The following is a 57,671-nucleotide window of genomic DNA, read 5'->3' on the forward strand; positions in this document are numbered from 1 at the left end:
TACCGTCAAGCGCCATGCAAAAATTCAGTGCTAATAAAGGCTGAATATTCGTATGAGACTGACCTCCCCCCGCGCTAGAAACAACGTCTTGCGCCAGTCCGGTTAGATTTGCAGAACTGCTGTACATAAAAGGCTCTGGTCCACTAAAAGCATCCTTTGAATTAGAAAATACTCTATCGGTAAAAGTTGGGTTATTTATTGCCTCGCTACTGGTCGCTTGTACACCATGAGAATGAGCAGCCATTTCAGCAATACTGAGTGTGACAGTTTCCACGCCATACTGACTACCAGCCGTAAATAGCCTGCTAGGCTCACTTCTCAAAGCTCCTTGCCCGATTGGTGTTCGCCCTCGAAGGTCAGGGAATTTAAAATTACTCCTCCCATCGCCTCCAAATTGCGTTCCAATTAACGCATACAAAGCCCCATTTTGAGAAATTGAAATCACCTGACCATTACAAAGTGCCCAATCTTTTGGGGCAAAATTGAACGCAAATGGCCGTATTTCAGACGTAAACGGTTCAGCCATAAAAATCTCCTTACTCACTTTTGTTAAACGGATAATTTACTTAATTGATTGACTTAACACGCCAACTATCTCTTTTGAGCAATGTGTATCTCATACTCAGTTTCACTATTTGGCGATAAAAACAACTCAGCTTCACCGAATGCCTCATGTACGAGCTTATAGGTACCTTGGCTTAGAGGCTCATTAGCTTTGCCGTTTAACAGCACACTAAACGCATTCCACTCGTCTCCATTAAGCTTTGATTTTTGAACTGATGATATATCAAGCTCCACTTCACCATTTTGACCCACAACTTTTAAAGATGTACCTTGTGCACTTTCAACATTTTCAAACGTAAACTTTTCCATATTCGCCCCCTCTTTACAATTTAACTTAGTCACACACCACTCATTAACTTCACTGGATGCGGGTACCACGCCATAAATTCATATGGCGGGCTTATTGATTCAACTTGAAACCCCAAACGCATATACAATTGCTTGGCTGCATAATTATGTTGTTCAACGGTAAGTGTTAAAGGCGCACCTGACTGCGACGCAGCACTTTGAAATGATTGAATTATTGCCGAGCCAAAGCCATGTCCTCTGGCACTTGGTAGAAAGCCAATGTCGATGATTCGAATTTCATTTGGCCCAAAATCAATGGTTGCTTTACCTATTGCTTCATGGTGTTTTTCAATGATGAAGTACATTGCATTGGGAAACTTGTCTCCATACCCTTGGGTTTGAGCCCGAAATTGCAATTCCACAATAGACTCTACGAAGTCTTTTTCGCCATCAATTAGCTGTAAATCTTGGCGTATCGAATGGTGCAGCCTTTCTAAAAAAGGTTTATCTGCTGTATTTGAGGGTCTTATATTTAGCCCATTTGGTATATTAAGCTTCATTACGTACTTGTCTCCTTAGCTTACTTTTCTACAGCAATATGTTTTTTCTTTTGATGCCATAATTAATTTAAATAGCCACTCATTAACATTACAATCTACAACAAGATTAACTCTTGGCGTATCGCCACTGTTTTTCACTGAATGCACAGCATCAGCATTAATGTACCAAACACTGTTTGCTGCCATAGGAACAGACACACCGTCTACTTGAAATTGAACTTCAGGAGAGATTTCTAACGGGATATGAATACGTGCTTGTGATGAGGCTTCAATACTAAGCCCTGCATCTCGATGGGGTTTAATAGATGAATTAGCATGTAATCGCATTAAACGCACAGACAAAACGTCACATTCGAACCGAGCAATAAGCGCCCTAATTATTGGTAAACCATGTAAATAATGGCTTTCTACCCAGGGGCTTTCACAATTGTGTGAAAAGGATTGTAAAATGATATGGTTATTTAAGTGCTCTTGAGGAACCACTAAAGGCAATACATCCCAGCCACCTTGATAGCACTTTGTATTTACGTGACTTATCCATTCGTGAGACCTAGCCACTTCAAGGTCGTCAGAAAAATTCAACGCTTTAATCGACAAATCTAGTTTTGCAAATGCCAACACAGGTTCAGACATGTAACTTCCTTTTACTACACAATTAAAAAATGTAAAAACCTCTCCACAATTAGTCCATAGTTTTGCGTTACGGTTAATTGCTTTAAAATAAATAATTACATAAAAATCTCTAATTCCAAATTACAGCACATTACACCTAGATTAATATTCGATATTCACACGCTTAGGTCGTACTTACTTTATATAAATCGTATAATTTTACAGCACAACCCTATACAACCATAGTGTACTTTTTATAACAATCCATTATTGATAATCCATTTCTATAGAACGAACTTCTTGCTGGGTAATTTGTTTTAGTAAATAGCTTAATTTTTCTGCTTTTAGTTTATTCCGCTCAGCGAACCCTATGAACTGCCGCTCTGAATGGATCAGTTCTGGTAAAATCGTCACAGGTAAATTAAATTGAGAAATGATTTTTTCAGCCCAACGCTTATCGATTAATATAGCGCCAACACGATTAGACGCCAGTATGTCAAAGAGTGCTCTTGCGTCTTCGTCCGACCCTTCATAATAAGAACGCTTAACAATCACTGCGTTTATATCAGATAACACCTCTATGACTTCGTCTGGATATGGGTACTCTTGTGCAATCACCACACTAAAAAACGGGAGAGATTTAATTTTTTCAAAGGTTAAGTGACGGTTGTTTACATTGACCGCTAATGCCATCTCCCACACAGATACCGTGTGTTCCACTAAATTTAGCGAATCAGAGCTATCTATGTGCAAAGTAAAATCATATTTTCCAGCATGTACATCATCTATACATCGCCGGTAAGGCAGCTCTGAAAATGAGGCGGAAATGTTTGCATTGCCCAGCGCATATTTGAGTATATCAACTTGAATGCCTTTTGCGCCGACCTCAGGCTCCACATAACTAAAGGGCCACCACCGTGAAAAGCAAAAACTATATTCTTCGCTTTGTGCATACGCACTGCTTTGGTATAGCCATAACAAAGCAATTAGCCATCTCATTAGTTGCACCCAAACTTACCCTACGACTTAATTAAGCGTAATAGGTTTTAGGTCAGGTGCAACCTGGGCCAATCATATTTTAGGAAGAACTTGAACTGCAAAAAAACACATGGCTATCGCACAAGACATCATAAACCATAATTTTGCATACTTGCTCTGCTGACAAGCATTGTAATAACACTGTGTAGGGTGATCTGGGTCGATTAATATAAAGGTCGGTTCATTTGACTGAAAAGAACGAGTAAGCTGCTCTCTGTAAGCTGTTTGGCAGGCATAAGACTCACCCATAAACATAAACTCAACCAATAAACTCGGCTCTCCAAGTATTTCAATTGGCCCTGCTTTGTGCTGTTTAATTTTAACTAGCTTAGTTACCTGAACTTGACGCCACACCCGCTTTTTTAAACGTTTCCTTTTCGCCTGCCAAAATAGTAACGAGGTTAATACCAGCATCGCGATAACTAACATGAGCACCCAGTTCATAATACCAGCCTATAAACCAACTGAGCAGTCAACAGATCACTCAGCGCCATTCCGACCGACTTAAAAACAGTGATATCTTCTGGCATTCGGGTAAAATTAAGCCGGTGTAGTTCACTGAGTTCACCTAAAATATGTGACTTTGCAATGGCCCCTTCAGATATAGGTAATAACACTTCACCAGCCTCATTGAGAACATTGACCCGACTATCAACAAATACCTTCGCACGGCAAATAGTAACTGTGTCGCACTCTCTTGCATCCTTATGATGATTACCAATTAAATCAACATGACACCCAGGCTTTAACCAACTGCCCTCAAATAAAGGCGCATGTGATCCAGTGGCACAGCTAACAATGTCCGCACTGCTTAATGTAGCTTCGTCAGCAGCGCCCACACAAAATTCAATATGTGTAAACTTACTTGCTAAAGTGCGTAGCAACGAGGCTGCTTTATCTTTATTACGTGCAACCACTGTGACTTTATTTAATGATCTTACGCTAATATGCGCCTCTATCATGTAAAGAGCCAAGTTACCTGAGCCAAAAAATACGAGATGACGACTATCGGTGCGCGACAAATACGCACAAGCCAATGCAGACACACCCGCAGTTCTCCATAAGGTCACACTCGTTCCGTCAATCAAAGCAAGAGGTTCACCATGGGTACGGTCAAATAACATTATTTTTGAGTAAAGACTTTTAAATCCACTGTCGACATTATTCGGAAAATACGTAAACGATTTTACCGAGATCACTTCATCATTCCATGCCGGAAGAACCGCAAATGCATCATGGTTATTTTCACATTCACTGAGTGTAAATACTTGTCGAGGTGGCGTACCCGCAGGTTTTGCGAATCCAACTTTCAATGCAGCTATAACGGCATCAAAATGTAAGTTGCTGTGTACTTGTTGCTCTGAAATTATATGCATTTCCCTTCACTCCAAAATGAACTTTTTTGGGGCGAATGTTAAACACTCATACCCGTCGCGTGTTACCAATATGTCATCTTCAATTCTCACACCACCCACCTCTGGAATATATATTCCAGGCTCAATTGTGATCACATTTCCCGTGTCCAACCGAGCCTTGTTTTTTGTGGTGATAAAAGGCGCTTCATGTAAGAACAGGCCTAGACCATGGCCAATTCCTTTGCCACTATATTTTTGATAGCCACCAGCACCCATTATGTTCGCTGCTGCATCGTTTACAGTGGCACACTCTACGCCGCTACATACCTCACTCACAGCTGCTGTATGTGCTTTGAGCACGGTATCAAACATATGCTGCTGCTCTTGCGTTGGGGTTTTATATACATAAGTGCGAGTCATATCTGAACGATATCCATTTACTACCGCACCAAAATCAACAAGAATAAAGTCGCCTTCTCGCAGCTGTACGTCACTCGGTTTGCCATGAGGAAGTGCACTTCGAGTACCAAAAAGTAATATGGTTTCAAAACTGACCCCATCAGAACCTAGTTGCTGCATTCTATAATCAAGTGACGCTGCCAACTGCTTCTCTGTGATCCCAGCTTTTACCTGTTCTAGTGTATCTGCCAACGCCGCATCTGCTATTTCTGCCGCTTTGCGAATACACTTCACCTCCCAGTCATCTTTAATCGACCTTAGCTCTTCGATAAGACCAGTAATAGGCTGTAGCTGACATTTTAAATCACGAGTAATATCTTGCCACATCGCGACGGTCACATATGCAGCATCAAACCCAATAAGGCCGGCATCAGTTATAAGCCTATTTATGCATACACCTAACGCTTCATTCTCTCGGTCTCGGCATATTACGTTACAGTTATGCGACTCTTGTTTTGCGCGATTAACATATCGATAATCTGTGATCAGAGTATAAGAGGTATGAGAAGCGATCAAGTAAGCAGCATTTCCAGTAAATCCGGTTAAATACTGAATATTTTCATGACCAAAAACAAGCATAGCTGTGAGGTCATTTTTAAGAAGTTTATGAGAAAACTCGGTTTGACGATTGGAGTAAATAGTAACCATTGCGCTATGTAATTGTGTACAAGTGAGTCACAACATAGCGCAATATTAAATTGTATACAATATTAAATATTCAAATTATTATTTACTATTGGCTTTGTTCCATTTTAACCAAAAGCTGCTTGATGTCATCTTTAGCCCCTGTGATGTGCTTTTTTAAAAAGTCACAGGCTGCGTTAATATCTTTAGTTTTACAGAACTCTAGTAAAGTACGATGCTCCTCTGGTGCTGTTTTTATACCACCAGCTAACAAAATATGCATACGCACATAGCGTTCAGAGTTTTTGCCGTACATCGCTACTAATTCTGCGGTTTGTGGCCGGTTTGCTTTACTGTAGAGCTTGACATGAAATTCAGCATTGAGTTTACCTGTAGCTAACTGGGTATCCCCAGCCGCTGTCGCCTCTTCTAAATCATATAAGATGGCTTCAGCCTCTAACAAATCTCTTGGCGTAAGATTAACAATTGAATGGCGCAGTAGTTCAGCTTCCAGCAACGCCCGCAAATCAAATATTTCGTCAATCTGATCTGCACTCAGCATTGTTGCAGTGGCCCCTTTATGGGCTTCAAAATTAACTAGTCCTTCAGCTTCTAGCTGCAAAAGTGCTTCTCTAACAGGAATACGGCTCACATTTAACTCTTCAGCTAATGCGGCCTGACGCAATGGTTCACCCGCTTTAATTTCTCCAGATAAAATCTTTTCTCTGATTGCTTCTGCGACAAGTTGCGTGCGTGTTTTATGCTCAATTCCCATGAGTACCCCTTAAGCTACATTTGGCATACATTATACATGCATCAGACTTCACTGCTACATTTGACGGTTGTATAAAAATATCCAAGTGTATTTGTTATCGTTATTCGATTGATTATAAGGGGCATTTTAAGTTAATCAATGCGCTAAATGTCTTAGTGTACCCCCCCTCGACATAATGCGATAGACTGACTATGGCAGACCTCGCCCGCTATGGGTTAATTCGTTTCCAAACCTCTTTTTCTACCAACTTTCCATTTTCGTGCAATGTGTGGTGCCATAAGTCACCTTCCACGATATAAGTGAACGCCATGGTTTTTCCCAAAATAGACTCAACATTGCCATATTTAACGTGTTCAATAAATCGGCCTTTATCAAGCGTGTAAGTGCCGCCACCAGCATACAAAAACTTACCATCACGCTGGGTAATATAATTAAAATGGCCCTCAGATACGATTTTAACTGAGCTCAACTGTGGCGCTTGTGCTTCAACCAGTCCGTTGTCAGTTGCATACTGTCCTTTGACGTACTGCCAAGTACCTATTAGAGGGTTTGCGCAGGCAATACTTAGATTTAACGCCAACACAGAGAAAGTAATTAATTTTAACATTGTATCTAATCTTCTGATTTTATTATTCATTATTAGAATTAATATTACATACTTACTGTGCGTATTCACGTGAGATAGTTTCATAGTGAAAAACACAACCACACATCTGTTAGTTTTTTTTATCTATTCGGTCTATTACATAGTAGGTGTAGCAACCATTGTAAAAATAGGAAAGTCGTGCCAATAACAACAAAAGCAAGTTTATTAAAAACAAGACTCATCACTCACCTATTGACACTGTGTGCATTTGTTTTTTTACACATGAAAGAGGCACAGCCTGCCGAAGCGCACTATATAAATTTTGCTGAGCTATCAAAAGCTCAGCAGGCGACAGTCAACACTTGGGTAAACCACGCAATTCATGCTACAGAACATGCTCTTGGGCAGCTCAAACAAAGCCATATAATAATTGAGCTCTACCCTAAGTATTTTACTTTAGAGCCTGTGCCTTGGGCGAGTGTCATTAGAGGCAACCAAGATGGTGTTGAATTGCATTTTAATCGCTATGCAAGTGCAGCTACTTTAATACAAGATTGGACTTTATATCATGAGCTTGCTCATTTATATCATCCACTATTTAACTATCAAGATTTTTGGGTGAGTGAGGGGTTGGCGACCTATTTACAAAATGTCATTATGTTCAACGCAGGTCTGATTTCACGTGCAGAGTTCACCCATAGGCTTTGGAGCGGTTTGCAACGCGGTAAACTACAAACACGAAGCATCAATCATAAACTTTACGCGGTCACAGAAAATATGTGGTCCTTAAAGGCCCAACAACGAGTCTACTGGACTGGGGCAGCTTTTTTTATAGAAGCCGAAATTGCACTCAACTCGCAGCGCTCACCTCGATACACCGTGTCTGAGTTATTAAAGCAATACCAAAAATGTTGTCGCAGCCAAAATATGCAAGCCAAAGCATTTATGTCTGAACTCGACAAAATAAGTCAAACAGCCATATTCAGTAACTTGTATCAAAAATACAAAGCCCGCACTGACTTTCCAACAATTACAAAAGAACAAATCAGCCAGCTACACTTTTAAACACCTGATTTAAAATACCAATTTAAAGTGCAGCTGTTCTTTTTGAACACACTGTGTACACACATTGATCGATACTCACCTCTATTTACGTAATAAACTCCATTAATTATTTAACACATCTATATTTTAATGCATTTTAAAGAACCCGATATCTCCCGCATCATAGAAATGGCATGGGAAGACCGGACACCCTACGAGGCCATAAACACACTATATGGCTTAACTGACAGCCAACTGGTTACATTTATGCGTAAGCATGTCAGCAATACCAGTTTTAAAGTCTGGCGAAAAAGACATAGAGGACGCAAAAACAAACATTTGCAATTGAGGAGCAGTCAGGTGAGTCGCAGCCACTGTAGTACACAATACAAGCCTAGATAAGCATGTTAAAAGCTGACACAACTGAATGAAAGTAACTAGATAAGAGAAATAGTCACCCAACAACGTAATTAATACGACATTATGACGGTCTTCTTACCTACAGTAGTAAAACTTTTGCTAGTATTACAAACAGTTGTGCTTTTAAACAATCTTAGTAGGTATCAAATTGGACTATTTATCGACACTAAAAGTAAAAACGCGGTTGGGCATAGGATTTGGATTTATTTTAAGCTTGCTGATCCTACTCACTGTAATGGGCATTATTAAGGTTAACTTTATTGACCATACACTGTCTGAAATCACCGATGTAAACTCTGTAAAACAAAGATATGCAATTAACTACAGAGGCAGCGTACACGACCGGGCTATCGCCATCAGAGACATCGCAATGGCCCGTTCACCTCAAGAAATCAATAAATTTGAAGCAGAAATAAATGAGCTCGCTCACTTTTATAGCGAGTCTGAAAGCAAAATGAATCAAATGAAATCCAGTGGCGTGTTTTTTTCTCGACAAGAGCAAAATATATTAAACAAAATTGATAAAATCCAAGCCGATACACTTCCTCTTATCACACAGATCATCTCAGACAAAAGAAACGGCGAAGTAATGACAGCGACAATACTCGATGAAGCACGTCCTGCATTTGTCAATTGGCTTAATACAATCAATGAATTTATTGATTTTCAAGAGACCAAAAACCAGCAGCTTACACCTGAAGCTCGCTCCGTTGCTGGCGGGTTCCAAGAATTAATGTTATCTCTGTGCGCTTTGGCTATCGCGATTTCGATTTTTGTTGGGTTTATGATCGAACGTAGTTTTCGCTCTTCGCTAGGCGGCGAACCGTTTGAGGCAGAACAAGCCATAAAAGCAATGGCGAATGGCTCATTAACCCATACGAATACAGATCATCCTACAGGCAGTATTCTCCATTCTTTATCCGAAATGAGTAAAACACTTACAACCACAGTTCGTAACATCGTTACAGCATCACAAAATGTGTCAGTGCAGGTCAGTGATGTTGCTCAAGGTTCAGCCTCTGTGTTAGATGCGGCACGCCAACAAGCGTCTTTGACTTCCGATACGGCATCTAAGCTCTCTGATATGCGCCACAGCATTGACCAAGTTTCGCAAATTGCGCAGTTAACCGAAAACAACTCATCTATGACCACCGATAATGCAAAACAAGGCCGAGAGCTGGTATTTGATGCAGCGCAAGAAATGGAGAAAATTTCAGCCACCGTCGATGAAGCGGTTACCCAAGTTAAAAAGTTAGAATCTCGTACCAAAGAGATTGGCGGTATCGTAAATGTCATTAGTGGTATTTCGGAGCAAACAAATTTACTTGCACTCAATGCCGCAATTGAAGCTGCACGTGCAGGTGAAACCGGTAGAGGTTTTGCTGTAGTCGCAGATGAGGTACGTCAATTAGCTCAAAGAACCGGAGAGGCAACTTCTCAAATCGAAACCATGATCTCAGAGGTACAATCAGAGACAGCCGCTAGTGTAACAGCAATGGAAACCACTCAACCACAGGTTCTTAGTGGTAAAGAACGCACAACCAAAGCCAGTGAGTTATTGGAGAATATTGAAGAACAAGCCGCTGATTCCTTAAAGCGTATCAAAGAAGTTGCCAAGGCCACATCAGATCAGGTCAATGTCGTCGGCGATATTAGCAGTGCTATGGAGCAGATCTCAACGATGTCGAGTGATGCGATACAATCAATGCAAAACAATGAAAAAGCCGTAACGTCGCTCAATAGCCTATCAAGCCAACTCAAAGGTGAAGTCGAGTATTTCAAAATTTAACCATGGTAACACCATGGAAGCTAAGTATTGAGCTGGTGAAAAAACACCCACCGGCTCTAAATTTTACTGATATAATCAAGTTAATTGGCGATACTCCTGGGGATCAAATATGTTGCTAAGTTCACTTAGTGTAATGTTGACAACGCTCATGAGTCCCGCTGAACTATTTGGTGCCTTAAATGAGCTAAAATCGCTCAATCAACGCTCACCCCACCAAGCCATTAGTTATTACCAAACCATTATTCCACACATTCCAACATCGCCATCAAAAGGGTCCATAGAACTTCACCTTGCGGGCATGGAAGCAGCGATACGAACTGATACACCCGTTCTAGTTCGCTCCGCATTAAAAGTCGCGTCACAATATGACTGGTTAACCAGTATAGAACACGGGGAATTTAATATATTTGTACCCATGGCAATTTATCATCGCAGAATAGGTGATCACAGCTACGCTGAATACTTAAACAAATGCGCATTAACTTATGCTAAATCAGAGCAGCAACTGAGCAAAGTAGTTAGCAATTTGTCTGTCATCTATCGTTATACTGAACAACACAACAAAGCGATTCAATTACTTAAAGAACAATTAAATGTGGTCAGCACAAAGAGTATTAAAGCGGGTTTATATAACAATTTGGGGAATTTTTATCAGTTACAAAGCCGATATATTGACGCTAAATCCGTATATAAAAAAGCGTTTTTAATTCACAGTATGAATAATAACGCTTTTCTGTCTTCCAGTGTGGGGCTCAACCTTTTAAAAACCATGATATCTACATCAAACTGGTCCGCTTTTTCACGGTTTGAGCCTGCCGTCAATCAATTTGTTGAGCAAAGTGAGCATCCAGATTTCATTGCGTATCTTTACTGGCAAAAACTCATCGTCAGCGTAAAACACCAAGATAAAAAACTTACTACTGAACAGGTTAAAAAACTCAAAGAAAGTATGCCGCTCCTGCACACAACAGAGGTTTCCCCCTCTATCACTGAGTTCGTCAATCTTATCAATCATAGTGAACTAGCCAATGCATGGCGTATACTTATTAACCAACCGCACGAGCCAATTCGAGAACAAGTCGTAAGTAGAATTCCCGTGGCACTCCCATGTACCAAAAATAATGCTGCTTAAATGGTCTGTCCTTGTCGACTCTGCTTAAAAGCCATAAATACGGTTTCATTAGTTGCTAATTCTCATTATAATTGCAATCAATTAATATCAGTAAGTGAGTAAAAATGAATAACAAAGAGCTATACGCAAGCAACCCGTTGACTGGGGTAAAATTAGAGCAAGTTGTTATTGAGTTGGTAGACCAGTATGGATGGGAGATTCTGCATGCTTACTTACAATTAAATTGCCTAAAGACTAACCCAAGTATTGAATCAACCGTAAAGTTTTTAAAGAAAACGGTATGGGCACAAGAAAAAGTTGAGAATTTCTACTTATATCGTCTTAAGAATTTACCAAAACCTGACGATGTGCAATACGAACTGCCGCCACGTGATCGAATTATACCCGAGGGACAAGTACCTGGCACACCGTGTGAATTAAGCTTTACTGACGCGAAACGAATTCAAGAAAAGAAAGCCGCAAAAGACAGAGCCAGAACACGTAAACAACGCTCTACGCCACAAAACCCGTGGGGAAACTAAATACAGTTCAGACCTGATATAACTAGATTATGTGCATTAGTTATGACTTGTGATGCCAGCTTTGACGCAGAATATCAGTTAGTTAGTAATAAAAAAGGAAGGCATTTATATGCCTTCCCACTTAATTTAAAATTGCTTTATTACTTTAACTTGATCTGTCACGGCATCCGATGACACAAACCCAATTGTGTCGGGGTTGGCCGATATCATTTTAAGTACCTCAGCATCATTTGACACTTCTTTCGGTGGTGTACCCTTACCTGTAAATATCAACTTTGACCAATATGCTTTCAGTTGAGCCGACGACTTGTTTAGTACTTTATCGTTAAACTCATCCGTAACCGCACTGCCCGCTTCTTGAGATATCGGGATCACTTTATTACCATTTGAAAACGACTTCTCTTTACCCGTAAAAATTCGTTTAATAGTCGATGATTCAAAACTGCTTCCATTACTTGGGTGTACAATGACTGACACAGCCGCATAAGCAGAACTTGCCGTGGTTAATAGCAATAAACACATTAATTTTTTCATGATCTATTCTCCTAAAAAACCACATCAATACCGATTGTCAAAGCTTCACTATCTCCAGCAACCGCCAGTGATACTGAGTCATCTTTAACTTTGTCGTACTGTACTTTAAATGCCGCAGATGGGTGAAAATCCCAACGAACACCTAAAGCTTGTGTGTCGTGCTTTTCTGCATCCTCGCCTTCCCCCTCAAAATTAGAAACCATTACATAAGGGGTAAAGTCATTAATTCTATATCCGGCACTTATCATATACGTGTCTAGGTTCCCATCAAGGTCCAACCGGTTAAACTCGGTTAAAACAAAAAAGTTACCAAAATCAGCATTGGCCGCTAAGCCATAAAACTTACCTTCCCGAGAATCTTTGCCATTCCACATCGAAGCTTCCCCATTACGGAACCTTCTATTTGTATACTGCATATGTGTTGCTCTGAGCTCTAACCAGTCATAGCTAAGCTGCACTACACCACCTAAAATATCTTCCCAGATCTCTCTGGTCGGTGTTTGAAAGAAAAAGTCTGATAACAGCTTGTTCTCTTCATCATCTTCACGACCTGTATAGATATTGGCAGAAATACCCCAATCTCCAATTGAGCCGTTATAAAGTAGATTGACCCCTTCGTAGTTAAATATTTGCCATGTGTAGTTATCTGCGGGTGCACGCATCCACACATATGCATATCCAACATCATAAAAGTCAGAGTAATAAAACAGTGGTAAACGCTTTTTACCAGCCTGAATGGTCCAACTATCATTAATGTCATACGACACATATGCCCATTCAAATTCGGCATCATAATCGTTAGCACCACGGGCAACAATTTGACCTGTAACACTTAAGCCTTCTCCCAAATCACCACTCACTTGTAAGCCAATTAATGACTCTGGTGAAAAAGAAAAGTCTTCTTTATAAGCACTCACAATGGGATAGTCTGCTAAGAATGTCGGTTCGAGTCCAAACTGGGGCACACCTGACCCGTTTAGCACTTTACCGCCATTAATACTTGCAAAACCGGATATATTGACCTCTGCGTGAAGCGCCGTTGAAGTCAAAGCTGCAATCAAGAGAGTATATTTTAATTTCATAGATAGCTCCGCTAATCTAGGGTTATTGGCAAGCTAAGTATAGTTAAACATCCGAAAAAGAAAGTTTTATTGATAAAAATTGGATTGATACTAAGCTTTAGACAGATGTTGGATACATCAGTTATAGGCACAAAGCCTTATGTACCGACTTATCTGGTCGTATATCACAACCAAGATGTTGTAATATTGTTAGCTTACAAGGTGTTATATGTCATTATTATTGCATTCAAAAAATTTAAGTATCTCAAAAAAGATACACGCTATAACGATTGTCGCGGTAGCCGCTTTTGTTGTGTTGGTGATGATCAACTACAACTCTATGCAAGCAAATCAGCAATCACTCGATGAGCTTGAAAATCAAACATACAAACTACTAATATTGACATCGAAAAATGTAACAATGATGCAAGCATTAGATGAAACATACACTCAGTCGGTCACATTTGGAGATGCAGAACTCATTGATAAAGCACAAGGTGTTAGTAGCACTTTACTCGAAAACCTCGAATTAATTCCTGATCTCAGCAACAAGTTCCCGACTACCAGCACCATCAATGACATCAAGAAGTACGAAATAATCGCCAGAAACATTGCAAACAGCATGATTGATGGCACTGCCGACTTTGCAACCCTGCCCCAAAAGGCAAAACAAAAGAGTGACTTGTTTGAGTCAATCATCGACACGTTGAGCCAAGACCAAAAACGTGCCGACAATCGGTTTTTTGAACTTGTAAACAACACCAAAGCCAACGCAGACAGTGCATTAACTAAAATGTTCATTGTGACCATTGTATCGTTATTAATTGTTATTGTGCTCGCAGTTTTAATCGCTAAAGGAATTAGTTCAGCGGCTAAAGAAGCAGCTGGTAACTTACATTTACTGGCGGAAGGCAAAGGGTCATTAAGTTCACAACTTACCGTGCATTCTGCTGATGAAATAGGCCAAGTATCTCGCAACTTTAATGCGTTTGTTAATTTGCTTAGGTCCACAGTTGTTGACGTTGTTGCTGTGGTCGAGCCACTAACGCAAAATTCAACGCGGTTAGTCCAAGGGATGCAATCTGCTGAACAGGCGACCCAACAGCAGTCAAGTGATGCTGAAGTTGTTCGTCAATCAATGGAAGAAATGAAGCAGAGCGTTGGCGATATTTCGCAGTCAGCGGCTAATGCATTCCAAGCGGCTGAGTTGGCGGAAAACGCGGTCGACGAAAGTATGAAACAAATTAATGTGTCTGTTGCGCAATCACAAGACTTAAGTGAAGAAATCAATAAAGCAGCAAACACCATAAATAAACTGGCAGATGATACGCAGAACGTAACACAAATTCTAAACGTTATTACCTCAATTGCAGAGCAAACCAACTTACTGGCACTCAATGCCGCAATAGAAGCAGCACGAGCTGGTGAACAAGGCCGAGGTTTTGCGGTTGTAGCTGATGAAGTGCGAGAACTTGCATCAAGAACGGCAAAATCAACCAACGAAATACGAGAGCTCATTAGCATTCTAACTGTCGCAGCATCTGACTCAGTAACGGCTATGACCAGTGCAAGAGACATGGCAACCAATAATGCACAAGCAGCAGAGGCAACAGGGACATCAATTCAGCTTATTTCAGAGCAAATACTCGCCATAAATGGCATGAATTCTCAAATTGCTACAGCGACTGAAGAACAAACCTCTGTCGCAGCGATGGTGGTAGACAACGTTTCTAACATGCATAGCTCATTTGAAGAAACCATGAATTCGTTATCACAGGTAGGCGATGTTGCTCAAAACCTCCATAAATTATCAGACAACTTATTGAGTTCGACTTCTAAATTTAAGATTTAAGATTTAAGGTTTAAGGTTTAAGGTTTAACCAATTAGTAATTAATATAAAAGCCAGCTGCTCGCTGGCTTTTTAAATGATGAAAGCCCTGTTTCATCATTATAAAAATGACTTATCTTGATTATACGGTACATTCTCTGAAAATAAAAAAGCCTAAGCATTGAGCTTAGGCCTGTTGTGTAGAGTCAAACTTAACTAATCAAATTATTTGATAAGCTCTAACCCACCCATATAACCGCGTAGCGCCTCTGGCACAATAATACTGCCGTCAGCTTGCTGGTAGTTTTCTAATATAGCCACTAGCGTCCGGCCAACAGCTAAACCAGAACCATTCAATGTATGTAGCAGCTCTGGCTTTTTCTCGCCCTGACGACGGAAACGCGCTTGCATGCGTCGAGATTGGAAATCCCACATATTTGAACAAGAAGATATTTCTCTATACGTGTTTTGTGCTGGTAACCACACCTCTAAATCATAGGTTTTACATGCGCCGAAGCCCATATCTCCAGTACATAATACAACCTTACGATAAGGCAGTTCTAATATTTGTAGAATTTGCTCTGCATGGCCTGTTAACTCTTCTAGTGCAGCCATAGAATCTTCTGGCTTCACTAACTGTACGAGTTCGACTTTATCAAACTGATGCTGACGAATTAACCCTCGCGTATCACGACCATAACTGCCTGCTTCACTTCTAAAACATGGAGTATGTGCAGTCATCTTAACTGGCAGTTCTTTTTCGTCAAAAATTTCATCACGTGCGCAGTTTGTTAGTGGTACCTCTGCCGTTGGGATCAAGCTAAAACCATCTTGCTCAACACCATCATCACTCACTAACCCTTTGGTATGAAACAAATCTTCTGCAAACTTAGGTAATTGTCCGGTACCAAGTAAACTGTCTTTGTTTACTAAGTAAGGTACATACATTTCTGTATAACCATTTTTGTCTGAGTGTGTATCCAACATGAGTTGTACAAGTGCACGATGCATACGTGCTATACCACCACGCATTACAGTAAAACGAGAACCCGTTAGCTTTACACCCGCTTCAAAATCTAACCCTTTGTCTAACGCTTCACCTAAGTCAACGTGATCTTTGGGTTCAAAATCATATTTCTTTGGTTCACCCCACTTCAATATCTCAACGTTCTCGTCTTCATCTTTACCAGCAGGAACTTCATCAGCTGGCAAATTTGGTAACGTCATTGCTATATTATTTAGTTCAGCCAAAATCTTATCTTGCTCTGCTTTTGCTGCACTAAGTTGGTCACCTAAGTTAGCAACGGCATCAAGTAAAGGTTGAACATCTTCACCTTTTGCTTTTGCTTGGCCAATTGCTTTGGAGCGACTATTACGTTCACTTTGTAATTCTTGAGTTTTTGTTTGTAGTGCTTTGCGCTGTTCTTCCAGAGCATTAATTGTCGCCACATCCAGATCATAACCACGCTTCGCTAAACGTGCTGCCGCTTCTGTAATATCTTGACGTAAATATTTTGAATCTAACATTTGCTATTTCTAACCTTTTTGCATGACCAAGCAAAGGCCTAACCAAGCCATAAAAATACACACAACGACGTTGAGTGTCACATTAAGAGCCATCTTCAGAATATGACCTTGCTGTAATAACAGCACAGAGTCCATCGAAAATGTTGAAAACGTTGTCAATGCGCCTAAAAAGCCAATCCCTAATAAAGATTTAGCAGGGCTTACGGTAATAACTTGCTTTTCTATAAGACCGTACAATATTCCCATTAACAGTGAACCAAGAATATTAACGGTCAATGTACCAAAAGGGAATCCCCTACCAAGCAGTTTTAGTGTCATATCACTAATAAAAAACCGTAAACATGCTCCCAGCGCGCCGCCAAGCGCTATTGTAAGATACATTTTAATCATCTTGATATCTTTTTCTATCACTTTGCAAGTTTTGCTGCTGCAAATAGTCTAGTTTGGATTTAATCTGCTTTTCCAACCCTCTATCGGTTGGATGATAGTAGCTTCTATCTTGTATTTCAGGTGGAAAATAATTCTCCCCCGCAGCAAACGCGCCTATTTCATCATGCGCATAGCGATACTCTTCACCAAACCCAAGCTCTTTCATCAAAGCGGTAGGTGCATTACGTAAGTGTGGCGGAACAGGTAAATCAGGATCCGTCGCAGCATCTCGTTTGGCTTGCTTAAATGCCACATACACCGCGTTGCTTTTCGGTGCACTGGCCAAATAAATGGTTGCTTGTGCTATCGCACGCTCCCCTTCACTTGGGCCCACTCGTTGATATATGTCCCACGCATTTAACGCAACTTGCATTGCTCTTGGATCTGCATTTCCAATGTCTTCTGTCGCAATCGCAAGTAACCGTCGAGCAACGTATAGAGGATCTCCACCTCCGGCTAATATTCGAGAAAACCAATACAAAGCAGCATCAGGACTGCTTCCTCGCACTGATTTATGAAACGCCGAGATCAAGTCATAGTAGATATCGCCACCTTTATCATACTTTGCAAGATGCGTTGGTAGTATATGTTTTAACACCGTGGCGTTAATAACCACGTTTTTATCGTTGCGCTCAGCCAAATCAACGGCTTGCTCCAGCAAATTTAGCGTTTTACGTGCATCCCCACAGCTGGCTTTTGCGATGGCGCTCAGAGCTGCGGGGTCAATGTTGATCTGTAGCTGACTCAATAGCGTGTCTTGTGAAATAGCACGGGTCAACACTAACTCCAGTTCACTGTCGGTTAATGCTTTTAACGTGTACACGCGCGCTCTTGATAATATGGCATTATTAAGTGCAAAACTGGGGTTCTCTGTGGTAGCGCCAATAAAAATGAACGTACCATCTTCGATATGCGGTAAAAAAGCATCTTGTTGTGACTTGTTAAACCGATGTACCTCATCTACAAATAACAAGGTACGCTTACCTTGCATCAACCGTTCTTTTGCTAAGTTCACAGCATCACGTATATCTTTTACACCCGATGCTACAGCCGATAACTGAGTCAGTTCCGCATCAGCATGATGCGCAATAATTTCAGCCAATGTTGTTTTGCCAACGCCTGGGGGCCCCCACACAATTAAACTGTGACAGCGGCCAGCCTGTATGGCTTGATACAACGGCTGCGTAGACTCTAATATATGACTTTGACCAATATAATCTTGCAGGCTTGTTGGTCTCATACGGGCGGCTAATGGCCTAACATCCGGAGCAAAGTTAAATCCAAGGTTAGTCACGCTTTATCACTCACCTTGAGTTTGGTCGTCAACGACAACACCTTCAGGGATGTTAAACGAGAACAATGAACCTGCTAATTTGCCATTCACACGGCTGTCTTTAAAAGTAAAACTTGATACCTGCCCAGACAAGTCTGTCACCTTAATAGCAGACAAGTTCTGCGCTTTATTGAATGCAATATCGAGTATCTCGACCTGAGAATCAATGCCCGGTTTTGGCGTAATTCTGTAGCCTTGTGCAATGTCACTAATTTGATATTTTTCCCATTGCGCTGAATCTCGAGTAGTAAGGAGTATAAAAGGGGTGGTATCAATAAGCCCATTGGTTTTCATTACCGTCACCTGCTCCGAAAACGCATCAAAATAGAATGTTTTCTCGCCATCTGACACAAATAACGTTTCATCAGGAGATGCTTGTTCCCAGCGAATTTTTAAAGGGTGAGCTAATGCAATCGTTCCCTGCCCAGATTGTAGTAATGCACCCTGCTCATCTTTAACTTGTTGGCTAAACTTCGCTTCAAAACTATTCATTGAGGCAAGCTTAGCTTTTAAATCATCAGCTGCAGAAGCCCATACTTGTGAACTCAATATCAACCCAAAGGCCAATACTGTCGGTTTAATAAAAATCGTATTTAACATTTTTGTTTGAAAGGTCATTAATTTACTCCACCTTTTGGTACTAATACTTCTCTGGCACCGTTATGGCCTGGTGCACTAACAACACCAGATGTTTCCATTTGTTCTACTAAACGTGCCGCTCTGTTATAACCAACACGTAATTTGCGTTGTACGCTTGAGACAGAAACTTTACCACTTTCAATAACAAAGCTAACGGCTTCGTCATAGAGCGGATCTGACTCATCGTCACTATTCTCTGCGGCTTCACCTGGCAATAGAATATCTTCAGTTGCCTCACCACATAATATTTCTTCAATATAATTTGGTTTTCCGCGCGCTTTCCAATCATTTACCACCGCGTGTACTTCATGGTCATCAACAAATGCACCATGAACACGAATTGGTACACTGGTACCAGGTGGTAAATAAAGCATGTCGCCCATGCCTAATAAGTTTTCTGCGCCTTGCTGATCTAAAATGGTACGTGAATCAATCTTGCTAGATACCTGAAACGCCATTCGAGTTGGTATATTCGCTTTTATCAAACCGGTAATAACATCAACAGAAGGCCTTTGCGTCGCAAGAACAAGATGGATCCCAGCCGCACGCGCTTTTTGTGCTATGCGTGCAATCAACTCTTCCACCTTTTTGCCCACAATCATCATCATGTCAGCAAACTCATCAATTACCACTACAATACTCGGTAATTTATCTAGCTCTTCAGCTTCGGTAGCCATACCATCGGTATCTTTAAATAGAGGATCTAAAATAGGGTGGCCAGCTTCTTTTGCATCTTTAACTTTTTGGTTATAGCCCTTTAAATTTCGAACACCTAGCGCCGACATTAACTTATAGCGCCTCTCCATCTCTCCAACACACCAACGTAATGCATTCGATGCTTCTTTCATATCAGTCACAACTTCACATAATAAATGCGGGATCCCTTCATAGACAGATAATTCAAGCATTTTTGGATCGATCATGATCATACGAACATCTTCAGGTGGCGACTTATATAGTAAGCTTAATATCATAACATTAACGCCCACTGACTTACCGGAGCCCGTCGTACCAGCAACAAGTAAATGTGGCATTTTACCAAGGTCAGCCACAACAGCTTCACCCGCAATATCCTTACCCAATACCATCGTTAGCGGCGATGCATTTTCGGTGAACTTAGGTGCCCCAATAACTTCAGATAACCGAACAATCTCACGGTGTTTGTTAGGTAGCTCTAGTCCAACATAGGTTTTACCAGGAATAACCTCAACAACCCTAACACTCACTGCTGACAACGAACGTGCTAAATCTTTGGCCAAACCAGTGATCTTAGCGACTTTAATCCCCGGCGCTAAATCTAATTCAAATCGGGTAACTACGGGCCCTGGATAGACGCCAACAACCGCCGCTTGAATATTAAAGTCCAGTAATTTGACTTCAACTAACCTAGAAACTGCATCGAGTTCCTCTTGAGAAATCGGGTTTTCTTTTTTATCTGGCCGGTCTAACAACTCCAAAGAAGGCAGCGGTGCCATTGGCGGGCGTTCTTCAAGCAATGCTTCAAACTGCTCTTTTGCCGTTGGCGGTGGAGTGTATGTGCTACTAGGTTTTACCAATGCCTTTTCGTCAGCACCTACTTGCGACTTTATTGGCCTAGCCGGAGAAACAACGGTAGTTTCTCGTGGTTGCTCATCCACTGTGAATACTGGCGCAGCTGATTCATCCAGCGCATTTAGTGCCGCTGCGGTATCAAAGCCTTCATCGTCGATAGCGGAAAAGTTTATCTCTTGCTCTAATATATTATCCAATTCATCAAACACAGATGATTCTGCTGGCGTGTCCACCATCGGCTCACTAAGAGGCGACGCTTTCGAGTCTTGTGCTACGTTCGTCTGCTTGCTGCTGAATAACTTATCTTTTAGTTTTTGCGTATTTGATATAGTTACTGGCTCTTTGGCATCACTGAAAATAGGTTTAATGTGCTCTTTGATGTTCTCTGGTGACGACTCTGGCAGTTCAGTGGCGTTAATCTTTAAATCTTGAACTGCATCTCGTGAATCTTCAATTTTCTCGTTTAATACACCCGCGTTATCGGCTACCGGGTAACTCTCTCTCGCAGTTCTTTCACTAATTTTACGAGATACCCAACGGAAAAACTCAACAACCTTTTCACCAATGTAATCAACAAACTCAACCCAAGAAACACCGGTTAACAAAGTTAATCCTGCAAAAAAGAAGCATAATAATAATATCGATGTACCCGTAAAGTTAAATGCGGGTTCCATAGCACCAGCAATTACATCACCAATGAAACCACCAGATGGAAACTGAAAAACATCATCAAAGTTCATACTGCTAATCGCGCTAGCTGATGCAACAAATAGCGTCATACCAATTACCCGAAGGCCCAGTGTGGTATAGTCTAATTGCAATATTTTGTGTGGTTTTTTAAATAGCAGATATCCAAAGGTTTGAATCACAGCAGGTACTAAAAATGCAAGCCAGCCTAAGCTAAACAATAATATATCAGCAATCCACGCCCCAGCAGTGCCAGTTATATTTTTAACTTTAATAAATTGACCCGCTTGAGACCAAGATGGATCGATAGGATCATAACTGACCAACGCGCATAAAATGAAAATGGCTGCGGCAGTGCTCACAATTAAACCAGTTTCAAGGAGGCGTTGTATACCATTTAAACGCATAAGAGCGTATTCCTCTATTTTGTTCTTTTACTCTGTATTCTATGCCACACCTTAGCAAGAATTTCTTTATGGTGCACAAGGTTTTACAATTTCACCTTCTTCACCTTTTACTTCTTCCATTACAACATATGTCCGACTTTCACTCACATTAGGTAATTTTAATAAAATATCACCTAATACGCCTCGGTACTCAGACATATCTGTTACGCGAGTTTTTAACAAAAAGTCAAAATTACCCGATACTAAATGGCATTCAATAATTTCATCATGTTGCCTAACTGCCTGATTAAACTTATCAAAAACATCTGGAGAGTTTTTACTAATGGTTATTTCAACATACACTAACAAGCCCTGCCCTACTTTAGCAGGATCCACTACCGCTTTATATCCTCTAATGTAGCCTTCTCTTTCCAGTTTTTTAACGCGCTCCAAGCACGGCGTCGCACTTAAACCAATGCGCCTAGCTAATTCTACATTAGATACTCGGCCGTCTTTTTGTAATTCAACTAAAATACTTCTATCTATTCGGTCTAATTGTTGGTGCATTTGACTAGTTACTTATTCTGTTGATTTAATTATTACAGAGTATAACACTACAATTTACAGTTAAAAAGGTGAGACACACTACTCCAGACTGAATATAATAGTCGAAAATTTTATCCCGTTCTATTAAAGGCGATTTATTATGATTATTGGTGTACCTAAAGAAATAAAAAACCACGAGTACCGCGTAGGTATGGTTCCAGCAAGTGTTCGTGAACTAATTAACCACGGCCACCAAGTATTTGTAGAAACGAATGCAGGTACTGGCATCGGTTTCACTAATGAAGACTACATTCAAGCAGGTGCTGAAATTTTAGACACTGCTGCAGACGTGTTTGCTAAAGCAGACATGATCGTAAAAGTAAAAGAGCCACAGGCTGTTGAACGCGCTATGCTGCGTGAAGGTCAAATCCTATTCACTTACCTTCACTTAGCACCAGATCTTCCACAGACAGAAGACCTTGTTAAGAGCAAATCAATCTGTATCGCTTACGAAACAGTAACAGATCCTCGTGGCGGATTACCGCTTCTAGCACCTATGAGTGAAGTAGCTGGCCGTATGTCTATTCAAGCTGGTGCTCAGGCACTTGAAAAATCAAACGCTGGTCGCGGTATGTTACTTGGTGGCGTACCAGGTGTTGAGCCTGCGAAAGTAGTAGTTATCGGCGGCGGTATGGTTGGTAACAATGCTGCGCAAATGGCTGTAGGCATGGGTGCAGACGTTGTTATACTTGACCGCAACACAGACGTACTACGTCGCATTGATGCTCAATTCGGTAACCGCGTTAAGGCTATCTACTCTACTGCAGATGCACTAGAAAAACACGTATTAGAAGCTGACCTAGTTATTGGTGGCGTACTGATCCCGGGTGCTGCTGCGCCTAAGCTGGTAACTGCTGATCATATTAAACGTATGAAGCCAGGTGCTGCGATTGTTGACGTTGCAATTGACCAAGGTGGTTGTATCGAAACTTCAAAAGCAACAACGCACGCTGAACCAACTTACATCGTAGACGACGTAGTACATTACTGTGTTGCTAACATGCCAGGTGCTGTGCCACGTACATCAACGTTTGCACTTAACAATGCAACGTTACCGTACATCATTAAACTTGCGAACAAAGGCTATAAAGCCGCACTTCTTGAAGATCAACACTTCATGAATGGCCTAAACGTTCTTAATGGTAAAATCACATGTAAAGAAGTTGCAGAAGGCTTTGACATGGAATTTGTTGACCCGCGTGCTGCACTAGAAAGTGCGTAAGCGACGGTCTTTTTTAAAAGCCTGCTATTAAGCAGGCTTTTTTGTGTCTCGCGGTATTGAACATTCACATACGTACCACTCAAATTAGCCTGATCGACATCACCTAGCTCAGCTTCCTCCCACGAATAAACTTCCTAGCTCTGCCTATACTCTCGCGCTATTACTTTGCATTAAATTTACCCAGTCTTATGCAATTAAAAGCTAATTTTTTATATCTACATGGCTAGATTTTGCGGATTAGCGTGAACTATTATAATAATTAACTCAAAAACTCTGTTACAGTAATCGCAACTAATTGTTGCAAGTTTTTGATCATGTTTTACATTTAAATGATGTAAAGTGTTGGAGATGTCACGTGAAGTTCAAACACAAAATTGTCCTAGTATCATCAGCCGTTCTTTTTTTAGCATTGAGTGTTCTTTCAATAAAACAATATTTCTCAATCAAACATAACCTTGAGACTCAAGTCGACCAAAGCGTATCTGAAATTATCCAAGGTATGAGTAACACAGTTACCGCTCAAATGGATGGCAGTATAAATTTGGCGACCCTAACTACCGGGCTAGTGGCCAATATTGATTCTTTGCCTAACGCAGCCCCTTTGCTTTCTCAACCAAAACTGACCGAGCAGTTTATTCTTATCGGATATGGAGAAGAGCAAACTGGAAAATATGTCGCGAGTAATCCATCTTGGGATCCAGGGCCAACTTGGGACCCTCGCAAGCGCCCTTGGTATACTGATGCTAAAGATGCTGGTCAAATCATTGTGACTGCACCTTACGCAGATTCAGTAAGTAACGAAATAGTTGTCTCTATTGGTACTCCAGTGAAGAAAAATGGTAACTTTCATGGGGCTATATTTTTTGATGTGAGCTTGGCTAAGCTCGGCAACATGATTAACTCTTTTAATTTATTTGATGCTGGTTTCGCGTTTATGGTGAGTAAAGACGGCATCATAATCTCTCATCCAAACACTAAGTTAAACGGACAAAATGCGTCTCAGTTCTTAGGCTCATTAGCATTCAACACGACAAAAACTCAATCGCTAACATTAAACGATAAAGAACACATTATTGTTTTTAAAGAAGTAGAAGGATATGACTGGTTAGTGGGTGTTGCACTGGAAAAGAAAACCGTATTTTCAGCAATCGATGCGTTAACCCAAGACTCCGTCGTATTCACCGTGCTGTTTGTACTAGTTAGTATTGTCGTGCTATCGATTGTTATTAACTTCCTTATGAAACCCCTAGCAGACATTAACGATGCAATGGCCAATATTGCACAAGGTAACGCAGATTTAACAGTGCGTCTAAATACAGCCAGTGAGCCAGAGTTTTCATCTTTAGCGCAAAACTTTAATTTATTCACCACTCGACTTCAACAACTCATTGCTGACATTCAAGTGTTAGGACATGAGATCCTTGCTGATGCCAAACAAACCTCTTCTGGTGCTAATCATGCGAGTACAGCTATATCACGACAGCTAGAGTCACTTAGCGCGCTTGCTTTAGCCACGGAGAACATGTCAACTACAGAACAGCGAGTTGCTACAACTGCGCAAGAAGCTGCAGAAGCAATACAAAGTACAGATAGCGCGGCATTAGACGGGCAAAAAATTGTCACAGAAACAACGGATACAATTGCCCATTTATCTGAGCAAATTTCTACTGCTGTTAATGTTGTAAATGAGCTGGAAGTATCATCAAGTGGAATTGAACAAATATTATCTGTAATAAATGGCATTGCAGAGCAAACTAACCTCTTAGCGCTCAACGCTGCCATAGAAGCTGCCCGAGCAGGTGAATCCGGTCGAGGTTTTGCAGTTGTTGCAGATGAGGTAAGAACCCTCGCACAGCGTACACAAGAAGCAACGACTGAAATCAAAACCATGATTGACCAACTCCAGTCTGGTGCCGTTAATGCAGTACAGGTTATGAAACAAAGCCAATCAGTGGTCGAAAAAACGGTTGGCAAAGCTGATGAAACAAAATCATCTCTTGATACAATACGTAGCGCGATTGCGCATATTGTTGATTTAAACTTACATATTGCCAGTATGCTAAACGAACAACGTCAAGTGGTAGATGATGTTAACCATAATGCATTAGAAATAAGAAATATCTCTGATATGGTGTTTAATGAAGCCAATACAGTAGACGAAACAATGCAAAGTCAAGTTGATAAAATTGCACATCAAGAAAATATGCTAGAACAATTTAAAGTATAATCCCTTTTACTGTAACTGGCATGTCAAAATACTGATATGCCAGTGTATTCTTATTATTTTTTCATACCCACCAACCCATCTTCTGTCAATAAATATTACTAAAACGCAAAATCAGTAATAAGTTTTATTCAACAATGCAATTGCGAATACATCTCATTACCCGTATAATCCGCGCAAATTCTCTACTCTCTCAATAATATTCTGGGTTCAAAGATGAAAAAACTTAAACTAAAATATCCCAAGCTCCTCGCTGCTTCCCTTATCGCACTGTCAGGAAATACGCTTGCTGATGATATAAAGCAAGATGACATTGAAAAAATTACGGTTAGCCCTACTGGGCTTATTTCATATGTCAGTGCCTCAGCAAGTAAATCAGATACGCCAATTATCGAAAGCCCCGTATCTGTTTCAGTACTTACCTCAGAACGAATTCAAGCTCTCGGCGCAGAAAACCTACAAGAAGCAATTGGTTATGTGGCAGGCGTTTTTAACGGCCCGTATGGCGTAGATACGCGCGGCGATTGGGCCAATATTCGTGGCGTAGCACCCGTACAATACTTAGACGGCCTACAGCTGATGTTTGGTTATTACAATAATGCACGTCCAAATACCTATAACATGGAGCGGATTGAGATATTGAAAGGTCCCTCATCAATGCTTTACGGACAAGGCTCAACGGGCGGGATCATAAACATGGTCACCAAGCGCCCTCATGCACAAACGGAGGGAGAGATCATCGCACAAGTCGGTAACTTTGGTCGTAAACAAATAGCCGGTGATTTCAACACAACATTAACTGATAACGGATCGGTTGAAGCACGCTTTGTGGGACTATACCGAGAAAGTGGTACTCAAACTGACTTTGTTGATAATGACGCTACTTTCTTCGCGCCAAGTTTAGCATGGCATATCAATGACAGTACGAGCATAACAGTACTGGCTAATACTCAAAAAAATAAATCAGGCTCTAGTACTCAGTTCTTTCCCCATGAAGGCACACTCTTACCAGCAGAGCATGGTCAAATCGACAGTCGTCGTTTTGTAAGCGAGCCTGGCTGGGATAAATATGACACAGAACAAAATGCAGTTACACTCATTTTAGATCACGCATTAAATGAGGACTTCTCAATAAGCTGGTCATCGCGTTATTTAGAGAGCGAAGCCATTTACCGTACCATGTATGCGTGGCCACCAAAGTTTCAGGATGATAAGCGCAGTATTGAACGTAACTTCAGTTTACAAGATGCATCATCTGACACAATTACATCTGACCTACAGCTTCATGGCCTCATTTACACCGGAGACCTTGAGCATAACTTAGTTGTGGGTCTTGATTATCAAAGCGCAGATACCGATACAGACCGCTTATACCTCACTCCCGCGTCAATAAAAGCAGCCATAGGTTTAGATGTAAATACGTCGCTGGACTTGTATAACCCTGAATATGGTAAAACAGGGTTCTTACCTACCACAGCCCTGATCCCAGACACGCCAGGGAAGAATGATCGTCAGTTAGGTTTCTACATTCAAGATACCATTAAATATGATAACTGGGTGTTTAATGCCGCACTGCGTCGAGACAAGGTTAAAAGCCAAAGCGATGCCGTTAATTCAGTTAAGACTACGCAATCTGCAACAACAGGTCGCCTAGGGATCCTATACAGTTTTGAAAATGGTATCGCACCTTATGCGAGCTACTCAGAATCTTTTCTACCAATTTATGGTTCACGCCCACAAGGAGGTGATTTCAAGCCTCAAGAAGGTGAACAAGTCGAAGTTGGTGTTAAGTTCCAACCAAAAGGAACTGAGCACCTGATCACAGCTTCATATTTTGACATCACTGATAAAAATAAAAAGCGTGTGGTCTCGCCAGAAGTCACCGTACAAGATGGCAGTGTTGATATAGAAGGATTCGAAGTAGAGGCACAATTAGAGTTTGACCAATTTGATGTATATTCTGCTTATGCCTATACCAAATCTGAACAAGAAACATCCGATAAAACACTGGCGGAACTTGTACAATTGTATGCATCGGGTCAAACAAGCTATTTAAGCCAAGCCCTGACCGATACAGCACCGCTGTCAGCAACACCTAAACACATGTTAAATACATGGATTACGTATAGACCAGAGCAATCATTTGAAGGGTTTAAAGTAGGTGCTGGCTTTAGATATGTGGGTGAAACATACGATGGCAGTCGAGACATCACATTCATGGGCCAAGCCATTAATACCCGTAAAGTCACCGATAGCTATACCCTATTTGACTTTATGATCGGTTATGAATTTGACAACATAGATATTAACCTTAACGTCAAGAACTTAAGTGATAAAACAGTCGTAACAAGCTGCCTTTATCGCGGTGATTGTTTTTATGGTCAACGCCGCACTGTAACAGCAAACATTAAATACAAGTTTTAAGAACGTATAAAATATCAAGGGCAAGGTGTTCATTTACCACTGCACTATGCTCTTAACACGCTGAATTGAGAAACCCTCTCAAATTGCGTCTTTATCAGGCTTTAGCAGGCTTTAGCAGGCTTTAGCAGGCTTTAGCAGGCTTTAGCAGGCTTTAGCAGGCTTTAGCAGGCTTTAGCAGGCTTTAGCAGGCTTTAGTATTCATGGAATTGAGAACCATGACAAGTGTACATTACAAAAATCAGCCTAACTTAAAAATTAGTGTACTTCTAACTTTAACTCACATGCAGGTATTTTAAATTATTACACCTTTCCATTTACTCTCACATTTAAAACAAAGAATAAAATACATTTAATTTTTAATTTAAAAAGGCCATTTAAAAACAGCCTTTTATTACATATAAATTCCCACTTAAAATAAATAGATTTTTAATATAAGTGGTAATTTTGAAAAACCCTTAACAGTGGCCGATATATGTACTGTTACTTGTTCTACCAGCGTTTGACAAATGTGTCCAAGTCACATAACCACTTCTTTTTGATACGAAATCAATTATACGACTAATATAGCCCGAAGATGTATTTTCTCTTTGTGTAATTTGAGATAAGTTTGAACCATCTTTGCATGCAGTGTAATAAGCTGCTGATTGAGTGTTATTATCTGTAAACTTCCAAGTCGCACGATCTTTGATTACCTGAAATTCAGAAACATACTGACCAGATGATGCAGATTGAGTTACTTGGTAATTGTCACATGAATAACCTCCATTAAAAAAATCGCAACCACTATCAACATTAATAACTATTGAAGCATTAGATGGTAACATACAGTTATTTCCATTAGAGTCACAGATTTCAACTTCATAGAAGTGACTGCCACTCATGTCTATCGGTCTCGCAAAACGACGCTCTGTATAACCTTTTCTAAAAGCAAGCCTTGGCTCACCATTAGGCTTGGTTACCCATAGGTTAAAAGTAGGATTAGGGTAGTTATTCGGTGTTAATTGAGTCCAATCTAATACAGTGATTTCACCAATCTTCATATTAGTCTGTGAAGCAGTAAGACTTGCTGAGGCAGAAAAAGCCGAAAACACTGCTGCCATACCTAAAGCTAATGTACTTTTTTTTATATTATAAACCATAATAAATATCCTTTTAGTTATTTTTAATTTAAACGTGAAATTTCAACGCCTTTAAACAAGGAAATGCAAGGCCAAATAAAAATCACGAAAAGAACATTAAACCTTTACAAAATAAAAATCAACAAAAAACAACCCACATTAAAAACAATGATTTAACAAACCCAACCAAGTCAAAAAACCAGCATTATTTAATATAACAAAATAAAAACAAAAAATTAAAAGATCCTTATTTCATATAATAAAATAAAAAGTTAGAAAGGCATTATTTCATATAATAAGTGCAACACTCATAGAAAGGTGTATAAGAGTAAGCCAACTGCTGGAAAAGGTCACAAAACGCGTTGAATCCTAAATCACTTAAATTCTTTGGTTTAATGCGTTCAGAGCATTAAATACCTTAACCCATAATGCAAAATGAAGAAGAAAACGGCCTTATTTCCTAAATCATTGAACTTGTGGGCTCTGTGCGATCATATCATTAAATGTGGACTTACCAGACTTTGCTAAACACTAAATGAGTTACATTATAACTTCTAATAAGAGATGTTTTATGAAGGCTGGGAAGTCCAATGATCGTTTTAAACAATTAATGGCTGATTAGCTAAAAAGTCGTCAATTTAATCGTCAGCATACTGAAACGATGATTATAGTGAAGGCAATAAGTAAAGTGAATGGGCCGGGGATGCCCAAATATCAGCAATAGAGTTAACACTGAGAAATTGATTGCTAGTTAGCTATTTGATCAACATTGCCGCCTCAAACTATCTTTGATTCACTGAAGTTCCTTAGTCTAGCGGTTGTACTGTTGCAAGTCGTTCTTCAGCTGATTTTTTTAGAGGACAATTGAGGCGGCTAAGCCTGGGGCTTATTTAACCCATCCCATAAGTGTTTCTGGTGTACATCCCAGTTTATCTGAAATTGCTACTAACTATGCCCAAAGGGAAGAGTGCCATGTAGTTTGCAATAAAAAGCCAAACTGCACATTTACGAAGTTATGCCGTATAGCGTTCTGATTTTACACACTTCCTGTTTCTCAAGTTATTGAGTCTCTATATTAACGAATCTCACTAGTTCACTCGCCAGGGTGGGTTTAAACGATTCTCTCCAGCCCAATATAATTTTATTTTATTCCCAGATGGGTCATATAACACCGCCTCGCGCCACAGGTAGCTTTGATCAACAGGCTCGTGTTCAAAAGTGAGGCCCTTGCTCACAAGTTCGAGATACCATTCATCCAATCTCTCTGACTCAAAGTAGATTACAGCGCCATTGTTATAAACAGATAAATCGAGTGACAACGAAAATGTTGCGCCGCCATCAGGGCATTCAAATCTCGCGTAATGTGCTGTATCAACAATGTGAGTAAAACCTAGTAGCCTATAAAAATCGACAGCCTGTTTCATATCTCTGACAGGTAAAGTAACTTGATTCAAATTCATTTAATACTTTCCTTAATTCAAGTTTTCAAACTATTTTTATGCTAAATAGTTACGCTACTACGTAAAGCGGTAGCTGCCTTACCGCAGATCGCAACCCTGTCATTATCAACCAAACAATCCAGGATCCCACCTCGTTCAGACGCTTGATAAGCAACTAATGCGTTTTTATTTAATCGGCGAGCCCAAAATGGCGCAAGACCGGTATGAATTGACCCTGTTACAGGATCTTCATCACCCCCATTAGCTGGCCAAAAATAACGCGAAACAAAATCATATTCTTGAGATAAAGCAGTCACAACAACATCTCTTGGGGCCAGCTTAATTAATTCACTCGTCGTGTATTCTAACATATGCACATCGTGCTCTGTGTTATAAATTGCGAAGTAAGCTTGAGCATTGCAATATACCTCAGCTGGCTTAATCGTAAGCCCTGTTATTAAAGCCTTTGGTGGAGAAGTAACTAAGTTAGGTTCTTGTTTGGGAAAATCCATAAGAATTGCACCATCAACTTGCTTTTCAACGGTTATATCACCAACTGCTTTAGTAATAAACACCACTTTTTCTAACTCTGGGTTTTCTTCAAATAAATAATGTGCAGATGCAAGTGTAGCGTGTCCGCAAAAGTCAATCTCAGTTAATGGTGAAAACCAACGGATCTCATATTTATTTTTATTCTGTATAATAAACGAGGTCTCCGACACATTGTTTTTTGTTGCAACCTCTTGCATTAACTGTTTAGTTAATGGCATATCAACTTCTATAACCGCCGCAGAATTCCCTTTGCAATTATACCCTATAAATGCATCGATAAATCGTACTAACAACTTCATAATTTAACGTCTCCGCCTTAGATTAACCATGAATACATAACTTACCATAACTCGAAACAAACATAACACCACTAATTTTAAATGACTTTAATTCCTTCTTATTAATTTTTTTATATGTTACAAAGTAGATGATAGGTCATTGGGGCTTATAAATTAAGGAAAGCAAAATGAGATTAAATCTAAAAAAGAAAAACATGAAAAATCTATCAATGGATAAGAGCATAGATAAAGCGCAAACACCTGAGATTGCTGGCGCGTATAGAGAACGTCAATCTAATAAATGTCACCAAAGCTGGGGATGCAAATCTGACTACGATGGTTGTACAACAGTAACTTGTTTCTAAAGTAACACAGATAAAAAACACTTAATGAGAATAAAAACACTTTTATCTCATTAAGTTTTATTCGCAATAATAACACCCCACCCTTCAATGTAAACAGCGTAACTCCGCATTCACCAGGAAATATAAAACCAATCATGTTACACTTATATATTAAGTTTAATTTTAATAGAGGAAAAATTGAAAAAAACAATAAAAAAACTCAATAACTATACCTTTCTTCTGTGTTGCGCTTTATTAGTTACGCAGGCGTCTGCCACTACAATCATTAATAATGTATATACAGAAAAAGGCCTTGCTGGCAGCATGTCGCAAACGCAAGTTGACAAAAATACTTACACATCAAAAACACAGTTTGGTTGGAATAACCGTCGAGTCAATATTAGTGAAACTATGTCGTTAGGAGAAAATGGTATCCCAGTTTCTTTTACAACCCATGGTAGTTCTGCATTCGGTGCACCAATATCCGAAAAATTCGAATATAACAAGGGTATTGCGACATGGCAGGATACCGATGAAAAAGGCAGTATAAAAGACGACACCGTCAATTTTTACGTAGCGAAAAACTCATCCCTGATACTTGAAAATGCGCGTTTGCGTTATTTAATTAAAACAGGAAAAACACAGGCTGATGTATACCCACATGGTCAAGTTCAGGTTCGTAAGTTATTAACCCGCAAACTACAAAATGCAGACATTCACCTTTACGTTACTAGCGGTTTAGCCCTCACACCTGACTTTGCATGGTACGACAATAAAGGCAATTATTTTGCGCAAAGTTGGGGGGGCGGCATGTATGTTTTACGTAAGGGTGTTCCACAATCAGAATTTGCCACGCTGCGTAAACTTCAAAAAGAACAAGAACAAATCTATTTAGAAGATTTGTCTGCATCTCTTACCCATACACATCAATCACTGTTAATTAAAGACGTGGCAGTACTCGATGTTGAGCAAGGCGTTGTTACTTCTGGGCAACATGTTTTGCTGCGTGACGGTAAAATAAAGCGTATTTCAAATGAACCAATTCAAGTAAATGGTATGGCCACAGTGAATGGCTCAGGAAAGACATTGATCCCCGGCTTATGGGATATGCATGGCCACCTCTCTAAAGAAAATGGCATTTTAAATATCGCCAATGGCGTAACAAGTGTTCGAGATATGGGTAACGAACACAAAAACATCATGGAAATAGAGTCATTATTCGATACCAACCGAGTGCTCGGCACACGTGTTTATCGTGCTGGCTTTATGGACAAACTCAGTGAAAACTCAGCAGGGCTTAGTGTTGAAACACTTGAAGAGGCGTTGAACACCGTCGACTTTTTTGCTGATAATGGCTATGTACAAATCAAACTTTACTCATCAATCGACCCTAAATGGGTTAAGCCCATCGCAGATAGAGCACATAACCGAGGGTTGCGACTCAGTGGACACGTACCCGCATTTATGACTGCAGAACAAGCAATAAATGCAGGTTATGATGAGATCCAACATATCAATATGCTGTTTTTAAACTTTTTAGCAGGTCAAGATGTCGACACTCGCACCACAAAACGCTTTAGTTTAATTGGCGAACAGGCAACCGAGTTACCCCTCGATACTGACGAGATGACAGCATTCATTAAACTGCTCGCGGATAAAAAAATCGTGGTAGATGCCACGGTATCGACTTTTAGAAGTCTACTCATGGCCGAGAATGAAAAAGTAAACCCTGAATATGCACACTTAATAGATCACATGCCAGTGTCTTTTGTGCGCCAAATGAAGGGCGCCGCTATGCATGTTGAAGAAATTCATAAAATTAACTACCAGCGCTCCGGTGAAGCAATGCAAAATATGTTGAAAAAGCTGTACGATGCCGGTGTCAATATTGTACCAGGCACGGATAACGTTGCGGGCTTTACCTTGATCCGAGAACTTGAGCTGTATGCCCTTGCCGGGTTCCCAACCGCAGAGGTAATGAAAATGGCCACCATTAACTCCGCAAAATTAATAGGGGTTGCACACAAAACAGGATCTATTGACGAAAATAAAACTGCAGATCTGGTACTCGTTGATGGTGATCCACTTGAAGACATAAAGGCACTGCGTAAACCATCATTGATCATTAAAGGTGAACAAGTATTCAAGCCAGAACAAATTTATAACGCGATTGGTGTTAAACCGTTTGTATCAGCGAGCAAAATCACACATTAAATAATACAGATACAGAACCACTTTCCCTTTAATAAAGGGTACTTTAATAACAGGGTTAGGATTTACTCTTTCCTAATCTCTGTTATTAACTAATTGTATGGCTTAAATTTATGGCTGCCGTACTTAAAACTTTAGTCTAACGCTCACTCACCATCGACATCAAAATCCATTCCACTTTTTAACGTTCATTTCTAATGGCCTATAAAAAGTGCCCTACTATATAGCCGCGCCATCACGCACTATATCAAGACTTCACACTAATCAATCATTCCCATAGTCTATAATTCAACTCTAGCGAGCATGGCTTTTGACTTGATTGATAAATAATCAAACTGAGCTGTAACTGATAAGCAAATCCGTCACTGTTACAGTACACCTCAATTAAATGATTACTCGGCGAGGCAAATCAGGTAAAATAAGCCGGTTTTATATATGAGCATTGTATAGCAAAAGAGGTTTCTATGAGTTTGTACACAGAATACATGGATGAAATCCAAAACCGTAAACAAGAACTTGGATTGAATCCAAAGCCAATTGATAGTGCTGATTTACTATCTGAAATTATTGGTCAAATTAAAGATACGGGTCATGCGCATCGCGAAGACTCATTAAATTTCTTTATCTACAACACGCTACCAGGAACCACCAGCGCAGCCGGTGTAAAAGCAAAATTCCTAAAAGAAATCATTCTTGGTGAGTCTGTTTTAGAAGAAATCACATCTACTTTCGCTTTTGAATTACTATCTCACATGAAAGGTGGTCCTTCTATTGAAGTGCTACTTGATTTAGCATTAAGCGATAATGCAGCTGTTTCTGCACCAGCAGCTGACGTATTAAAAACACAAGTATTCCTTTATGAAGCTGATACTGAGCGTCTAGAAGTTGCATTCAAAGCGGGCAATGCAATTGCAAAAGACATTCTAGAGAGTTACGCACAAGCAGAGTTTTTCACTAAACTACCTGAAATTGAAGAAAAAATTGACGTTGTTACTTATATTGCTGGTGAAGGCGATATCTCAACTGACTTACTTTCTCCAGGTAACCAAGCGCACTCTCGTGCTGACCGTGAATTACACGGTAAATGCATGATCACTCCTGAAGCACAACAAGAAATTGTAGAGCTACAGAAAAAGCACCCTAACGCAAAAGTGATGCTTATTGCTGAAAAAGGTACTATGGGTGTTGGTTCGTCACGTATGTCTGGCGTTAATAACGTGGCACTTTGGGCGGGTAAACAAGCAAGTCCATATGTTCCATTCATTAACATTGCGCCAGTAGTTGCAGGTACAAATGGTATCTCACCTATTTTCTTAACGACAGTTGGCGTAACTGGCGGTATTGGTCTTGACCTTCAAAACTGGGTTAAGAAAACAGATGAAAATGGCAACAATGTTACTGACGCAAATGGCGACCCAGTACTTGAAGAAGCTTATTCTGTTGCAACGGGTACTGTATTTACAATCGATACCAAAGAGAAAAAACTATACAACGGTGACAAAGAACTTGTTGATGTGTCTTCAGCTTTCACTCCTCAAAAAGTTGAGTTCATGAAAGCAGGTGGTTCTTATGCGGTTGTATTTGGTAAGAAGCTACAAACTTTTGCAGCTGAAACATTAGGTATTGAAGCACCTGCTGTATATGCTGCATCAAAAGAGATTTCTCATGAGAACCAAGGCCTAACGGCGGTTGAAAAAATCTTTAACAACAACTCTGTCGGTGTTGCATCTGAAACTGCACTTCACGCAGGTTCTGATGTACGCGTTAAAGTAAACATTGTAGGTTCACAAGATACGACGGGCCCAATGACATCACAAGAGCTTGAAGCAATGGCTGCCTCTGTGATTTCACCTATTGTTGATGGTGCGTACCAGTCAGGTTGTCACACCGCATCTGTTTGGGATAGCAAAGCACAAGCTAACATTCCAAAACTAATGGCATTCATGAACAAATTCGGCTTAATCACAGCTCGTGATCCGAAAGGTGTTTACCATTCAATGACTGACGTTATTCACAAAGTGCTGAATGACATTACCATTGATGACCGCGCGATTATTATCGGTGGTGACTCGCATACACGTATGTCTAAAGGTGTCGCATTTGGTGCTGACTCTGGTACTGTTGCTCTAGCATTGGCTACAGGTGAAGCGGCAATGCCTATTCCTGAGTCTGTAAAAGTAACTTTTAAAGGCAGCATGAAAGGCCACATGGACTTCCGTGATGTAGTACATTCAACTCAAGCGCAAATGCTTAAGCAATTTAGCGGTGAAAATGTTTTCCAAGGTCGTGTTATCGAAGTACACATTGGTACTTTAATGGCTGACCAAGCGTTCACGTTTACTGACTGGACTGCAGAAATGAAAGCGAAAGCTTCAATCTGTATTTCAAATGACGAAACGCTGATCAAATCTATCGAGCTTGCTAAGAGCCGAATCCAGATCATGATCAACAAAGGTATGGAAAACGAAACGAAAACACTGCAAGGTCTTATCGACTTAGCAGATAAGCGTATCGAAGAAATTAACTCAGGTACTAACCCTGCGTTAGCACCGGATGACGCTGCGAAATACTATGCTGAAGTGGTTGTTGATTTAGACCAAATCAACGAGCCTATGATTGCTGACCCTGACGTTAATAACGAAGACGTATCTAAGCGTTACACGCACGACGTGATCCGCCCAGTATCATTCTACAACGACAAGCCTGTTGACTTAGGGTTTGTTGGGTCGTGTATGGTGCACAAAGGCGATATGAAGATCATCGCGCAAATGCTAAGAAATCTAGAAGCTAAAAATGGTGCAATTACATTTAACGCGCCATTGGTTGTTGCGCCACCAACATATAACATTGTTGATGAGCTTAAAGCAGAAGGCGACTGGGATATTCTTGCTAAGTATGCAGGATTCGAATTCGACGACGAAAAACCTAAAACTGCAGCACGTACTAAATACGAAAACATCATGTATCTAGAACGCCCAGGTTGTAACCTATGTATGGGTAACCAAGAAAAAGCAGAACCTGGTGATACCGTTATTGCAACATCTACGCGTCTTTTCCAAGGCCGTGTTGTTGCTGATACGTCAGAGAAAAAAGGTGAATCGCTACTTGGTTCTACCCCACTTGTTGTTCTGTCAACAGTATTGGGGCGCTTCCCAACAATTGAAGAATACACAGCAGCAGTTGATGGTATTGACCTAACAGCATTTACCCCGTTAGAAGAAGAACTAACAACTAAATTCAGCGCTGAAAAAGCAGTACCTGTAAAAGTTGTTGATGCTAACTAATACCACTAAAATAAAAGCGTAGCATATACGCTTTTATTTTAGTGTTGATTAAGGCTTGCTCGGTTATATAAATTTATTTAGTAACCGAGCAAGCCTTTTTATATACCTATTCGTTTTCCGATACCTGATTTAACCCATCCATAAATCACGCTGCAATTAAAAAAGCCCATATTTTATACTGCTCATTCAGCGCTAGAGAGTTTAAGTTCCATAGGTTGATAAACAAGCCCTGCTGACTCCCCTACCTCACCGGCATATTCAAAGCCGTACTTTTTATATATATCAATTGAAGATAGCGACGCGCTTACGGTTAAAATATCTGTGCATACATGGGGTAATATCGCGCTAAATAGTGCTCTTCCAACACCTTTATTTTGAAAATCTGGATCAACAAAAAACATTGCAATGTGATGCCCGGCTTTGAGCTCAATAACCCCAAAGATCTGATGATTATCCACAGCAACCAGTATGGTATTATCTTGCTGCATCCTCTCTAAAAATGCACTGGCCTTGGCTATTTTAGTAAACGTTAAAACCCCCTCACACGGTAAACAACTCGCGATAGATGTTTCAAATGAACGCATGCAAATAATATTGACTTGCGCTAAATCCTTTTCTTGAATTTTCCTGATTTCCAAAGAATTCACCTATAAAAAATGATATTTAAAAATAATTTCAGCTAATGAAAGCAATGGATCAGCGTAACAGAGTTATAAGCCAGTGCAAAGAACTCGCTTAACAGTACTCCAGATTAAACAATGACTTAATAACTTTTTTGAGGGTACTCCTGATATGAGAAAGCAGCGCAGCTATGTAAATGAAAACAGCTTTACATTAAACACATACAGCAAAAGCAATACTGAAAACATCGCGGCTGGTTCTTTGAAATTTTGGTAATAACAATAAAAGTATAACGATAGATGAAAGTGTTATAGGTAAACCCCTTGTTAAATATACTGTATACAATATATTTATTTTTGGTTTAATTATATTAAACCCTAGATGGCAACTTAAAGCTACATACAACATACACCGTAAATAAATTACAACATGATAAAGGAGAACACTATGAAATTCGCTTCATCACATTGGGCCAAGCTATTACTCGGCCCCGCAATACTGCTTTCACAACAAGCATTGGGTGCAACTCTGCCTGATGTATGTGCAACGCAAGGACCTTCAACCTCGATAACAGACGGCACACCAGTTTGTGTCAATGACAATGGCACAGCCTATTTAAGTTTGAGCGGCGCGAATGAACATAACAGTGTTGCTATCAGCACCGGCCATGGTAACGGTGACCTCAGTTTATATGTTGATCAAGGTCGCTGGCCTAGCACTGGGCCTAATAGCAATGCTTATAAGTCAATCACCTCAGGCACTAATGGTGAGTGCGTTGTCGTTAGTAACCCTAGTCAGTATTGGTTGATGATCGCAGTCACTGGCACCCGCAATAAATCGTCGATTGCCGTAGATTTTGGTGCAACGTCTTGTCGAGATGGTGGTGGTGACAATCCTGGGGATGGGCATACCGGCATTATTACTGCACCTAGCAATCTATCGGGTGCAACAACCGACTCGAGTGCTACCCTCTCTTGGCGCGACAACTCTAACAACGAAGATAACTTCATCATTCAACGTTCATCAGCAGGTGTATCTTGGCACACAGTAGCAACCGTTAACGCCAATGAAAGCAGCTTTACTGATACTGGTTTAGCGCAAGACAAAGTCTACTACTATGTAATGTATGCAAAGAATACGACAAATATATCTGGTTGGAGTGCAATATTAACGACTAGAACGAAAAAGTCAGACACAACTACGCCGCCTGATGGAGGGGATGGTGGTAATTTAGCCGATATTTGTGCAACCAGTGATCCGACTACTGAAACAGCACTCACAGATGGCGTACCAGTATGTGTACCAGCCGCTTCACAAGGCACTGGTTTTGCTATTTCAACGTTTAACCAAAATGTTACGAGTATCGCGATTAGTTCGTCTTATGGTTTAGGTAACTTAACACTCGCTGGTAGAACCGACGGTAAGTGGCCAAAATCTAGTGACGACAGCACCCGTTCGTCTAAAGTCGGGAATACTGAATGTGTGGTATTGACCAACCCTCGCAATGGCTGGAACAATATTCGCTTAGAGGGTTTATTCAAAGGCGCAAGTGTTGTCGCAGACTTTAACAAAACCAGCTGCCGAGTAACCCCAGGCGCGGATGACCCTGGTAATGATGGATATGATCATAATGGCGTTCATGTATTGGTTTATCCTTTTAGATTTCCAGATCAAGATTTAGAATTCACCACGGATCAAATCAATACAGAAATGCAAAAGACCAAAGATTACTTCACCGAGCAATCATACGGTAAGTTCAACTTTACTTGGGAAATTAAACCAAAAATTACGATGCCACAAAGTCACAATTACTATAACAATGACAAAACGTTATGGAACCCAGGCTATAAAGAGCAACTCGTTAATGTGGGGGTAGATCCAAACTTCCCAGGAGAGGCCACTATTATAATGGTGACTGCCCCGCCTGTAGGCACAGACTCAACCTACTTCATTAACTCTCAAGCCGGTCCACCACTTATGGAAATTTACACGTATGCTGCAGGTACAATTGCCCATGAAACTGGGCACGCTTTAGGATTACATCATTCAATGTCAATTGAAGGTGGTAATAGCATGCTAAATGGCAATTCAAATGATGTCGTCACGAACTATGGTAACGTCTTTGGCTTAATGGGTATGGGTGCACACTCTTTGGAAGAGATGAACCTAATGTATAAAGGTTATTTCAATAACTGGATCTCTGACACAGATGTACCAACGGCTGCGGCTTCCGGTAAATATCGTATCTATACGTACAACCATGGCACAGCAAATGGGCACAATGCACCAGGCGCAATTGGTCTTAAAATACCATCAGGCGATAAAACTTTTTGGATTGAATATTTAACGCGGCAAAAGAGTGAGGCAAATACCTCACCGGATCAACAATTACGTACGCCACTTTTACAAAATGGTATTGTGATCAATTTACAAAACTATATGGATAACAACGCGGCACCTTGGTACAACCATAACTCATTATTACTAGATTCAACACCAAACTCTCGCAGTTCAAATTGGGCGTTAGAAGATTTTAATGATGCTCCTTTACAGAAAAATCATACATTTACCGACCCTTGGGGTAAATTTAGTATTTACCCAATAGAAACAGGTGGCACACTGGGCACTGCAAATGCTTGGATTGATGTTCAAGTCACGTTTTTCTAAATAGTTAAATAAAAAACACCATCATATTAATGATGGTGTTTTTTATATTTTAATAGGAACCGCTTATCTATAAAACGCTAAAAATTAAATCATTGGACAGAAATATTAAATATTTCTTCTCAAAGGCAGGGTTTTAAAGTATAACTCTAATTCTCTACTTTCAGTACTATCAACTTCCAAGCTATTAACTTCTACGCTATCACTGCTATTAACAGTATAATTGATATATTTATAAGTAAAGTCAGATAAGTTAAACGTAAGATCAAACTGTTCACGTTCGCAGCAACTGTTATACGCCAGTCCTTTAAAAAACAAAATATCACCGTCGATCGATAAGCTATTATGATCATGCTTGGTGAATGTTGGTAATTGAAATACCCTGAGCGACTTTTTAGTTGGTATTACTAAATAAGCAGTATAATACGTTCTATTGCCCGATTCATGACTTGTCGCCAAATATATGTCTCGTTTTACATAGCGTAGCTTGTAAAAGTGGCTTTTTATTGATGCAAGACCACTTCCTGAAATTGGACCAAAGCTTGCTTGACCATGTAAACTACTTTGATAGTTTAAAAAATAGCTGCCTGGTAAATATGAGTAATGCCAACCCGACATAGAAATAACAGTGCTATTATTTGACTTTATAGAGTAATTTATATCAGCTTTGTATGATTGCACGATCAGTGCCGATTGATGAACATAAGCCTCAAAGCCTTTAAATTCAATCCGCGCCCACTCTGAGCCAGTTAAGAGCTCTGCTCTAATTGATTTGCCTCCCTCTAAAAGCCCTAATTTTTTAGCCTTTTTATCTGGGAGCGCTCTAACATTCACATTGATTTGGACAACTGCAGGTAAATAACCGCTAGCACTCTTTATTTCAATTAGTGATTTTGTTGATATCCCCCCCCAAGGCGCTTCAGCATTCGCCGAAAATGCAACAAGCAGCACGGAGAAAATTAATAAATGTAACACTCATACCCTTTAATATATTTCAGTCATAATAACCCTAATTTTATCAGGTTAAAACATACAGTAAAATAACTCCCTCCAAAATCAACATCAAAATGTGATACTCTCTAATATAAATAAAGTACATAAAAAGCCACTTGATTAAAGTGGCTTTCGGTTAGCTTCTCATGGAAACCTTAATAAAAACAATATCAGAGGTAAAATATTAGTCCACCTCTATAAATACATGGTCTAATTATGGGCAAAGCCAGCCTGTAGGACATCGACATTCACTTAAAGGGCCGAGTGTTTTCAGGTTTTTATAACCCCCAGCTACTTGAGGGGTATTCTCTAATGCTAAAGACGGTTTACTATCTAGTAGTTTTAATTTTGATTTTTTTAATTTTAATTTCATTACAATCTCCTTTTTAGATAAATCAAAATCACAATAACATCAAATGAGCAATTAACATACAAAAATAATTGGTGAATATCTAACTGACAATTACTTGCTCACCTTTAAGTATTTAAATCCCATAGCACCACCACTTCACCTGCGAATTCAAGCTGGAAGAGCTGCATTTTCGTCAAGTTCGTATAAGAGAAAATAGGTCTATAACAACATCAAACTACCTACAATGACGCTCACATCATTCAAGAATACACTGATAAGCATTAGAAAATATAAAGGGGTTAACTAGTTTTTGCATCATACACTCACTGGGTAATACCCCATCTGTAATATACCCCTTAAAAATAGGATCTGACTCGCATAATAATATGTCTAACGCGAAGCGATCCAGCCCGTAAATACCACGATGAATCATATTGGCACAGAAGATCAAAATATCACCTGCGCTTAACCCAACTTGCAGTGCGCCATCGATCTTTTCATGGTTTTTTCGCCCGTGTTGTTCTAATCGAATGGTAAGCTCTTCGTCAGTATCCCAACGTTTATGCGTCTGAGGAACAAGTTCAATACCAGGCTCGTCTTTCAATGCAACTCTAAAATGCACAACTTGTGGGCCCAATAAAGCGCTTTTTTGCTCACCTAATGACAGGTGATATTGTGGGTCTCTATGCCAATAATTAGATTGGTTTGGATTACGCGGATCAAAGAATAATTGAGTATTCACAAAGGTCGCTGTTGGCCCTATGAGTTTCAATATTATGTCACTCACTGTGTTTGAACTTATAAACTGAAACATCGCCAATCGAGCGGGTTCAGTTAAGGCCCCTTCTTTAGTTAAATAGGCCGAGTTAACCGCTCCCTGTTCATAGATGCTTTTGTTTTTTAATTTCCAGCTTTCATGAAACTGTAATGCAATGTCCTTAACGCTCGCTAATTCAGCCTCATTAAACGCAGCTTTGACGACGACAAACCCGTTTGTATTAAAGTCATTTATCACACAGCTACTCACAAAGTTTAATTCCAGTATCGCCAACCATCCAAATAATAGTAAAGCACATTCGGTTTATCTAGCGTACTAATAAGCTGACCAGTCTCTGCTAAATCTGGCGTAAATAGTGTCAACATTGGTTCCGCTAGCGAAGAATAAAATCGTGTGTTACTCAGTTCATAGTCTTGCTTTATTGAACACTCGTTTTTACATGCCATTACAAATCCCCACTCGCCAAAAGAAGGGACATTCACCTTTAGCGGCAAGGTGTCAAACCCACTCGCTTGTAAGGTATTATGAATTGACCAAAATGCACTTTTAGCAAAAAAAGGGCTCGTTGCTTGTGTTATGAGCACGCCATCTTTTTTAAGTATTTTTTTAGCCATTAAATAAAACTGCTTTGAGTAAAGCCTCGCCAGCGAAATGGTTTTTGGATCTGGTAAATCTATGAACACGGCATCAAATCGCATCTGTGTGTTTGACAGAAAAACCATCCCATCTTGGTGATGGACCATTACACGCGGATCGTCAAAAGCGTTATCATTGAGGGCTGTCAAATAGTGGTTTTCTCTAGCAAGTTCAGCAATTGCAGGGTCTAAATCCACCACCGTTATCGACTTCAGTTGTGGGTATTTAAGTAACTCTCTCACTGCGAGCCCGTCTCCCCCACCTAACAATAATACATGCTCGGCTTTTTCAACTCGCCTCATTAAAGGATGTACTAAAACTTCATGGTATCTATATTCGTCAATTGAAGAGAACTGTAAACCGCCATTTAAATATAACCGAACATCATTTTTATGGCGGGTCATAACCACCTGCTGATATTTACTCTGTTCACTGTGCACAACCGTGTCTTCGTATACATGGCCATTCCACGCTTTGTTCAGCTTTTGACTAAAAATCATCATGCCAACTAACACAAACAGCACCAGCATAAATGCCCGCTTTAACAGCCATTTTGGTGATTCTGAAAGCTGCGAAGAAAAATACCACAGAAGCGACAACGCGATACTGAGATTAATTAAGCCAAAGGTCAAAGAGGTTTTAAAAATTCCTAACCATGGCAAAAGGATAAATGGAAACACTAACGTGGCAATCAGTGCCCCAAAGTAGTCAATTGACAACACATTTGATAGATTTGCCTTTAACGTATAGTGTTTTTCCATTAATCGGCTCAATAAGGGGATCTCTAGCCCAATCAAGGTACCAATAACCGCGGTTAACACCACTGACGTAATTTGAACCGATACATCAACCGCATAAGCTAAATACAAAAATGGGACACACAAACCACCAAGCAGAGCCAATAATAGCTCAAAGCCTATAAATTTTTGCAGTAAACTCTCATCAGCAATAAACCTTGAAAGGTAAGAACCAACGCCCATAAACGCCATGTAAATACCAATCGTCAAAGAGAATTGTGTAATACTATCGCCTAAAAAATAAGAGCCTGTTGTTGCTATCAGTAGCTCATAAACGATTGAACATAACCCGGCGACAAAAATACTAAACAGTAGAATGTGGCTTTCACGTAGCACTACTTACCACCTCGTGAGGCTGATGTTCTGAACCCAGCACTGCCTAAACTATGTTCCCGCATCTGGCGATCACTTGAGATTGATTTATGTGAAGAACTCACATAAACCCAATTAATCGGTTCGTCACTTTTATGGCTAGCTAGCACACACAATACAATGGCAGGTAACACGACTACTAGAATAATGGTTAAACTAGATACACCAGAAAAAACGGATGACTTATCAAGGTAAAAATTTTTATAATCATTCTTATTCTCGAGAAAATTTGAACCATAGAATACATAACAAGCCAATATAATGCCTAATACCCATAACCACAGGGTTAGTATACTTGAGTCACCTTTGAGTGCAGTGATCCTAAAATAGTATTCACTACCATTGCCAGTACGATGTGGTCCCTTTTCATCATACAAAATAGCGGTATATTGACCTTTTTGTGGAAAACGCTGCGAGATACGGATTTTATCTCTGTATTCCGTCCACCTTCCGTCAGAGTCACGACCCGACTCAGCCCAAAGCTCATCTTTAATAGTAAATAGATACTGCTCATCTGGGCCAAAAACCATGAGTTCAAGACTTTTCCAGCTTTGTAGCGCCAATCTACCATTGACTTCAAAGCGCATAATTGACCCATTTTTAGGCACATCAAAAGCATATATACGTTCTGTATTCGCAAAAACAGATCCTGGTTGGAATTTGGTTTTTTGTACGGGGATATCGAGCAAACTACTATAAAAAAAACACACCACCCATGTTACTGCAATCACTAAAAATAGTTTTAAATGCGTCATAGTTCACCTACAACGCAAGTACAATAACAAGTGAAACACAGAGCGCGACAGTGCCCTCAATTAAAGCGACGGCGTGATTGCGCTCTTTACCAATCGCATGATCAATACAAATAGAAGGAAATAACACCTTATCAATAAACTGTCTCGCCACAATTAACGCAACAAGTCCGATAAATGCGTCCACTAAAAAAAGCTGTATGCTCGCAGACCAGCTAACAAATGGGCCAATCAATGCATGAACTAATACCATAGCAAGTGCTACTAACGTCGCAGAAAAACTGATGGCAACCGCTGAGTTCCCAGCTTCGAGCTCATGTAACAATTCATAGCGTGTTACCGTGTCATATAACTTGGCACATACCACAAAACATACTTGCCCTAACACGTAAAATACAATGGCAGAAGCCCAACTCCCTTCTCCACTGAGGGATGCCCCTATCAGCAAGCCGCTGGCAACATAACTGGCCGCTTGTACAGCGCCTATCGCGGTGCTTTGTTTTTCAATCAGCTGTTGGCGATTGCAGAATGAATGTAAAATAAGCTTATCATTGATAATTCGCGAAACAATTAATAAAAGCAGGCCTACTAACGTATATACGCCCGTTAAAATTAAGTCGCTAATAAGCCCAGCAGATGGACCTGCTAAAATGGCACTATAAATGATCACAACACCCAGCATAAACCCTGCCACCGATGTTGCCAATGCGGTATTCTTTTGCTTTATAATTTGATAAAAGGTGTCGTAAGGAGTTGTCGCGTTATATAGCCTCTTAGCGACAAACATCACACAGAAAAGCAATAACACAAAACTAAAATTATTTAAGTAAGATTGAAAAATATCGTCCATAATATGAGCATAAGTAATTAATTATTATGTAGATCATACCATAATATCGAACACCAATTAAGTCCCGTTATTAACGCCACTGTACAAAATTAAAGGGCATAGCCGAAAAAGCCATCTGTGAGTATCTCCTAAAATAACTCAGTACGCTTTTGTATCCCAACCAGCAAAAATTGAGCAACAAAATAGCATCTATAGTCAAACCTGCTATACCTTCATAGGCAGCATAAATTTAATATACAATAATAAGGGGAAACCTATGGATCTGTTACGGATCATTATCGCCATTTTGTTACCGCCTCTGGGTGTGTTTTTACAAGTTGGTATTGGGGGCGCATTTTGGTTAAATATTTTACTTACGTTATTTGGCTATATTCCCGGCATAGTCCATGCAGTATGGGTCATCGCCAAGAAGTAGTCTCATTAGGTATTACACATCAAAAAAATGGCCGTATTAGTTACTAATACGGCCATTGTCTTTATTTAACGTTTATTAAGCAGCACTCTGCGGGGCCTGTCTTTGTTTTATTACCGCAACCAATAAAGCCGGTAAAAACGTGAGGCTTAATAGTGTCGAGACTAAAATCCCGCTCAATACAATCACCCCCACACCGCGGTATAACTCAGTACCCTCGCCAGGGATTAACACCAATGGCGCCAACCCAAATAACGTCGTTGCCGTAGACATTAAAATCGGGCGTAATCGCTTAGCAACAGCTTGGTCGACAGCTTCTCGCACAGGCATGGCTTGATCAATTATAAAACGGCGCGTTTGATCTACGATCAAAATTGGATTGTTTACTACCGTGCCAAGCAGTATCAAAAAGCCCAGCATCGTGATCATGTCAAATGGTTGATGAAACGCAGTTAACCCCAACGCTGTCAGAGCACCGTTAACCCCGTTTACTGTCACCAGTCCAAGCAACCCCCCTGCCATACCCAAAGGTACTGTCGCAAGGATAAATAATGGGTAACGCCAATGTGTAAATATCGCCACCAACAACAAATAACTCAGTACCAACGCAATCACAAAGTTACCCGATAGCGCAGATTTAGTTGCTTCTAACTGATCAGCAGCACCACTAATGCTCACTTTGATCCCTTGCGCTATTTTGCCTTGCTGCCATAAGTTAGGGAGTAATTCCTGACGGACAATCTGCTCTGCCGTTTCTAATGCAACATCGCGAGGAGGAATAATATAAACCGTCACTGTTCTGTTACCATCGACTCGACGTACAGAGTTACTATTTTTACTCTCGACCAAATCAGCTAACGCATTTAGCGGTAATACTTGCCCCTGCGGCGTAACAATCGGTGTTGTTTGCAGCTCTGTTAGGTTTTGACGATTTCCTGCACCACTAAACAAAAACATATCGACTTTGTCGTCGTTCAAGATAAATTCATCAACATAGGCACCGTCACTCATAGCGGCCACTGCATAACCAAAGTCGCGATTATCTATACCAAGTTCAGCAAGCCGGTCCCAACGCGGTTTAATTTCAATCAGTGGCTGCTCTAATGCAAGAGAACCAGGATCTGAATCAATTTGAGGGTTATCAAAAAGCCTATCAGCTTCTTTATAAACAGCTTCAGCCGCACTATAAAGCTCAATAATATCACTGCCTGCTATATCTACCGCAACTGCGCGTGTTCCGCCGTCATTGCTCGATATAATTGAACCACGCGCTGAAAATGCACGCATACCGTCATAACTTTTGAACTTAGCAGTAATAGCCGCCATCATATCGTTTATATTTTGCGGTTCAACAGGTGCACTCAAGAACCAAATACGGCCAACCGACACCGACATAGAGTAATATTCTAGTGGCGGTAAATCAGTTTTACCTGACTCGTAATCACTGCTGTCAGCCTCTATGTGCGCATCAAAATACGTTCTTAATTCTGCACCAATTTTTTCCATTTCTGATAAATTATAGTTCGGTGGCGCAATCATCATAGAGAACGCTTTGGGCTCTTCCCCTTCAGGTAAGTATTCCGCCGCAGGCATTAACGTATAAGCTAATCCTAATATACCCACAACAAATGCAATACTAATTACGCGAGCTTGCTGTTGTGAGCGGGTAAATAACTTAGACAACGATAGCCACCACGTACCTAGTTCAAACTGGCGCTTTTCATCTAAATCTTGTTTTTTACCAAAATTTGCCAGTGCGACAGGCACAACAAAAATAGCAACCAACATTGAGGCAATAATCGCACCTGAAATAGCAATGGCAATATCAGAGTAAAGCTGTCCGGCTTCTTGCTGCACAAATAAGATTGGCGCAAATACCAATACAGTTGTCGCAGTAGAGGCTAATACCGCTGGCCATACTTCTTTAACGCCTTTTATAGCAGCCAATCGCTTACTCAGCCCTTCGCGTTTCGCCTGTACAATAGATTCAAGCACCACAATGGTATTATCTACCGTCATACCAATTGCAAACGCAACACCCGCTAAGGAAATAACGTTAATCGTTCGACCAAAGCTCATCAAGGCAAAAAAGGCCGCGACTGTACATAACGGAATGCCCATTACCCCAACTAACGTCGCCCGCCCTGAGCGCAAGAAAAAGTACATCACAAGCGTCGCAAGTAAGGCACCCAATGCTAAGTTGGTCCACACATTTTGCAAAGAGCTTTTCACATATTTGACGTCATCACTCATCAAGTTGAGTTCTAACCCATTTTGCGCCAGTAGCTGTGCATTAAGTTCAGCCACAACCGGTAGCATTTGCTCTTTAATTGCTAATACATTTGAGCCACTTTCACGTCGAACAGACAAACTCAACGTGCGTTCACCATCTGAATAAGACATCCCACGGGTCTCAAAATGGTCAAGCGTAATACTGGCAACATCTTTTAATAAAATATTTGCTGAGCCAATGCGTTTAACAACTAGGTTCTCTAATTGACTGAGCTGCTCAAAACGCCCAACTACACGCAGTAAATAACGACTTTTACCACTTTCAATATCACCACCTGACGCATCTCTGTTTCTAGCTCTTATCGCGTTTCTCACATCAATTAAACTAATGCCGCGCTGCGCTAAACGTGCCGCATCAACTTTGATTTGGATCTGACGCTGTGCACCACCGCCAACTCTGACTTCCGATACGCCCGCGACACTCTCCATACGAGGACGAACAAAGTCTTCAGCAAAATCACGCAGTAAATCCACGTCTAATTGTAATGGGTTACCAGCCTGCGGTTTGAGTACAAAATACATAAACGCATTATTAGAGAATGAACTTGAAAAAAGCCTAGGTTGGTCCACATTCTCAGGGTACGCAGGTACCTGACTCAGCGCATTATTTACCCTAATAAGTGCATCATTAACACCAACGCCAAACGGAAACTCAAGCTCAACGGTGGCTTCACCCATTTCAGCGTATGAGATCATACGTTTTAAATTAGGCAAACTTCTTAAATATCGCTCTTGTTCAATGAGTATTTCTTTTTCTACATCTTGTGGTGTTGCCCCTGGCCATCCAGTTTGTACCGTAATGGTCCGCACTTCTAAATCAGGGATCATTTGTACCGGAATATTAAGTGCTGAGATCAACCCTAAAATCGCCGTGATCAAAACAACGACCGTAACCAGCGTCCCTCGCTTTACAGCAGCTTCAATCATAGTTCACCGCTCACTGTTGATTTTACCGAGAGCGACGTGCCATCTTTAAGTAACTCAACCCCAGAAACCACAATACGTTCAGACCCAGTCAGTCCTATCACCGAGACTTGTTCGCCCGTCGACTCTACTACGGTTACCAAACTGCGTTTCGCGCTGCCATTTTCTACAGAAAACACACTGCTCCCACCGTCAGGATGCTGTTTAATAGCCGACTTGGGTAACCATACTTTACTTTTAGAAGACGCTAAGAAAACTTCAGCACTTGCTGACATACCGGCAATAAACTCATGACTATATGTCTCGTTAGGTATGTCTATATGCGCAACAAAGGTACGGCTCACCGGATCAGCAACCCCCACAAGACGCGAAATTTGTGTGTTAATTGTATGGCTATTTTTTATATCCGCAGTCACCGCTGCAGAAACACGCTCTTGTGATGCGAAGTCGCTATAATACTCTTGTGGTACATCCAGCACTAAACGTAAATCAGATTGAGCCACCAAAGAAAGAACACTATTTTGTGGCGTCACCCATTCACCTACATCCACATTTCTACTTGCGATCACACCAGAAAAAGGAGCATACAGCGTGTGGCGGTGAACAATTTCTTTGGCTAAGGAAACCGCAGCCTGCTGCTTGACTAATTCGGCCTTGGTATTGGCTAAATTAGCACGTCGTTCACCTATGAGTGTTTTAGCCACACTTTGCTGATCTGATAGTGCCACTACTTCAGCCAATAAACGTTCAGCTTCTTGTTTTGCGATTGTCGCAGCTTGTAAGCTCGCTTTTGCTTGAGCCAACTCTAATTTAGCGAGCGTGTCATCAAGTTGCAGTAACACCTCTCCTTTTTTTACTAAAGAGCCAACATCAACTTGTAAAACAGACACAGCGCCTGCTTCCAAAGAGGCTAAGCTTGCATCGCGTGTGGCTTCAATTGTACCAGTCAATCGCATCACATCGGCTTGCTTATTTAATGACGGAATATATATATCAACCTCTGTGGTTTGAGCATACACTTTTGACGCAACTAATGAAGCACTGGCCAAAACAACACAAAACACCGCACGTACAGCAAATTGCATAAAAACCTCTAATGATAATTATTTCCATTTAATTCTAAAGAACTCACAAAATAAAACATCTCATTTGCGATAACTTACTAATAATGCCAGATATTAAGAAATTAGGTTATTTCTGACAGCGTATAAATATAAACGCAGGCCTTGTTGACAGCTTTTCATATGTTTTAGCACACATTGTTTGCACAACAGGGTCTACCTGCCCCTCACTAAGAGCAGACACTAGCAAACCATTTTGCGTTATTGCCTGCATAATGCAGGTTAATGAACGTCTGTAAAAACGTACTTCTACTGGTGTGCCAACCGTATTCCAGCGCTCAATAACCATTTGTGTCTCGAAATAGTTTTTTGCATGGCGCATCTCAGATTTTGCGCAAGGGTGATGGGTAGAAAACACCATATATCCACCGGGTTTGAGTACTCTATAAACCTCTGCGAAAAACGCCGTAACATCCGCCAAATAATGTAACATTAATGGACAAATGACTATATCCGCACTTTGTGTTTTTTCATTTGGCAGGCCCAGCGCTAAATCTTGCTGATAAGCATGCACTCGGCCACCTAATGTGGAGTCAACCATAGCGAGCATTTCTGAAGAAGCATCGATACACGTTACATGACTGGCACCTTTATCGAGTAGATACTGCGCATAAATCCCCGAACCGCAACCTAAATCTAATACCTTTCGCCCTTTAATATCCCCCATCAATGCCTGCAGTGATGGGCGCTCATAATATGCGTTATAAATATTGTGTGTCACTGACTCCGCATACTGTGCGGCATGGGTTGTATAAAGCTCTGAAGCCATATTTATACTCTTATAAATGTTTTATATCAGTCATAAGACGGATTGATATAAAAAAAATGAATTAATTACCGCTTGTAAGTTTCTAGAAAGTTTCGCCTCTTAAAGTATTCACATTCACTGAACACAGTGAGCAACGTACCAAATATTAGGTACAACTTAGTTTACTTACTTTTAAGGAATATCACATGACTTTTACGAAATCTGCATACGCTGCTTGTTTACTAGCATGCTCAACACACACACTGGCTCAACAAGACTCTTCTGAGTTAACTTGGAGCTTAGGTATTGCAGCAATATCATCAGATCAAGGATACGTCGATGTTGGTACAGAAACCACCATCGTACCAATTATAGGCATTCAGTACGGTAATTTTTCGTTACTAGGCCCACGTGCAAGCTACAAAATGTTTGCCAATGACCAGTTCGAGATTTCAGCTATCGGTAATTTGCGTTTTGATGGCTATGAAGCTGCAGATGGTGACATATTTACGGGTATGGAAGACCGTGATATGAGCTTTGATGCGGGTATTGAAGCTGAAATAGACACCTCATTTGGAGAGTTTGGCCTCGGACTGGTACACGATGTAACCAGTACTCATAAAGGGTTTGAATTAAGTGCCAGTTACGGGGTCCCGTTTATGTTTGAAAATGGCCGTGTTATGCCTTATATCTCCGCGAACTATCAAAGTGAAGATTTAGCGGATTACTACTTTGGCGTACAACAAAATGAAGCAACCTCATCTCGTGCCTTTTACCAACTAGATGCCACAACCAATATCGAGATTGGGATCGGGAGCGATTGGATGTTTAATAACAAACACTATATTAAAGCAGACATTAGCTACGCTTCGTATGGCAGTGATATTAAAGACTCTCCGCTAATTGATAAATCAGGTGAAGCACAAATTTTGGTTGGGTATGCTTATGTTTTTTAATAAAAAAGTTCAAATAAAACACTTATGTATTAGTGCGATAGGTTTGGGGTTAATTGGCTGTGACGCAAGTTCAGCCAATACCGAGCAAGTTGTTCAAATCCAACCAAGCTCAGTTATTGTATTTGACCACTCGGAGATCGCTACGCCAATTAAGACGATGCCAGAACATCATTTCTTTGGCAGAGTGCAAGGAGGAGAAAGTTACAACATGGCACTGTTTGTTGATGGCCGAATAGAGCGAGTACTTGTCAAAGAAGGGCAAATTGTTAACTCTGGCGATGTACTGGCTACATTGTACTCGCCAAATCTTGCTCAACGCGTCACATCACGTGAGTCTAGCTATGAAAGTGCTAAGGCAGTACTGCACCAAGCTAAAATACAACAGCAAAGAAGCAGCGAACTCGTTAGAAAGAAATTACAACCTAACGCCGTGCTGGATGATGCACAGCGGGCCTTAAAAGTGGCCACACAACAGGTCAATAATGCCCTTGCACAGCTTGAAGAAGCAAAAAACCAACAAAAAGAGACCCAATTAGTGGCCCCACAAGCGGGCGTTATTGGTAAATTATATTCCCGCTCAGGTGACTATATTAGCGCGGGAGAAAATATCGTTCGATTTGAGTCTAGTGAAACACAAAAAGTGGTTTTTTCACTGCCAGAACGCATTGCTATTTCACTCCCTAAAACGAAAAATGTTCAAGTATCATTTCCGAGTATCAACACCACGACACTGGGTATCGTGACAGAAAAAAGTTTACCGAACTTAGGCCAACCAGCCTTATTTGAAGTCACCGTTACCCTGCCAAAAAATAGCTATGAGAATCTAGGTATAACAGCGCAACTGCATGTGCCTATTTCAAATGACAGACTTTACAAGGTATCACATTCGGCACTTCGCTATGATCAAAGCAATCGTGCCTATTTATTATCCGCAGCCGAAAACAATACACTGCCCGTTTCTGTGATTGCTGTAGAAAAAGATGGGGTGTTAATTACGAGCAGTTATCCCCTACTTCAACCAATTAGCCGAGTTTCAGAGATCATTAACCCACTTAACTTAGCTGCATTAGACAAGAGGTAACTTATGCTAACGCCAAATTCACATTGGTATTTCCAGCCACGATTAATTCTAGGCATTATTACCATTTTAGCGCTAACAGGCTTATTCAGTTGGCACTATGCAAATGAGCAAGAAGATCCAAGTTTTGCCTACCGAAATGGTATGATCTTGCTTTCAAACCCTGGAATGAGTATTGAGCAGCTTACCGATCAGGGTGTTCGGCCTATTGAGCGAGTACTGAGTGAAATTGACGAAATACGCACATTTAGTGCGCGAATAAAGCAAGGTTATGCAAATATCGACATCGAGCTCAAAGACAGCATTTATGAGACCGATGTAATTTGGCAAAGGGTGAAGGACCGTACACGACAGGCTTCAAGCCGAATGGGCGAAATAAACCTCTCTGTCCATGATCGCGTGCAAGATACACAGGGCATTGTACTGTCGGTGAATTCAGGCCAAGGGCTACTCGAAGATAGGCGTATGGCACTGGTTGTTCGAGATGAACTGCTAAAGCTTGCCGATGTAAGAACTGCCAGCTTAATTGGTGCACCACAAGAGCAGCTTAACGTCGCATACTCGTCACAGAGTATGCGTGAAACGGGCGTTTCTCCTATTGATATTGCAAATACCCTACAGCAACGCAATGCACAAACCAGCTTAGGCACTTTACAAAACCCTTCATTTACCACGGGAGTCAACTCACTTACTCGACTTGATACATTACAATCAGTTAAAAATACCCAAATCAGCATGCCTAATGGGCAAAGTGTGCCCCTTTCTAGCATTGCTGATATCGCGTATCGCGCAGATCCGCAAAGTAACGAGCAATTCTGGTATAACGGACAAAGAACCGTTGGCATAGCCCTTACCCTACCACCAGATTCTATTCGCGTTACTGAAACAGGACGTTTGATAAGAAACAAGATCAATGAATTGAACCAAAGGTATGCACAAGCCAGTATCACTATTCATTTATTTCAACCCGATTGGACCCAAAAACGCCGTAGTTCTTTGCTTACTTCATTACTATATAGTTGCCTCGGTGTTGCCCTTGTTTTAATGTGTTTAATGACGTTTCGTAGCGCACTTATTGTCAGCCTCTCTATTCCGGCCATTGCACTGTCTGCCATTGGTTTATTCGGCATGTTTGGCGGTGTGATCCATCAAATGACCATTGCAGGGTTGGTGCTATCGTTAGGGCTAATGGTCGATAATAGTATCGTTATGGCTGAACGAATTGTACACCACCTAGAACGTGGTATGACACGTTCACACGCTGCTATCACGGCCATTAAGGAGTTATATAAACCACTGGCAACAGCAACACTCACCACAATAGCCGCATTTGTACCCATGCTACTCTCAACAGGCGGTGTGGCTGACTTTATTGCAACAATCCCTATTTTAGTGATCATTTGCATTCTCTTCAGCTATGTCATTTCGTTATCTTTTGTGCCAATACTGAGTAAATTACTCGCCTACCAAGACAAGCCCGCAAACCGCATCACGCGTATTTTTAATACGACAGGCGGACATATTGCACACGGCACTTTAAATTATCCTAAAGCAACGCTCATGGTTAGCGTTTGTGTCATTACCTTGTTACTAAGCTTACCTGCGAGCAAAGGCGAGTTTTTCCCAAAAACCAATCGAGACCAAGCTTATGTTGACATTCAACTTCCTCTTGGCTCTTCGGTAAGTGAAACGACGAACGTTGCTAATGCCATTGCTGATAAACTGAAAAATAATGACTCGATCACCAATACGTTCAGCTTTACGGGTAATTCTGGACCTCGTTTTTACTATAATTTAGTACAACAGCCGAATGAAAGTCACATAGCTCGCATTGTATTTGAAACTAAAGCAGAGGTCGCTGTAGCTGACGTTGTAAACCGTCTTAACAACGAATTTAAAGTACAATTTCCTAATTTCATCGTAACCGCGCATGAATTAGGGCAAGGTCCACCAATTGAAAGCCCAATAGAAGTGCGCGTTCTGGCTAACACAAACCAAAATGCACTGGGTGCCGCAGAAGCATTATTTGCGTTGCTTAATGAGCGCGTTGACACCAAGAGTGTAAGAAGAGCCTATGTACTAGGTAAGCCTGCATTGAACTTAGCGACAAACAAACAACAGTTACAAGTGAGCAATATTACGGAGCAGCAACTAAGTCAATATCTTGCGTGGCAAACCACGGGGCTTAACGCCACAACGTTAAATTACACGCTAGACCCAATTGATTTAGTTGTTGCAGTGCCGCAACCGGTAAATAATTCTACAGAGTTATTATCAACACAAATACTGACTGACACGAGACAATTTATTCCTGCATCTCTATTCCTTGAACAAAGCGTCGTTGGCATTCCCCCAGTCGCGGTGCGACAAGATGGATTTCATACTTTAACTGTTCTGTCTGATGTTGCAGAAGGTTATAGCGAGGAAGAGATCATTGAACAACTGCAGTCAAAAGCAAAAGTTTTAACCGATGAATTTGGTGTTACTATCGAGTTTGGCGGAGAAGCCGCTGAGTCTGAGCAAGCAAATAGCGCATTATTGGTCGCAATGCCCGCTGGTATCGTATTGTTATTTGTTGCACTGGTTTTGCAGTTCAATTCATACCGATTGAGTCTGGTGGTTATGTGTAGTATTCCACTGGGTGCGATTGGTGCGCCAGCGATGCTGTCTCTCGTAAATATTCCTTTTGGTTTTATGTCAATATTAGGGGTATTAGCGTTGGCAGGTATCGTGGTAAACACCGCCATCATTTTAATTGAAAGCACGCTTCAAGGAATAAAAAATGGATTACAGAAAAAACAAGCAATCGCTGCGGCAGTAAATGAACGCTTTCGGCCTATATTATTGACCACAATTACAACCATTATAGGTATGTTACCGCTGACCTCATCACAAAGCCCACTTTGGCCACCATTAGCGTGGGCTGTTATTGGTGGATTGATCACCTCTACCGCCTTGATGATGTTTATAATGCCTGTTGCGCTTAGTTTACTGCTAAAACCAGTTAAAAATGACATACAAACACAGTAATGATTAGAATAAAGGACATAACCATGCGAGTGCTAATCACTGAAGATAACCAACAACTTGCTGAATTTATTCAGCAAGCCATCATGCAAGATGGCCATGCGGCCGATATTGCTTTAGATGCAGCCACTATGTTTTATCAACTGTCTATCATGCAATACGACGGTATTGTTTTAGATTTGGGGTTACCAGATAAAGATGGCTTAGATGTGATTAAACATTTACGCTCTAAAGGTATACCCATTCCTATTCTTATTTTGACTGCCCGCGGCGGCATAGATGACAGAATAAAAGGGCTCGACCTCGGTGCTGACGACTATCTCAACAAACCCTTTTCTATAGACGAGCTAAAAGCTCGACTGCGCGCCCTAATGCGCAGACCTGTTGATTATTCGGGCAATGATTTAAGCAGAGGCAATGTCACTATAGAAACCAAGTCTCGCCGTGTCACTGTTGACACTCAAAACCTCACCATGGGCAAAACTGAGGTTGCTATTTTAGAGTACATGTTAAAGCATGCAACATTAACCGTAAGTAAAGAGTCATTGTTTGATGCCATTTATTCTATGGGGTTTGAAGTCACCGACAATGCCATACAAGTCGCCATGCATCGTATTCGAAAAAAGCTTGAACAAGCTGGCGCTACCACACACATAAATACCATCCGTGGCATAGGGTATATCTTGGCATGATATTTAATCAAAACTCATTATCTCGGCGTTTGCTTAAGCACTTTTTACTTATTGGAGGTAGTGTTTTTTCATTAATTGCCGCCATTCTCTATTTATTCTCTATTAACTTTGCCAACTTAGCGGTGGAACAAAGTATGTTTGGAATGGCTGAAGACATTCAA

Annotated in this window: 50 protein-coding genes (2 of these 50 cut by a window edge); 19 read left to right on the plus strand and 31 right to left on the minus strand. The window is 40.6% G+C overall.

Annotated elements, in window-relative coordinates:
* The 10 genes from BGP78_RS04290 to BGP78_RS04335 form a co-directional block, all read right to left on the minus strand.
* Positions 1-526, minus strand: partial view of a phage tail protein gene (locus tag BGP78_RS04290; protein ID WP_119860250.1) — the 5' portion only. Its footprint begins 20 nt before the window's first position; only the first 526 of its 546 coding nucleotides appear in the window; its start codon is at positions 524-526; the stop codon falls past the left edge of the window.
* A gap of 65 nt (positions 527-591) precedes the next feature.
* Positions 592-873, minus strand: a complete 282-nt coding sequence (locus BGP78_RS04295; protein ID WP_119860251.1) for a DUF6916 family protein — start codon at positions 871-873, stop codon at positions 592-594.
* A gap of 29 nt (positions 874-902) precedes the next feature.
* Complete coding sequence (locus BGP78_RS04300; protein WP_119860252.1) at positions 903-1,412, minus strand: N-acetyltransferase; 510 nt, start codon at positions 1,410-1,412, stop codon at positions 903-905.
* Between the two features lie 15 nt (positions 1,413-1,427).
* Positions 1,428-2,045 (minus strand): aspartyl/asparaginyl beta-hydroxylase domain-containing protein, encoded by a 618-nt coding sequence (locus BGP78_RS04305; protein WP_119860253.1) that lies wholly within the window; start codon positions 2,043-2,045, stop codon positions 1,428-1,430.
* Positions 2,046-2,291: 246 nt separating this feature from the next.
* Positions 2,292-3,023 carry a transporter substrate-binding domain-containing protein gene (locus tag BGP78_RS04310; RefSeq protein ID WP_119860254.1) on the minus strand — a complete coding sequence of 244 codons (732 nt, stop codon included), beginning with the start codon at positions 3,021-3,023 and terminating at the stop codon, positions 2,292-2,294.
* Positions 3,024-3,095: 72 nt separating this feature from the next.
* Positions 3,096-3,506: a hypothetical protein gene (locus BGP78_RS04315; protein WP_119860255.1), complete on the minus strand. Its 411-nt coding sequence runs from the start codon at positions 3,504-3,506 to the stop codon at positions 3,096-3,098.
* Positions 3,503-4,438 carry an ornithine cyclodeaminase family protein gene (locus tag BGP78_RS04320; RefSeq protein ID WP_119860256.1) on the minus strand — a complete coding sequence of 312 codons (936 nt, stop codon included), beginning with the start codon at positions 4,436-4,438 and terminating at the stop codon, positions 3,503-3,505. Before BGP78_RS04320 ends, BGP78_RS04315 begins: the two co-directional genes overlap by 4 nt.
* Positions 4,439-4,444: 6 nt before the next feature.
* On the minus strand, positions 4,445-5,524 hold the full coding sequence (locus BGP78_RS04325) for a Xaa-Pro peptidase family protein (RefSeq protein ID WP_119860257.1): 1,080 nt from the start codon (positions 5,522-5,524) through the stop codon (positions 4,445-4,447).
* Between the two features lie 85 nt (positions 5,525-5,609).
* The gene (locus tag BGP78_RS04330; protein WP_119860258.1) at positions 5,610-6,275 is read right to left on the minus strand and encodes a GntR family transcriptional regulator; all 666 of its coding nucleotides are present in this window, start codon (positions 6,273-6,275) and stop codon (positions 5,610-5,612) included.
* 208 nt (positions 6,276-6,483) lie between these two features.
* Positions 6,484-6,882 carry a hypothetical protein gene (locus BGP78_RS04335; RefSeq protein ID WP_119860259.1) on the minus strand — a complete coding sequence of 133 codons (399 nt, stop codon included), beginning with the start codon at positions 6,880-6,882 and terminating at the stop codon, positions 6,484-6,486.
* Positions 6,883-7,059: 177 nt separating this feature from the next.
* Between BGP78_RS04335 and BGP78_RS04340 the strand changes: the two genes are divergently transcribed.
* From BGP78_RS04340 to BGP78_RS04360, 5 genes are all read left to right on the plus strand, one after another.
* A complete protein-coding gene (locus tag BGP78_RS04340; RefSeq protein WP_220475511.1) occupies positions 7,060-7,926 on the plus strand; it encodes a hypothetical protein in 867 nt (288 codons plus the stop codon).
* A 129-nt stretch (positions 7,927-8,055) separates the two neighbouring features.
* Positions 8,056-8,307: a TIGR03643 family protein gene (locus BGP78_RS04345; RefSeq protein WP_119860260.1), complete on the plus strand. Its 252-nt coding sequence runs from the start codon at positions 8,056-8,058 to the stop codon at positions 8,305-8,307.
* Positions 8,308-8,473: 166 nt separating this feature from the next.
* The gene (locus BGP78_RS04350) at positions 8,474-10,114 is read left to right on the plus strand and encodes a methyl-accepting chemotaxis protein (RefSeq protein WP_119860261.1); all 1,641 of its coding nucleotides are present in this window, start codon (positions 8,474-8,476) and stop codon (positions 10,112-10,114) included.
* A gap of 109 nt (positions 10,115-10,223) precedes the next feature.
* Positions 10,224-11,246 (plus strand): tetratricopeptide repeat protein, encoded by a 1,023-nt coding sequence (locus tag BGP78_RS04355; RefSeq protein WP_119860262.1) that lies wholly within the window; start codon positions 10,224-10,226, stop codon positions 11,244-11,246.
* 104 nt (positions 11,247-11,350) lie between these two features.
* Positions 11,351-11,767 carry a VF530 family protein gene (locus tag BGP78_RS04360; RefSeq protein ID WP_119860263.1) on the plus strand — a complete coding sequence of 139 codons (417 nt, stop codon included), beginning with the start codon at positions 11,351-11,353 and terminating at the stop codon, positions 11,765-11,767.
* 126 nt (positions 11,768-11,893) lie between these two features.
* Here the strand turns inward: BGP78_RS04360 and BGP78_RS04365 are convergent, their stop codons facing one another.
* Positions 11,894-12,301 carry a phosphate ABC transporter substrate-binding protein gene (locus BGP78_RS04365; RefSeq protein ID WP_119860264.1) on the minus strand — a complete coding sequence of 136 codons (408 nt, stop codon included), beginning with the start codon at positions 12,299-12,301 and terminating at the stop codon, positions 11,894-11,896.
* A gap of 11 nt (positions 12,302-12,312) precedes the next feature.
* Positions 12,313-13,383 carry a porin gene (locus BGP78_RS04370; protein ID WP_119860265.1) on the minus strand — a complete coding sequence of 357 codons (1,071 nt, stop codon included), beginning with the start codon at positions 13,381-13,383 and terminating at the stop codon, positions 12,313-12,315.
* A gap of 208 nt (positions 13,384-13,591) precedes the next feature.
* On the opposite strand from BGP78_RS04370, the gene BGP78_RS04375 reads away from it, so the two are divergent.
* Entirely contained in the window at positions 13,592-15,214 is a 1,623-nt protein-coding gene (locus BGP78_RS04375) for a methyl-accepting chemotaxis protein (protein ID WP_119860266.1), read from the plus strand.
* Between the two features lie 202 nt (positions 15,215-15,416).
* Here BGP78_RS04375 and serS read toward each other — a convergent pair whose 3' ends face one another.
* The 6 genes from serS to lrp form a co-directional block, all read right to left on the minus strand.
* Entirely contained in the window at positions 15,417-16,718 is a 1,302-nt protein-coding gene (gene serS, locus BGP78_RS04380; protein ID WP_119860267.1) for a serine--tRNA ligase, read from the minus strand.
* Positions 16,719-16,727: 9 nt separating this feature from the next.
* A complete protein-coding gene (gene crcB, locus BGP78_RS04385) occupies positions 16,728-17,108 on the minus strand; it encodes a fluoride efflux transporter CrcB (protein WP_119860268.1) in 381 nt (126 codons plus the stop codon).
* Complete coding sequence (locus BGP78_RS04390) at positions 17,101-18,441, minus strand: replication-associated recombination protein A (RefSeq protein WP_119860269.1); 1,341 nt, start codon at positions 18,439-18,441, stop codon at positions 17,101-17,103. The genes crcB and BGP78_RS04390 overlap by 8 nt, the downstream gene beginning before the upstream one ends.
* Positions 18,442-18,447: 6 nt before the next feature.
* Positions 18,448-19,098, minus strand: a complete 651-nt coding sequence (lolA, locus tag BGP78_RS04395; RefSeq protein ID WP_119860270.1) for an outer membrane lipoprotein chaperone LolA — start codon at positions 19,096-19,098, stop codon at positions 18,448-18,450.
* Positions 19,098-21,764: a DNA translocase FtsK gene (locus tag BGP78_RS04400; protein ID WP_119860271.1), complete on the minus strand. Its 2,667-nt coding sequence runs from the start codon at positions 21,762-21,764 to the stop codon at positions 19,098-19,100. Before BGP78_RS04400 ends, lolA begins: the two co-directional genes overlap by 1 nt.
* A 66-nt stretch (positions 21,765-21,830) precedes the next feature.
* Positions 21,831-22,310 (minus strand): leucine-responsive transcriptional regulator Lrp, encoded by a 480-nt coding sequence (gene lrp / locus BGP78_RS04405; RefSeq protein ID WP_010363289.1) that lies wholly within the window; start codon positions 22,308-22,310, stop codon positions 21,831-21,833.
* A gap of 139 nt (positions 22,311-22,449) precedes the next feature.
* On the opposite strand from lrp, the gene ald reads away from it, so the two are divergent.
* The 3 genes from ald to BGP78_RS04420 all read left to right on the plus strand — a co-directional run bounded on the left by ald (position 22,450) and on the right by BGP78_RS04420 (position 28,219).
* Positions 22,450-23,571: an alanine dehydrogenase gene (ald, locus tag BGP78_RS04410; RefSeq protein WP_119860272.1), complete on the plus strand. Its 1,122-nt coding sequence runs from the start codon at positions 22,450-22,452 to the stop codon at positions 23,569-23,571.
* 355 nt (positions 23,572-23,926) lie between these two features.
* A complete protein-coding gene (locus BGP78_RS04415; RefSeq protein ID WP_119860273.1) occupies positions 23,927-25,798 on the plus strand; it encodes a methyl-accepting chemotaxis protein in 1,872 nt (623 codons plus the stop codon).
* A 213-nt stretch (positions 25,799-26,011) separates the two neighbouring features.
* Positions 26,012-28,219 carry a TonB-dependent siderophore receptor gene (locus BGP78_RS04420; protein ID WP_119860274.1) on the plus strand — a complete coding sequence of 736 codons (2,208 nt, stop codon included), beginning with the start codon at positions 26,012-26,014 and terminating at the stop codon, positions 28,217-28,219.
* A 455-nt stretch (positions 28,220-28,674) separates the two neighbouring features.
* Here BGP78_RS04420 and BGP78_RS04425 read toward each other — a convergent pair whose 3' ends face one another.
* The 3 genes from BGP78_RS04425 to BGP78_RS04435 all read right to left on the minus strand — a co-directional run bounded on the left by BGP78_RS04425 (position 28,675) and on the right by BGP78_RS04435 (position 31,627).
* Complete coding sequence (locus BGP78_RS04425; RefSeq protein WP_119860275.1) at positions 28,675-29,358, minus strand: hypothetical protein; 684 nt, start codon at positions 29,356-29,358, stop codon at positions 28,675-28,677.
* Between the two features lie 1,067 nt (positions 29,359-30,425).
* Entirely contained in the window at positions 30,426-30,797 is a 372-nt protein-coding gene (locus BGP78_RS04430; protein ID WP_119860276.1) for a VOC family protein, read from the minus strand.
* Between the two features lie 41 nt (positions 30,798-30,838).
* Positions 30,839-31,627: a PhzF family phenazine biosynthesis protein gene (locus BGP78_RS04435; RefSeq protein ID WP_119860277.1), complete on the minus strand. Its 789-nt coding sequence runs from the start codon at positions 31,625-31,627 to the stop codon at positions 30,839-30,841.
* Between the two features lie 167 nt (positions 31,628-31,794).
* Between BGP78_RS04435 and BGP78_RS22605 the strand changes: the two genes are divergently transcribed.
* The 3 genes from BGP78_RS22605 (at position 31,795) to BGP78_RS04445 (ending at position 37,445) form a co-directional block, all read left to right on the plus strand.
* Entirely contained in the window at positions 31,795-31,971 is a 177-nt protein-coding gene (locus BGP78_RS22605; protein ID WP_171044258.1) for a hypothetical protein, read from the plus strand.
* A gap of 177 nt (positions 31,972-32,148) precedes the next feature.
* On the plus strand, positions 32,149-34,164 hold the full coding sequence (locus tag BGP78_RS04440; RefSeq protein WP_119860278.1) for an amidohydrolase family protein: 2,016 nt from the start codon (positions 32,149-32,151) through the stop codon (positions 34,162-34,164).
* Positions 34,165-34,625: 461 nt separating this feature from the next.
* Positions 34,626-37,445: a bifunctional aconitate hydratase 2/2-methylisocitrate dehydratase gene (locus tag BGP78_RS04445; RefSeq protein ID WP_119860279.1), complete on the plus strand. Its 2,820-nt coding sequence runs from the start codon at positions 34,626-34,628 to the stop codon at positions 37,443-37,445.
* A 182-nt stretch (positions 37,446-37,627) separates the two neighbouring features.
* Here the strand turns inward: BGP78_RS04445 and BGP78_RS04450 are convergent, their stop codons facing one another.
* Complete coding sequence (locus tag BGP78_RS04450; RefSeq protein ID WP_259386153.1) at positions 37,628-38,092, minus strand: GNAT family N-acetyltransferase; 465 nt, start codon at positions 38,090-38,092, stop codon at positions 37,628-37,630.
* A gap of 421 nt (positions 38,093-38,513) precedes the next feature.
* Here BGP78_RS04450 and BGP78_RS04455 point away from each other — a divergent pair, with 421 nt between their 5' ends.
* Complete coding sequence (locus BGP78_RS04455; RefSeq protein ID WP_119860280.1) at positions 38,514-40,733, plus strand: hypothetical protein; 2,220 nt, start codon at positions 38,514-38,516, stop codon at positions 40,731-40,733.
* Positions 40,734-40,838: 105 nt separating this feature from the next.
* Here BGP78_RS04455 and BGP78_RS04460 read toward each other — a convergent pair whose 3' ends face one another.
* From BGP78_RS04460 to BGP78_RS04480, 6 genes are all read right to left on the minus strand, one after another.
* On the minus strand, positions 40,839-41,705 hold the full coding sequence (locus BGP78_RS04460; RefSeq protein ID WP_119860281.1) for a hypothetical protein: 867 nt from the start codon (positions 41,703-41,705) through the stop codon (positions 40,839-40,841).
* Between the two features lie 232 nt (positions 41,706-41,937).
* Positions 41,938-42,096, minus strand: coding sequence for a hypothetical protein (locus tag BGP78_RS22610; protein WP_157592875.1), 159 nt, complete (start codon positions 42,094-42,096; stop codon positions 41,938-41,940).
* 235 nt (positions 42,097-42,331) lie between these two features.
* Entirely contained in the window at positions 42,332-43,090 is a 759-nt protein-coding gene (locus BGP78_RS04465; RefSeq protein ID WP_259386155.1) for a phytanoyl-CoA dioxygenase family protein, read from the minus strand.
* 17 nt (positions 43,091-43,107) lie between these two features.
* Positions 43,108-44,622: a polyamine aminopropyltransferase gene (locus BGP78_RS04470; RefSeq protein WP_119860283.1), complete on the minus strand. Its 1,515-nt coding sequence runs from the start codon at positions 44,620-44,622 to the stop codon at positions 43,108-43,110.
* Entirely contained in the window at positions 44,622-45,413 is a 792-nt protein-coding gene (locus BGP78_RS04475) for a hypothetical protein (RefSeq protein ID WP_119860284.1), read from the minus strand. Before BGP78_RS04475 ends, BGP78_RS04470 begins: the two co-directional genes overlap by 1 nt.
* Before the next feature lie 7 nt (positions 45,414-45,420).
* Positions 45,421-46,260, minus strand: a complete 840-nt coding sequence (locus tag BGP78_RS04480; protein ID WP_119860285.1) for a DUF350 domain-containing protein — start codon at positions 46,258-46,260, stop codon at positions 45,421-45,423.
* Between the two features lie 256 nt (positions 46,261-46,516).
* Between BGP78_RS04480 and BGP78_RS04485 the strand changes: the two genes are divergently transcribed.
* Positions 46,517-46,675, plus strand: coding sequence for a YqaE/Pmp3 family membrane protein (locus BGP78_RS04485; RefSeq protein WP_010367592.1), 159 nt, complete (start codon positions 46,517-46,519; stop codon positions 46,673-46,675).
* Positions 46,676-46,750: 75 nt separating this feature from the next.
* Here the strand turns inward: BGP78_RS04485 and BGP78_RS04490 are convergent, their stop codons facing one another.
* From BGP78_RS04490 to BGP78_RS04500, 3 genes are all read right to left on the minus strand, one after another.
* Positions 46,751-49,891, minus strand: a complete 3,141-nt coding sequence (locus BGP78_RS04490; protein WP_119860286.1) for an efflux RND transporter permease subunit — start codon at positions 49,889-49,891, stop codon at positions 46,751-46,753.
* Entirely contained in the window at positions 49,888-50,973 is a 1,086-nt protein-coding gene (locus tag BGP78_RS04495; protein WP_119860287.1) for an efflux RND transporter periplasmic adaptor subunit, read from the minus strand. Before BGP78_RS04495 ends, BGP78_RS04490 begins: the two co-directional genes overlap by 4 nt.
* 106 nt (positions 50,974-51,079) lie before the next feature.
* A complete protein-coding gene (locus BGP78_RS04500; RefSeq protein WP_119860288.1) occupies positions 51,080-51,778 on the minus strand; it encodes a class I SAM-dependent methyltransferase in 699 nt (232 codons plus the stop codon).
* A gap of 185 nt (positions 51,779-51,963) precedes the next feature.
* Between BGP78_RS04500 and BGP78_RS04505 the strand changes: the two genes are divergently transcribed.
* The 5 genes in view from BGP78_RS04505 to BGP78_RS04525 are tightly spaced (at most 23 nt apart) and all read left to right on the plus strand, a layout consistent with a single transcriptional unit that may run on beyond the window.
* The gene (locus BGP78_RS04505; protein ID WP_119860289.1) at positions 51,964-52,713 is read left to right on the plus strand and encodes a MipA/OmpV family protein; all 750 of its coding nucleotides are present in this window, start codon (positions 51,964-51,966) and stop codon (positions 52,711-52,713) included.
* On the plus strand, positions 52,703-53,794 hold the full coding sequence (locus BGP78_RS04510; RefSeq protein ID WP_182912219.1) for an efflux RND transporter periplasmic adaptor subunit: 1,092 nt from the start codon (positions 52,703-52,705) through the stop codon (positions 53,792-53,794). Before BGP78_RS04505 ends, BGP78_RS04510 begins: the two co-directional genes overlap by 11 nt.
* 3 nt (positions 53,795-53,797) lie before the next feature.
* Complete coding sequence (locus tag BGP78_RS04515; RefSeq protein WP_119860291.1) at positions 53,798-56,821, plus strand: efflux RND transporter permease subunit; 3,024 nt, start codon at positions 53,798-53,800, stop codon at positions 56,819-56,821.
* 23 nt (positions 56,822-56,844) lie between these two features.
* The gene (locus BGP78_RS04520; RefSeq protein WP_119860292.1) at positions 56,845-57,510 is read left to right on the plus strand and encodes a response regulator transcription factor; all 666 of its coding nucleotides are present in this window, start codon (positions 56,845-56,847) and stop codon (positions 57,508-57,510) included.
* On the plus strand, positions 57,507-57,671 hold the beginning of the coding sequence (locus BGP78_RS04525) for a HAMP domain-containing sensor histidine kinase (protein WP_119860293.1). 1,212 nt of this gene lie beyond the right edge of the window; only the first 165 of its 1,377 coding nucleotides appear in the window; the start codon lies at positions 57,507-57,509; the stop codon falls past the right edge of the window. Before BGP78_RS04520 ends, BGP78_RS04525 begins: the two co-directional genes overlap by 4 nt.

Source organism: Pseudoalteromonas sp. MSK9-3 (genome assembly GCF_003590335.1).
GTDB lineage: Bacteria > Pseudomonadota > Gammaproteobacteria > Enterobacterales > Alteromonadaceae > Pseudoalteromonas.

Coding starts and splice junctions, on each gene's coding strand:
- BGP78_RS04295 (WP_119860251.1), bottom strand. CDS start 873: ATGGAAAAGTTTACGTTTGAAAATGTTGAAAGTGCACAAGGTACATCT.
- BGP78_RS04300 (WP_119860252.1), bottom strand. CDS start 1,412: ATGAAGCTTAATATACCAAATGGGCTAAATATAAGACCCTCAAATACA.
- BGP78_RS04305 (WP_119860253.1), bottom strand. CDS start 2,045: ATGTCTGAACCTGTGTTGGCATTTGCAAAACTAGATTTGTCGATTAAA.
- BGP78_RS04310 (WP_119860254.1), bottom strand. CDS start 3,023: ATGAGATGGCTAATTGCTTTGTTATGGCTATACCAAAGCAGTGCGTAT.
- BGP78_RS04315 (WP_119860255.1), bottom strand. CDS start 3,506: ATGAACTGGGTGCTCATGTTAGTTATCGCGATGCTGGTATTAACCTCG.
- BGP78_RS04320 (WP_119860256.1), bottom strand. CDS start 4,438: ATGCATATAATTTCAGAGCAACAAGTACACAGCAACTTACATTTTGAT.
- BGP78_RS04325 (WP_119860257.1), bottom strand. CDS start 5,524: ATGGTTACTATTTACTCCAATCGTCAAACCGAGTTTTCTCATAAACTT.
- BGP78_RS04330 (WP_119860258.1), bottom strand. CDS start 6,275: ATGGGAATTGAGCATAAAACACGCACGCAACTTGTCGCAGAAGCAATC.
- BGP78_RS04335 (WP_119860259.1), bottom strand. CDS start 6,882: ATGTTAAAATTAATTACTTTCTCTGTGTTGGCGTTAAATCTAAGTATT.
- BGP78_RS04345 (WP_119860260.1), top strand. CDS start 8,056: ATGCATTTTAAAGAACCCGATATCTCCCGCATCATAGAAATGGCATGG.
- BGP78_RS04355 (WP_119860262.1), top strand. CDS start 10,224: ATGTTGCTAAGTTCACTTAGTGTAATGTTGACAACGCTCATGAGTCCC.
- BGP78_RS04360 (WP_119860263.1), top strand. CDS start 11,351: ATGAATAACAAAGAGCTATACGCAAGCAACCCGTTGACTGGGGTAAAA.
- BGP78_RS04365 (WP_119860264.1), bottom strand. CDS start 12,301: ATGAAAAAATTAATGTGTTTATTGCTATTAACCACGGCAAGTTCTGCT.
- BGP78_RS04370 (WP_119860265.1), bottom strand. CDS start 13,383: ATGAAATTAAAATATACTCTCTTGATTGCAGCTTTGACTTCAACGGCG.
- BGP78_RS04375 (WP_119860266.1), top strand. CDS start 13,592: ATGTCATTATTATTGCATTCAAAAAATTTAAGTATCTCAAAAAAGATA.
- serS (WP_119860267.1), bottom strand. CDS start 16,718: ATGTTAGATTCAAAATATTTACGTCAAGATATTACAGAAGCGGCAGCA.
- crcB (WP_119860268.1), bottom strand. CDS start 17,108: ATGATTAAAATGTATCTTACAATAGCGCTTGGCGGCGCGCTGGGAGCA.
- lolA (WP_119860270.1), bottom strand. CDS start 19,098: ATGACCTTTCAAACAAAAATGTTAAATACGATTTTTATTAAACCGACA.
- BGP78_RS04400 (WP_119860271.1), bottom strand. CDS start 21,764: ATGCGTTTAAATGGTATACAACGCCTCCTTGAAACTGGTTTAATTGTG.
- lrp (WP_010363289.1), bottom strand. CDS start 22,310: ATGCACCAACAATTAGACCGAATAGATAGAAGTATTTTAGTTGAATTA.
- ald (WP_119860272.1), top strand. CDS start 22,450: ATGATTATTGGTGTACCTAAAGAAATAAAAAACCACGAGTACCGCGTA.
- BGP78_RS04420 (WP_119860274.1), top strand. CDS start 26,012: ATGAAAAAACTTAAACTAAAATATCCCAAGCTCCTCGCTGCTTCCCTT.
- BGP78_RS04425 (WP_119860275.1), bottom strand. CDS start 29,358: ATGGTTTATAATATAAAAAAAAGTACATTAGCTTTAGGTATGGCAGCA.
- BGP78_RS04430 (WP_119860276.1), bottom strand. CDS start 30,797: ATGAATTTGAATCAAGTTACTTTACCTGTCAGAGATATGAAACAGGCT.
- BGP78_RS04435 (WP_119860277.1), bottom strand. CDS start 31,627: ATGAAGTTGTTAGTACGATTTATCGATGCATTTATAGGGTATAATTGC.
- BGP78_RS22605 (WP_171044258.1), top strand. CDS start 31,795: ATGAGATTAAATCTAAAAAAGAAAAACATGAAAAATCTATCAATGGAT.
- BGP78_RS04445 (WP_119860279.1), top strand. CDS start 34,626: ATGAGTTTGTACACAGAATACATGGATGAAATCCAAAACCGTAAACAA.
- BGP78_RS04455 (WP_119860280.1), top strand. CDS start 38,514: ATGAAATTCGCTTCATCACATTGGGCCAAGCTATTACTCGGCCCCGCA.
- BGP78_RS22610 (WP_157592875.1), bottom strand. CDS start 42,096: ATGAAATTAAAATTAAAAAAATCAAAATTAAAACTACTAGATAGTAAA.
- BGP78_RS04475 (WP_119860284.1), bottom strand. CDS start 45,413: ATGACGCATTTAAAACTATTTTTAGTGATTGCAGTAACATGGGTGGTG.
- BGP78_RS04480 (WP_119860285.1), bottom strand. CDS start 46,260: ATGGACGATATTTTTCAATCTTACTTAAATAATTTTAGTTTTGTGTTA.
- BGP78_RS04485 (WP_010367592.1), top strand. CDS start 46,517: ATGGATCTGTTACGGATCATTATCGCCATTTTGTTACCGCCTCTGGGT.
- BGP78_RS04490 (WP_119860286.1), bottom strand. CDS start 49,891: ATGATTGAAGCTGCTGTAAAGCGAGGGACGCTGGTTACGGTCGTTGTT.
- BGP78_RS04495 (WP_119860287.1), bottom strand. CDS start 50,973: ATGCAATTTGCTGTACGTGCGGTGTTTTGTGTTGTTTTGGCCAGTGCT.
- BGP78_RS04500 (WP_119860288.1), bottom strand. CDS start 51,778: ATGGCTTCAGAGCTTTATACAACCCATGCCGCACAGTATGCGGAGTCA.
- BGP78_RS04505 (WP_119860289.1), top strand. CDS start 51,964: ATGACTTTTACGAAATCTGCATACGCTGCTTGTTTACTAGCATGCTCA.
- BGP78_RS04510 (WP_182912219.1), top strand. CDS start 52,703: ATGTTTTTTAATAAAAAAGTTCAAATAAAACACTTATGTATTAGTGCG.
- BGP78_RS04515 (WP_119860291.1), top strand. CDS start 53,798: ATGCTAACGCCAAATTCACATTGGTATTTCCAGCCACGATTAATTCTA.
- BGP78_RS04520 (WP_119860292.1), top strand. CDS start 56,845: ATGCGAGTGCTAATCACTGAAGATAACCAACAACTTGCTGAATTTATT.